54 protein-coding genes and 1 pseudogene (1 of these 55 running past the window's edge) are annotated in these 57,001 nt (G+C 57.5%); 17 read left to right on the forward strand and 38 right to left on the reverse strand.

The window, feature by feature from the left end; genetic code table 11:
* Positions 1-227 carry the 3' end of a sulfatase-like hydrolase/transferase gene (locus Q0677_RS00865; protein ID WP_298905012.1) on the forward strand. It extends 1,309 nt beyond the left edge of the window, so the window shows 227 of its 1,536 coding nt (coding positions 1,310-1,536); the start codon falls outside the window, past its left edge; it ends in the stop codon at positions 225-227.
* Here Q0677_RS00865 and Q0677_RS00870 read toward each other — a convergent pair.
* Positions 200-883, reverse strand: coding sequence for a haloacid dehalogenase type II (locus tag Q0677_RS00870; RefSeq protein WP_298905015.1), 684 nt, complete (start codon positions 881-883; stop codon positions 200-202). The genes Q0677_RS00865 and Q0677_RS00870 overlap by 28 nt on opposite strands.
* A gap of 102 nt (positions 884-985) precedes the next feature.
* On the reverse strand, positions 986-2,821 hold the full coding sequence (ilvD, locus tag Q0677_RS00875; protein WP_133486947.1) for a dihydroxy-acid dehydratase: 1,836 nt from the start codon (positions 2,819-2,821) through the stop codon (positions 986-988).
* 187 nt (positions 2,822-3,008) lie between these two features.
* Here ilvD and Q0677_RS00880 point away from each other — a divergent pair, with 187 nt between their 5' ends.
* Complete coding sequence (locus tag Q0677_RS00880) at positions 3,009-4,028, forward strand: GDP-mannose 4,6-dehydratase (RefSeq protein WP_298905019.1); 1,020 nt, start codon at positions 3,009-3,011, stop codon at positions 4,026-4,028.
* Between the two features lie 77 nt (positions 4,029-4,105).
* Here Q0677_RS00880 and Q0677_RS00885 read toward each other — a convergent pair whose 3' ends face one another.
* The 3 genes from Q0677_RS00885 to Q0677_RS00895 form a co-directional block, all read right to left on the reverse strand.
* Entirely contained in the window at positions 4,106-4,372 is a 267-nt protein-coding gene (locus Q0677_RS00885) for a hypothetical protein (protein ID WP_298905021.1), read from the reverse strand.
* Positions 4,373-4,787: 415 nt separating this feature from the next.
* Positions 4,788-4,979, reverse strand: a complete 192-nt coding sequence (locus Q0677_RS00890) for a hypothetical protein (RefSeq protein ID WP_298905025.1) — start codon at positions 4,977-4,979, stop codon at positions 4,788-4,790.
* Positions 4,976-5,260 (reverse strand): hypothetical protein, encoded by a 285-nt coding sequence (locus Q0677_RS00895; RefSeq protein WP_298905028.1) that lies wholly within the window; start codon positions 5,258-5,260, stop codon positions 4,976-4,978. Before Q0677_RS00895 ends, Q0677_RS00890 begins: the two co-directional genes overlap by 4 nt.
* A gap of 41 nt (positions 5,261-5,301) precedes the next feature.
* Between Q0677_RS00895 and Q0677_RS00900 the strand changes: the two are divergent.
* Positions 5,302-5,928 (forward strand): annotated as a pseudogene (locus tag Q0677_RS00900) (IS3 family transposase); the annotation flags it as partial.
* Between the two features lie 34 nt (positions 5,929-5,962).
* Here the strand turns inward: Q0677_RS00900 and Q0677_RS00905 are convergent.
* The 4 genes from Q0677_RS00905 to Q0677_RS00920 form a co-directional block, all read right to left on the reverse strand.
* Positions 5,963-7,051 (reverse strand): lyase family protein, encoded by a 1,089-nt coding sequence (locus tag Q0677_RS00905; protein WP_298905031.1) that lies wholly within the window; start codon positions 7,049-7,051, stop codon positions 5,963-5,965.
* Entirely contained in the window at positions 7,044-8,558 is a 1,515-nt protein-coding gene (locus tag Q0677_RS00910) for a tripartite tricarboxylate transporter permease (RefSeq protein WP_298905033.1), read from the reverse strand. The genes Q0677_RS00905 and Q0677_RS00910 overlap by 8 nt, the downstream gene beginning before the upstream one ends.
* A 5-nt stretch (positions 8,559-8,563) precedes the next feature.
* Positions 8,564-9,028 (reverse strand): tripartite tricarboxylate transporter TctB family protein, encoded by a 465-nt coding sequence (locus Q0677_RS00915; protein ID WP_298905036.1) that lies wholly within the window; start codon positions 9,026-9,028, stop codon positions 8,564-8,566.
* A gap of 61 nt (positions 9,029-9,089) precedes the next feature.
* Complete coding sequence (locus Q0677_RS00920; RefSeq protein WP_298905039.1) at positions 9,090-10,049, reverse strand: tripartite tricarboxylate transporter substrate binding protein; 960 nt, start codon at positions 10,047-10,049, stop codon at positions 9,090-9,092.
* Between the two features lie 101 nt (positions 10,050-10,150).
* On the opposite strand from Q0677_RS00920, the gene Q0677_RS00925 reads away from it, so the two are divergent.
* The 6 genes from Q0677_RS00925 (at position 10,151) to Q0677_RS00950 (ending at position 14,897) form a co-directional block, all read left to right on the forward strand.
* Positions 10,151-11,068, forward strand: coding sequence for a LysR family transcriptional regulator (locus tag Q0677_RS00925; RefSeq protein WP_298905044.1), 918 nt, complete (start codon positions 10,151-10,153; stop codon positions 11,066-11,068).
* Positions 11,069-11,319: 251 nt separating this feature from the next.
* Complete coding sequence (locus Q0677_RS00930; RefSeq protein WP_298905047.1) at positions 11,320-11,910, forward strand: TetR/AcrR family transcriptional regulator; 591 nt, start codon at positions 11,320-11,322, stop codon at positions 11,908-11,910.
* A complete protein-coding gene (locus tag Q0677_RS00935; protein ID WP_298905050.1) occupies positions 11,907-12,170 on the forward strand; it encodes a hypothetical protein in 264 nt (87 codons plus the stop codon). Before Q0677_RS00930 ends, Q0677_RS00935 begins: the two co-directional genes overlap by 4 nt.
* An 8-nt stretch (positions 12,171-12,178) precedes the next feature.
* Positions 12,179-13,345: an aromatic ring-hydroxylating dioxygenase subunit alpha gene (locus Q0677_RS00940; RefSeq protein ID WP_298905053.1), complete on the forward strand. Its 1,167-nt coding sequence runs from the start codon at positions 12,179-12,181 to the stop codon at positions 13,343-13,345.
* Positions 13,342-13,827 (forward strand): hypothetical protein, encoded by a 486-nt coding sequence (locus Q0677_RS00945; protein ID WP_298905056.1) that lies wholly within the window; start codon positions 13,342-13,344, stop codon positions 13,825-13,827. The genes Q0677_RS00940 and Q0677_RS00945 overlap by 4 nt, the downstream gene beginning before the upstream one ends.
* Positions 13,828-13,835: 8 nt before the next feature.
* A complete protein-coding gene (locus tag Q0677_RS00950) occupies positions 13,836-14,897 on the forward strand; it encodes a 2Fe-2S iron-sulfur cluster-binding protein (RefSeq protein WP_298905059.1) in 1,062 nt (353 codons plus the stop codon).
* A gap of 775 nt (positions 14,898-15,672) precedes the next feature.
* On the opposite strand, the gene Q0677_RS00955 is transcribed toward Q0677_RS00950, so the two are convergent.
* The 8 genes from Q0677_RS00955 to Q0677_RS00990 form a co-directional block, all read right to left on the reverse strand.
* Positions 15,673-16,590, reverse strand: a complete 918-nt coding sequence (locus Q0677_RS00955; RefSeq protein ID WP_298905062.1) for a carbohydrate kinase — start codon at positions 16,588-16,590, stop codon at positions 15,673-15,675.
* A complete protein-coding gene (locus tag Q0677_RS00960) occupies positions 16,587-18,098 on the reverse strand; it encodes a mannitol dehydrogenase family protein (RefSeq protein WP_298905065.1) in 1,512 nt (503 codons plus the stop codon). The genes Q0677_RS00955 and Q0677_RS00960 overlap by 4 nt, the downstream gene beginning before the upstream one ends.
* Positions 18,095-19,102: an ABC transporter ATP-binding protein gene (locus tag Q0677_RS00965; protein ID WP_298905068.1), complete on the reverse strand. Its 1,008-nt coding sequence runs from the start codon at positions 19,100-19,102 to the stop codon at positions 18,095-18,097. The genes Q0677_RS00960 and Q0677_RS00965 overlap by 4 nt, the downstream gene beginning before the upstream one ends.
* A gap of 12 nt (positions 19,103-19,114) precedes the next feature.
* Positions 19,115-19,945 carry a carbohydrate ABC transporter permease gene (locus tag Q0677_RS00970; protein ID WP_298905070.1) on the reverse strand — a complete coding sequence of 277 codons (831 nt, stop codon included), beginning with the start codon at positions 19,943-19,945 and terminating at the stop codon, positions 19,115-19,117.
* Positions 19,946-19,958: 13 nt separating this feature from the next.
* Entirely contained in the window at positions 19,959-20,825 is an 867-nt protein-coding gene (locus Q0677_RS00975) for a carbohydrate ABC transporter permease (RefSeq protein WP_298905073.1), read from the reverse strand.
* Positions 20,826-20,936: 111 nt separating this feature from the next.
* Entirely contained in the window at positions 20,937-22,244 is a 1,308-nt protein-coding gene (locus Q0677_RS00980) for a sugar ABC transporter substrate-binding protein (protein ID WP_298905076.1), read from the reverse strand.
* Between the two features lie 113 nt (positions 22,245-22,357).
* Complete coding sequence (locus tag Q0677_RS00985) at positions 22,358-23,389, reverse strand: LacI family DNA-binding transcriptional regulator (RefSeq protein WP_298905079.1); 1,032 nt, start codon at positions 23,387-23,389, stop codon at positions 22,358-22,360.
* A 129-nt stretch (positions 23,390-23,518) separates the two neighbouring features.
* The gene (locus Q0677_RS00990) at positions 23,519-24,409 is read right to left on the reverse strand and encodes an AraC family transcriptional regulator (protein WP_298905082.1); all 891 of its coding nucleotides are present in this window, start codon (positions 24,407-24,409) and stop codon (positions 23,519-23,521) included.
* Positions 24,410-24,576: 167 nt separating this feature from the next.
* Between Q0677_RS00990 and Q0677_RS00995 the strand changes: the two genes are divergently transcribed.
* Entirely contained in the window at positions 24,577-25,524 is a 948-nt protein-coding gene (locus tag Q0677_RS00995; RefSeq protein ID WP_298905087.1) for an SDR family oxidoreductase, read from the forward strand.
* Between the two features lie 443 nt (positions 25,525-25,967).
* On the opposite strand, the gene Q0677_RS01000 is transcribed toward Q0677_RS00995, so the two are convergent.
* The 9 genes from Q0677_RS01000 to Q0677_RS01040 form a co-directional block, all read right to left on the reverse strand.
* Complete coding sequence (locus Q0677_RS01000; protein ID WP_298905090.1) at positions 25,968-26,108, reverse strand: hypothetical protein; 141 nt, start codon at positions 26,106-26,108, stop codon at positions 25,968-25,970.
* Complete coding sequence (locus Q0677_RS01005) at positions 26,092-26,823, reverse strand: exonuclease domain-containing protein (RefSeq protein WP_298905093.1); 732 nt, start codon at positions 26,821-26,823, stop codon at positions 26,092-26,094. Before Q0677_RS01005 ends, Q0677_RS01000 begins: the two co-directional genes overlap by 17 nt.
* Positions 26,824-27,011: 188 nt before the next feature.
* Complete coding sequence (locus tag Q0677_RS01010; protein ID WP_298905096.1) at positions 27,012-28,784, reverse strand: TniQ family protein; 1,773 nt, start codon at positions 28,782-28,784, stop codon at positions 27,012-27,014.
* 2 nt (positions 28,785-28,786) lie between these two features.
* Positions 28,787-29,761, reverse strand: a complete 975-nt coding sequence (locus Q0677_RS01015) for a TniB family NTP-binding protein (RefSeq protein WP_298905101.1) — start codon at positions 29,759-29,761, stop codon at positions 28,787-28,789.
* Positions 29,758-31,722, reverse strand: a complete 1,965-nt coding sequence (locus Q0677_RS01020; protein WP_298905104.1) for a Mu transposase C-terminal domain-containing protein — start codon at positions 31,720-31,722, stop codon at positions 29,758-29,760. Before Q0677_RS01020 ends, Q0677_RS01015 begins: the two co-directional genes overlap by 4 nt.
* Positions 31,719-32,426, reverse strand: a complete 708-nt coding sequence (locus Q0677_RS01025) for a hypothetical protein (RefSeq protein ID WP_298905107.1) — start codon at positions 32,424-32,426, stop codon at positions 31,719-31,721. Before Q0677_RS01025 ends, Q0677_RS01020 begins: the two co-directional genes overlap by 4 nt.
* 406 nt (positions 32,427-32,832) lie before the next feature.
* Positions 32,833-35,766 carry a UvrD-helicase domain-containing protein gene (locus Q0677_RS01030; protein ID WP_298905110.1) on the reverse strand — a complete coding sequence of 978 codons (2,934 nt, stop codon included), beginning with the start codon at positions 35,764-35,766 and terminating at the stop codon, positions 32,833-32,835.
* 179 nt (positions 35,767-35,945) lie between these two features.
* Entirely contained in the window at positions 35,946-36,833 is an 888-nt protein-coding gene (locus tag Q0677_RS01035; protein ID WP_298905114.1) for an ImmA/IrrE family metallo-endopeptidase, read from the reverse strand.
* The gene (locus Q0677_RS01040) at positions 36,830-37,243 is read right to left on the reverse strand and encodes a helix-turn-helix transcriptional regulator (protein WP_298905117.1); all 414 of its coding nucleotides are present in this window, start codon (positions 37,241-37,243) and stop codon (positions 36,830-36,832) included. Before Q0677_RS01040 ends, Q0677_RS01035 begins: the two co-directional genes overlap by 4 nt.
* Positions 37,244-37,310: 67 nt before the next feature.
* On the opposite strand from Q0677_RS01040, the gene Q0677_RS01045 reads away from it, so the two are divergent.
* From Q0677_RS01045 to Q0677_RS01055, 3 genes are all read left to right on the forward strand, one after another.
* Positions 37,311-38,642, forward strand: coding sequence for a nucleotidyltransferase (locus Q0677_RS01045; protein ID WP_298905120.1), 1,332 nt, complete (start codon positions 37,311-37,313; stop codon positions 38,640-38,642).
* A gap of 79 nt (positions 38,643-38,721) precedes the next feature.
* Complete coding sequence (locus Q0677_RS01050) at positions 38,722-39,171, forward strand: hypothetical protein (protein WP_298905123.1); 450 nt, start codon at positions 38,722-38,724, stop codon at positions 39,169-39,171.
* A complete protein-coding gene (locus Q0677_RS01055) occupies positions 39,119-40,180 on the forward strand; it encodes a CBASS cGAMP-activated phospholipase (RefSeq protein ID WP_298905124.1) in 1,062 nt (353 codons plus the stop codon). The genes Q0677_RS01050 and Q0677_RS01055 overlap by 53 nt, the downstream gene beginning before the upstream one ends.
* Before the next feature lie 400 nt (positions 40,181-40,580).
* Here the strand turns inward: Q0677_RS01055 and gyrB are convergent, their stop codons facing one another.
* The 9 genes from gyrB to mutM form a co-directional block, all read right to left on the reverse strand.
* Positions 40,581-42,998, reverse strand: a complete 2,418-nt coding sequence (gyrB, locus tag Q0677_RS01060; RefSeq protein WP_298905125.1) for a DNA topoisomerase (ATP-hydrolyzing) subunit B — start codon at positions 42,996-42,998, stop codon at positions 40,581-40,583.
* Positions 42,999-43,097: 99 nt separating this feature from the next.
* Entirely contained in the window at positions 43,098-43,718 is a 621-nt protein-coding gene (locus Q0677_RS01065; RefSeq protein ID WP_298905127.1) for a LysE family translocator, read from the reverse strand.
* Complete coding sequence (locus Q0677_RS01070) at positions 43,715-44,131, reverse strand: VOC family protein (protein ID WP_298905129.1); 417 nt, start codon at positions 44,129-44,131, stop codon at positions 43,715-43,717. The genes Q0677_RS01065 and Q0677_RS01070 overlap by 4 nt, the downstream gene beginning before the upstream one ends.
* Positions 44,128-45,240 (reverse strand): DNA replication/repair protein RecF, encoded by a 1,113-nt coding sequence (gene recF / locus Q0677_RS01075; RefSeq protein ID WP_298905131.1) that lies wholly within the window; start codon positions 45,238-45,240, stop codon positions 44,128-44,130. The genes Q0677_RS01070 and recF overlap by 4 nt, the downstream gene beginning before the upstream one ends.
* Positions 45,241-45,273: 33 nt before the next feature.
* Positions 45,274-46,392, reverse strand: a complete 1,119-nt coding sequence (gene dnaN, locus Q0677_RS01080; RefSeq protein WP_298905133.1) for a DNA polymerase III subunit beta — start codon at positions 46,390-46,392, stop codon at positions 45,274-45,276.
* Positions 46,393-46,528: 136 nt separating this feature from the next.
* Positions 46,529-47,893, reverse strand: a complete 1,365-nt coding sequence (gene dnaA, locus Q0677_RS01085; protein WP_298905135.1) for a chromosomal replication initiator protein DnaA — start codon at positions 47,891-47,893, stop codon at positions 46,529-46,531.
* Positions 47,894-48,497: 604 nt separating this feature from the next.
* The gene (gene rpsT / locus Q0677_RS01090; protein WP_247093135.1) at positions 48,498-48,761 is read right to left on the reverse strand and encodes a 30S ribosomal protein S20; all 264 of its coding nucleotides are present in this window, start codon (positions 48,759-48,761) and stop codon (positions 48,498-48,500) included.
* Positions 48,762-48,917: 156 nt separating this feature from the next.
* Positions 48,918-49,694: an enoyl-CoA hydratase gene (locus Q0677_RS01095; RefSeq protein ID WP_298905137.1), complete on the reverse strand. Its 777-nt coding sequence runs from the start codon at positions 49,692-49,694 to the stop codon at positions 48,918-48,920.
* 65 nt (positions 49,695-49,759) lie between these two features.
* Positions 49,760-50,611, reverse strand: a complete 852-nt coding sequence (mutM, locus tag Q0677_RS01100) for a bifunctional DNA-formamidopyrimidine glycosylase/DNA-(apurinic or apyrimidinic site) lyase (RefSeq protein ID WP_298905139.1) — start codon at positions 50,609-50,611, stop codon at positions 49,760-49,762.
* 74 nt (positions 50,612-50,685) lie between these two features.
* Between mutM and ubiE the strand changes: the two genes are divergently transcribed.
* Both ubiE and ubiB read left to right on the forward strand, forming a co-directional pair.
* Positions 50,686-51,438, forward strand: coding sequence for a bifunctional demethylmenaquinone methyltransferase/2-methoxy-6-polyprenyl-1,4-benzoquinol methylase UbiE (gene ubiE, locus Q0677_RS01105; protein WP_282182185.1), 753 nt, complete (start codon positions 50,686-50,688; stop codon positions 51,436-51,438).
* Position 51,439: 1 nt separating this feature from the next.
* The gene (gene ubiB, locus Q0677_RS01110; protein ID WP_298905143.1) at positions 51,440-52,969 is read left to right on the forward strand and encodes a 2-polyprenylphenol 6-hydroxylase; all 1,530 of its coding nucleotides are present in this window, start codon (positions 51,440-51,442) and stop codon (positions 52,967-52,969) included.
* Here ubiB and Q0677_RS01115 read toward each other — a convergent pair.
* From Q0677_RS01115 to Q0677_RS01125, 3 genes are read right to left on the reverse strand one after another with little or no spacing between them, the layout of a single operon-like run.
* The gene (locus Q0677_RS01115) at positions 52,955-53,866 is read right to left on the reverse strand and encodes a phosphotransferase (protein ID WP_298905145.1); all 912 of its coding nucleotides are present in this window, start codon (positions 53,864-53,866) and stop codon (positions 52,955-52,957) included. The two genes, ubiB and Q0677_RS01115, sit on opposite strands and share 15 nt — an antisense overlap.
* A 36-nt stretch (positions 53,867-53,902) precedes the next feature.
* On the reverse strand, positions 53,903-54,583 hold the full coding sequence (locus Q0677_RS01120; RefSeq protein ID WP_298905147.1) for a flagellar hook capping FlgD N-terminal domain-containing protein: 681 nt from the start codon (positions 54,581-54,583) through the stop codon (positions 53,903-53,905).
* A gap of 10 nt (positions 54,584-54,593) precedes the next feature.
* On the reverse strand, positions 54,594-56,135 hold the full coding sequence (locus Q0677_RS01125) for a flagellar hook-length control protein FliK (protein ID WP_298905149.1): 1,542 nt from the start codon (positions 56,133-56,135) through the stop codon (positions 54,594-54,596).
* Positions 56,136-56,349: 214 nt separating this feature from the next.
* Between Q0677_RS01125 and Q0677_RS01130 the strand changes: the two genes are divergently transcribed.
* Both Q0677_RS01130 and Q0677_RS01135 read left to right on the forward strand, forming a co-directional pair.
* On the forward strand, positions 56,350-56,646 hold the full coding sequence (locus Q0677_RS01130) for a rod-binding protein (RefSeq protein ID WP_298905151.1): 297 nt from the start codon (positions 56,350-56,352) through the stop codon (positions 56,644-56,646).
* Positions 56,633-56,968, forward strand: a complete 336-nt coding sequence (locus Q0677_RS01135) for a hypothetical protein (RefSeq protein WP_298905153.1) — start codon at positions 56,633-56,635, stop codon at positions 56,966-56,968. The genes Q0677_RS01130 and Q0677_RS01135 overlap by 14 nt, the downstream gene beginning before the upstream one ends.
* Positions 56,969-57,001 lie beyond the last annotated feature (33 nt).

Genomic DNA, 57,001 nt, shown 5'->3' on the forward strand with positions numbered 1-57,001 from the left:
TTGAGTTCGCCGCAGAGCTGCCGCCGCTTCTGTTCGATCACGACGGTCAGGGAGAGTTGGAGAATGTTGCCGACAAACCGGAACATGCTGCGGATATGATGCGACTGACACGGCACATGCTGCGCCATCGGATGCGGAACATGGACCATACGCTATCGTATGACATGATCACCGATCAGGGACCGAAAAGCGCGCAGCGTCACCCAGAAAACGACGCCAGCGCGTAGTCTGCCACGTCCTTCAGGCTAGTCCCGTGGGCCATCGGCTCGACGCCGAGCCTCTCCATCGGCAGGCCGTAGCGGTTCAGCCAGATCGTGTGATAGCTGAACCACGTGGCGCCACAGATGTCCCAGCAATTGGACGAGACGAACAGAATCTCTGACGCGTCACAACCGAACACGTCCGGACCCATCTGATAGGCCTCGGGCGCGGTTTTAAATTTGCCGACACTGTCGACAGACAGAACGTGATCCAACAGCCCGTCCAGCCCAGCAGCCTCCAACGCGCTGTCGAGCATCGCAGGCGTTCCGTTCGACAGGATCGCCATCGGCACCCCGGCGGCTTTCAGGCGGGTCAGTTGGGCGTGGTTTTCCTGAAACGCGGTCAGCTTCTCATAGGCACCCATCAACGCAGCGCGCTGCGCGGCGGTTGGCGTCACCCCATGCAATTCGCAAGCATAATCCAACCCATCCCCGGTCACCTGCCAGAAATCGGCGTATTGGTCGCACATCGTCCGCAGGCGGGTGTATTCGATCTGCTTGTCACGCCATGTGACGGCGATATCTGCACCCTTGCCGGGGAAGAACTCTTCCGCCAAGGCGCCGACCGAATAGACATCCAGAAGAGTGCCGTAGGCGTCGAAGGCAATTGCTTTGATGGGCATGGGGGATCCTTTCCGTTCGCATCCTTAGCCTAGGGGCAGAGGGGGCGGTCGGGAAAGGGAAAACGGGCGCGTGGGTATTCCTACCTACGCGCCCGGTTGTGTTTAGTCGATGACGCGAACTGCGCCTTTTGCTGCCGACGACGCCAGCATCGCATAGGCTTTCAGCGCCTTCGATACCTTGCGTTTGCGCGGCTCGGCGGGGACCCAGCCCTTCTTGTCCTGCTCGGCACGGCGGGCCGCCATTTCCTCGTCCGAGATGGCAAGGTTGATGGTGCGGTTCGGGATATCAATCTCGATCTTATCGCCGTCCTGTACCAGACCGATCGCGCCACCTTCGGCGGCCTCCGGCGAGGCGTGACCGATCGACAGGCCCGAAGTCCCGCCCGAGAAGCGACCGTCCGTCAGCAGCGCACAGGCTTTGCCCAGACCCTTGGATTTCAGATAGCTGGTCGGGTACAGCATTTCCTGCATCCCCGGACCACCGCGCGGGCCTTCGTAACGGATGACAACCACGTCGCCTTCCTTGACCTTGCCGGTCAGGATGTTGTTCACAGCCGCGTCTTGGCTTTCGCAAACATGAGCGGTGCCGGTGAAGGTCAGGATGCTTTCATCCACGCCTGCTGTTTTCACGATGCAGCCGTCTTCGGCAATGTTGCCGAACAGAACCGCCAGACCACCGTCTTTCGAGAATGCATGTTCCGCCGAACGGATCACGCCACCTTCGCGGTCGGTGTCCAGTTCCTTGAAGCGGTTGGCTTGGCTGAACGCTTGCGTGGTGCGCACGCCACCGGGGGCAGCTTTGAACAGCTCTTCAGCAGCCGGGTTGTTGGCAACCTTGATGTCCCATTTCGCAATCGCCTCGCCCATGGTGGTCGAGTGTACGGTCGGCACGTCGTTGTGCAGCAGACCCGCACGCGACAGTTCGCCAAGGATCGAGAAGATGCCACCGGCACGGTGCACGTCTTCCATGTGGACGTTATGAATATTCGGCGCGACCTTGCACAGGCAGGGCACTTTGCGCGACAGGCGATCCATGTCGGTCATGTCGAAATCAACCTCGCCTTCGTTGGCGATAGCCAGAAGGTGCAGAACCGTGTTGGTGGACCCGCCCATGGCGATGTCCAGCGACATGGCGTTTTCGAACGCTTCGAAGGTTGCGATCTCACGTGGGAGCAGACCTTTTTCTTCGTCCTGATAGTGACGCTTGGTGATCTCGACGATCTTGCGGCCTGCTTCCAGGAACAGGCCTTTACGGTCGGCGTGGGTCGCCAGCGTCGAACCATTGCCCGGCAGCGCCAGCCCCAGCGCCTCGGCCAGACAGTTCATCGAGTTCGCAGTGAACATGCCCGAGCACGATCCGCAGGTCGGGCAGGCGTTCTCTTCGATGTGCTGAACCTGCTCGTCGGTGTATTTGTCGTCGGCAGCGGCAACCATCGCGTCGACAAGGTCGATCTTCTTGGCGTCCAGATCGGCAATGTCGATCTTGCCCGCTTCCATCGGGCCACCGGACACGAAGATCACCGGGATGTTCAGGCGCATCGCGGCCATCAGCATGCCGGGGGTGATCTTGTCGCAGTTCGAGATACAGACCATCGCGTCAGCACAGTGGGCGTTGACCATGTATTCAACCGAGTCCGCGATCACTTCGCGCGAGGGCAGCGAATAGAGCATCCCGTCATGGCCCATCGCAATCCCGTCATCGACGGCGATGGTGTTGAATTCCTTGGCGACGCCGCCAGCGGCCTCGACCTCGCGGGCGACCATCTGGCCCAGATCCTTCAGGTGGACGTGACCCGGTACGAACTGCGTGAAGCTGTTCACAATGGCGATGATCGGCTTACCGAAATCGCTGTCGGTCATCCCGGTCGCGCGCCAAAGGCCACGGGCACCGGCCATGTTGCGGCCATGGGTCGAGGTTCTGGATCTGTAAGCAGGCATGTGGTTCCCACCCTTATCTGAATGTTCCTGTCTGGCTGCGATTATCACCTCGCGCGCCTTGAAACCAGAGCCGATTGACATCCGCACAGGGTTTGCGCGGCGAACGCAGCGTCTTGCCAAGGTGCTTGGCGCTGAGGTACGCGGCGTCTAGGGTTGAAACAGACGATTTCAGAGAAGGTCATTTTCAATGGGTAAACGTAAGGTTCTGGTGACGGGCTCGGCCGGATTTATCGGCTATCACCTGTCAAAACTGCTGCTGGAAGAGGGCTTTCGTGTCCACGGCTTTGACGGGATGACGGATTACTATGACGTCACCCTAAAGCAGCGCCGCCACCAGATGCTTCTGCAGAACGAAAGCTTCTCGGCCACCGAAGGGATGCTGGAAGATCTAGAGCTGTTCGACCAGATGGCAGACGCATTCGAACCCGACGTAATCGTCCATTTGGCCGCGCAGGCCGGGGTGCGCTACAGCCTTGAAAACCCCCGCGCCTATATCGACTCGAACGTCGTTGGCACCTTCAACGTGATGGAGGCCGCCCGTCGCCACGAAGTGGAGCACCTGCTGATGGCCTCGACCAGTTCCGTCTATGGCGCGAATGACGAGATGCCGTTTACGGAAACGGAAAAGGCCGACACGCCGCTGACCATCTATGCCGCGACCAAAAAAGCCAATGAAGCCATGGCGCACAGCTATGCGCATCTGTGGCACATCCCCTCGACCATGTTCCGGTTCTTCACCGTCTACGGTCCGTGGGGGCGCCCCGACATGGCACTGTTCAAGTTCACCAAGGGGATCATCGACGGAACGCCCATCGACATCTACAATAACGGCGACATGTTTCGCGACTTCACCTATGTCGAAGATCTGGTGCGCGGCATCCGCCTGCTGATCGACAGCCCTCCGGTCCGGCCCGACAGCAAGGACGACATCGAAGAGGGCGACAGCCTGTCCCCCGCCGCGCCCTATCGCGTGGTGAATGTTGGGAACTCGGACAAGGTACGCTTGATGGATTTCGTGGAGGCAATTGAAGACGCCTTAAGTAAGAAAGCCGAGCGCAATTACATGGAGATGCAGAAGGGCGATGTGCCGGCCACTTGGGCGGATGCGACCTTGCTGCAACGTCTAACCGGATACCGCCCGGCCACGGATTTCCGCGACGGGGTGAACAGTTTCGTGGCGTGGTACCGGGACTACTACAAAGTCTGATCGTTCCGCTCCACAAAACAAAACCCGCCCTCTGCAGGCGGGTTTTGAGCGTTTGGTGACACGGGGCAGACTGCGGATCAGGTCAGCACAAGCGCGTGGATACCGGTCGCGGTGGTCCCCAGCGACATGACTTTCAGCACGCCAACCGGAAGGATGGAATGGTCTGCAACGGTGACGTTGCGGATGCCCCCAGCCACGCTGACAAACGACAGGGAACCACCAGTTTCCACATACAGGGACACCGCCACTTCGGGCAGGTTGCTCAGATCTGACGGCACAACGGGGACCAGATCGGTGGCCGGACCGCGCAGGGATGGCATACGGTTTTCAAAGGGATTGGACATTGCAAGCTCCTGACAAGTTCACACGCTGACAGGCAGCCAAATTCAGGGCACCTTTGCGCGTTGGTGTGCCGAGCTTTCTAAGCCGAGGGGCTGAAGAAGGCTTAACTGGGCCGCACGCCCCGTTGCGTCGCCTTCAGGGATGCGGGCATCCCCAAAACAAAATGCCCCGCACAAATCGGCGGGGCATTTTGAGATTCTCAATAGCCAAGTTGGCGATGTAGGTTCGGGCGAAACCTTGCACCGCGGCGCACCAAAATTCTGGGAAATTTCGGGTTTCGTTCCACAAACTTTGCACACGGTTTCGACCATAACTTTGCACTGCAGAGGTACATGTAGTTTCCCATAAAACAACCGACTTCATTTCCTGAAGCCGGGTTTCCAAAAGACCAATGCACGTCAAAGCAGATGGCGCGCTCTACTCACCCTCAGGCGGATCAAGAACTTGATCAAGTTTCTCAAATGGAGCCGTCTCACGAAACTGCTCGACAAGATCGGGATCATCAACCCGGTCCCGGCCGCTCGTCCTCAGCAGCCAGACGAGGTAGGCCAACGCCCCTGCAGTCACCAAAGTGGAGACAATCAGAAATGCTGTCTCGAACGAGGTCATTTTGATTTCCCGGCAAAAGATGTAATCAATGGCTTATCAAGCCCTCTCGCGAGATCCGACAGAGCGACGAGTAGGCCACTGGTTGCCTTCCCATCTTGAAAGCCACCAACAGTTTCAATTTCCCTTTCATCAAATTTCCTCAACAACGATCGGGAAGTTGTGTTGAGCTGTTTGGCCAGAGCCGACACCTGGACATATGTTACTTGAAATCCAGCGAGGGCTTCAGGGTAAACAACTCTGGCCACACCTTGTGAATGCGGTTTGAGTTCATGCTTGATCAAGCCAGCATCACACCAATGCGCAATGCACTGTTCTTTCCAGCCTGTGCTTTCTGCATCTGCGGAACGTCAAAGGCTTTGGCTGGAACCACAAACGCGTGTATCGCATCTACCGCGAGTTGGAGCTGAACATGCGGATCAAGCCTCGGAAGCGGCTGCAGCGCGAGAGGCCGGAGCCGCTGGTCGTGCCAGAGGCTCCGAATGAAGTTTGGTCAATGGACTTCATGGCAGATCAACTGGCTGACGGTCGGGCGTTCCACACATTGAACGTGCTTGATGACTTCAATCGCGAAGGGCTGGCCATCGAAGTGGACTTCTCACTGCCCGCCGAGCGTGTGGTTCGGGCGCTGGACCAGATCATCGCCTGGCGAGGCAAACCTCTGGCCATTCGCGTAGATAACGGTCCCGAATATGTCAGTGGGCGCCTGCAGACCTGGGCTGAGAAGGCAGGGATCTGTCTGCTTTACATCCAGCCGGGCAAGCCCCAGCAGAACGCTTATATCGAGCGCTACAATCGGACAGTTCGCACCGAATGGCTCGGGCGATACCACTTCGAAAGCATTGAAGACGTGCAGGATCACGCAACGAAATGGCTCTGGACTTACAACAACGAAAGACCAAACATGGGCATCGGCGGCATGACCCCGATGCAGAAACTGAAAGCAGCTTAGATTCTACTGATACGCCCTTCTAAAAATGGGGGGATTACCAGCGAGACTGATTTTCGAGCAACCTCCTCATGGTTTCGTCATCAATGACCAATGACCCAAACAACTTCTCTGACCACTCCAACGCCCCAGAGGTCAGGAGGAAGGTTTCAGGCACCACAACCCATTCACCTATCCAGACCCCGCCTGAGCGTTCATGCTCATGCAGTGTCAATTCTCCAATTTGCTCTGCGCGCTGACGGCCCAGTCGCGCTACGGCTTCTGCAAATTCGGACCCTCGCTGATTTTTCTTGTGGGCCATGGCTGACGAGGCGCCTTTGCCGGGTTGGTCTGCTTCGAAGACCTCTCCGATATCTGAGGATGAGAGCTGATTTACATTATGTGCGATCTTACAAAGCGTTGCGCATAACACGCCAAGTGCCGTGACGATGTCGGCCACACCATCGCGCGCGTTTTGCCAATGCGGGTCGACGATGTTCAATCCGAGAGCGGTCGCGACGCCCTGCTTAACCTGTTGGCCGGTTCCGTTTTCATAACCTCGCAAATCTCCGACGGGGCCACCGATCTGAACGTTCAAACCTCGGCTTGCTGCGTCGCTCAGGGCAGACGCACGGCGCTCCAATTCTGAACGCCAGACTCTGAGTTTTGTTGCAAGATGGATCGGAACGGCGTGCTGGCCGTTGGTGCGCCCCATCATCAAGGTATCCTGATGCTCTTCGATTAGGCGGTCAATTCCGGCGACAATATCCAAGATGGCCTGTTGGATCTGATCGAGTCCCAATTTCATTTGCAGGGCCATGGCGGTGTCCATGATATCTTGCGTAGTCGCGTGGAAATGGACATAGGGTGCGTGAGCGCCCAATTGGCCTCTCAGCTGTTTGACCAGCCCCACAATTGGGCGCCCAACCAGCATCATTTCATCGCGCAGCTCTTCTTGGTTCAGGTGACACACGGACAAAGATTTGATGGCCGTTGCCGCGTCTTGTGGGATCACCCCAGCGGTCGCTTGTTGTTCCGCCAGAACTTGCTCGACCCTCAACCAAGCCGAGATGGTTTCCTGTTCTGACCAAATGGACCGCATGTCTGCGGTGGAGAAACAGTCGCGATAGATCCCATACTCAAGCATCGCCCAATCCTCCTTGTGCGATCCGGCGCTCTTTTAGGATGCCGCGAATGCGGAAGGCCATGGCGGCAAGACCCAAGATCAGGAAGGCCAATGCGATTGGGCGTTCGACGAAGACCAGCGGGCCACTCTCGGACATCAGCAGTGACTGGCGGAACGTCTCTTCGGCACCTTTTGCCAGCACGAATGAGATCACGCAGGCTGCAATGTTGAAGTCGTATTTCCGCATTAACCATCCTCCGAACCCGGCCACAGTCATGACAGTGACGTCGAACATGGACCCGCGAGCGGAATAGGCTGCCACAAACGCTGTGAGGAAGATCATCGGATAAAGCACATTGGTCGGGATTTTCAGGATCAGACGAGCAACCTGAGTCGCACCGAAATACCCAATGACACCGTATGCGATGATCCCCAGCATGCCACAGGCAAACAGTTGATAGACCAGCTCTTTGTCCGTCAGGAACAAGGTCGGACCCACTTGGATGCCATGGATCAGGAACACACCCAACAGGATAGCGCCAATGGTCGATCCGGGAATGCCAAGGGTCAGCAGAGGCGCCATCGACGGGCCGGATACCGCATTGTTGGCGGCCTCGGGCGCGGCGACGCCTTCCAGCGCACCTTTTCCCCATTTTTCAGGGTTCTTCGCCCGGCGTTTGCCTTCACCGTAAGAAATGAAGGCCGCGATGGCAGAGCCAAGGCCAGGAAGAACGCCGATCCCTGCGCCAATAAATCCGCCCCGAAAGGCGTGCGGTAGGCAGGGTTTGTATTCTTCCCAGCTTAGGCTGTTTCCGCTCTCCGAGCTTTCGTTCTCTTCGATGTCGCCCTTCGCCTTACGGCGTTCTTCCATTTGGGCAAAAACCTCGCCCAGCACGAAGACACCGATCATCAGCGGCACCAATCCGACGCCGTTGGACAGATCGAACGAACCAAAGGTGTAGCGTTCCTCGCTGGAGATCGGGTCAAGCCCAACCATGGCAATCAAGATACCCAGCAAAGCCGACGCCAATCCTTTGACGATGGATTTGCCGATGACCGAGCCAATCACCACAAAGGCGGCGAAATAGATGGCGAATGTTTCCGGGGGTCCCAGTTTAAGGGCAATGGCAGCGATGAAACCCACGCCAACCACCAGCAAAATATCCCCCATCAGGTCGCCGATGATCGACGAAATCGTCGCAACCTTCATTGCCTTGCCCGCTTTGCCCGACCGGGCCAAAGGATAGCCGTCAATCTGGGTTGCTGCACTTGCGGCAGTGCCTGGCGTATTGAACAGGATCGCTGCGATTGAGCCGCCGTAGCGCCCGGACTTTCCGATGACATACAGGAAGGCCAGCGCGAACAGGGGCGGCATGTAAAACGTGATCGGCAGCAGCATCGCGATGGCCGCCGATGCGGTCAGGCCGGGGGTGGCTCCGACAATCATGCCAACAGCTGCGGCAAGGACGATCGCAAACAAGAGGGTCGGATCGGTAAGGACCGACAGAAGTGCAGGAAAGATCTCCATGTTTCTTATCCTTTGATCCAGTCGAGCAGGTCGAATACCTCGCCATATGGCGGGAAGACACCGAGGAGCTCGAAGAAAATGACGTGAAAGACCAGTGGGCAGAGGACGACCGAAACGGTCAGACCGATCCAGTTGCGGACACCAAACAGATAGAGCACCACGGGGGCTGTTATGGCGGTCGGCAGCACGTATCCGAACCAGCGGAAGCTTTGCTGGTAGAGCAGTGCAATCAGGAACAGACCGACAATGCCAAAAGTTGCGGCGTTATCAGACTCCTCGGGGGCGTCCACGGGTTGAGGCGTTGCACCCAGAAGCAGGAAAATCGACAAGACAAGCAGGGCTAACGCAGCAGCGAAGGGAACAATTCCGGCCCAGGTGTCTCCGGGTGAGGCTGCTGGAACCTGCCAGGCACCCCACAGTGCGACGATGGCCAGCCCGGCCAATACGAGACCTTCAGCATAAGCACGCATGATCCCCTCCCATGATTGAATGGTGGGACCGGGCACGTAGCGCGCCCGGTCCCAATGTTGCTTAGTTGGTCAGGCTTTCGACCAACGGCGTGGCATCGGCCTTCATCGAGGTCAGGGTCGCCTTGGCGTCCGCCCCGTTCTGATAGACCGGACCAGTCCCGCGCGAGGCCAGCAATTCCGCGAATTCTGGTTTCTCTGCGATTTGGGCAAGGGCTGCTTCCATGGCTGCAACCACATCAGCAGGGGTGTCCTTCGGGGCGAATACGATCACAGGCGAGGAAACGGCAGCAAAGGGAATGCCCAGTTCACCGAACGATGGAACATTCTTCATGATCCCGTCGCGATCCTGGCTGTTCACGGCCAGAGCACGAAGTTGCTCTTCAAAGCCCGCCAGCTGCTGCACGCCAAGAAAACCGAAATCAGCTTGCGAGCCGATAAGTGCGGCGCGGGTTGGACCGCCCCCTTTGAAAGGCACATCCTGCGCTTCAATGCCATTGTTCGCCAGGAAGCCAAGACCGCCCACGTGGTGGAAGCCACCGCGTCCGGAATGCGCCCAACGCAGCGAACCGGGATTGGCCTTGGCAGCATCGATAACGTCCTGCACCGACTGGAAGGGGCTATTTTTTGGCACCATCAACGAGGTTTGAAGCTGTCCCACTTGCGCCACAAACTGAAAGCTCTCCAATGCGTCAATTTCGGTGTCCCGTGTCATCGTTGACAACAGGAACGACCCGCCAGAGGTCATCATCATAGTGTACCCGTCGGGGCGTGCGCCGACGACAGAGTTTGCGCCGTTCAGGCCACCCGAACCGGGCTTGTTCACGACGACAACCGGCACATCCAAGATGCCTTCGGCAGCAGCCGAGATGGCGCGGGCATAGGCATCAGTTCCACCGCCCGCTTTATACGGTACGACCAGATTGATCGGTCGTTTTGGCCAGTCTGCCGCCATGCTGGCCGTGGTAGAGACGGTGACAGCGATGGCTGCAACTGCAGCGCTTACAAAAGTTCTGCGTTTCATAGGATCCTCCCAATTTCACTTGGGATTAACTTACGGCAAGCAATCAATTGTAAAAAATGCAAAGGTGTTATCTACTCTTGCAAAATATGAAAGCATGATCAATGAACATCAAAGCCTTGAGAGCCTTTCGTGCCACCCTGTCTGAAGGATCGCTTGTTGCTGCTTCGGAAATTCTACACCTCAGCCAACCCGCAGTCAGCCGCCTGATCTCGGGACTTGAGGCCGAATTGAAGCTCACGCTTTTTGATCGCACGGGGCGCAACTTGACGCCAACACCAGAAGGTTTGGCCTTTTACCGAGAGGCAGGAAGAATTCTGGATAACCTCGACGAGGTGCCACGTATTGCTGCCGAAATTCGGGCTGGGCGCACGGAAACCCTTCGTATCGTAACGATGCCTCGGATCGCGCAATCCCTCTCTGCCCCTGCCGTTGCGCGCATGTTCGAGGCCAAACCCGATACCAACATCAGCCTCGACGTCCGCGCCCGACGAGAAGCCGGGAAGTGGTTGGCCGGGCGGGAATACGATATCGGGATTGGAGCGCTGCCGGTTGACCACCCCGGCATCGTGACCAAGCCCCTCATCCGCGTCCGCGCACAGGCGGTTTTGCCGATAGGCCATCCTCTTGCTTCCCGACAAGAACTCACAGTTGGTGATCTCGCCGATGAACCCGTCATTCGCCTAATGCAAGGCCTCTTGCTGCGGGATCAGTTGGACGACATTTTCCACTCCGCTGGTGTCACCCCAAAACTCACCTGCGAGGTCGCAGCCTCGCAACTTGCCTGCTCGCTGGTGGCCGAGGGAGCAGGTATCACAATCGCGGATGAGTTGGTCGCAGCCCATGCCGGGCCAGAGGGTCTTTCCCTCGTTCCTTTGGTGCCAGAGCGCTGGATGACCTTCGGGTTGCTCTACCCAATTTCACAAAGAAAATCTGAAGCCCTTCTTCAGTTTGAGAAAACGTTGTTTGAGGTGGTCAGCGAACTGGTGCAAAGAAGCCCGACTCTCGAAATGGCGGATTAAGGCGTGAAAAGAAACCAAAGTGAAAAACTCGAATCAGGCGTTGATATATCCAGCAGTGAACCTCTGAATTTCGCCCATATTAAGAGCCACAGATAACTTCTGAACGAACGCTCAGGACGCACTGTTGGTTCAATACGCTATCATACCTTTCTATGGCGCGATCTTGAAAAGCATACAGCTTTATAAATTGTCCAACTTGACATTTTACTGAGCGGGTTTATTTGTCATTCGTGACAATGAATGGAGATCCCATGCCCCGCCCCAGCCTGAAAGACCAGCGCACCGAAGAGATCCTTGATGCCTATCTGACATGTGTTGCCCGCTTTGGCTTGGAGGGTGCCACCCAGGCACGCATTGCCGCAGAGGCTGGGGTGGCGCGCCCGCTGCTGCGCCATAATCTGGGCAACAAGGACCGGATGATCGCGGCGCTGACCGATCACGTGATCAAAGGGTTTGCCACATCAACCGAAGCCTTAGAAGAGGCCGCCGCCCATGTGACCCGCCCGACCGATCTGGTTGATTTGCTGTTTGCCGAAAACGGCGGCTCCGACCCGCGGCTGATGCTGGCCTGGCAGGCGTTGACGGCTTCGGTTGCGGATTACCCCGAGATGCGCGCACCGCTTTTGGCCAGCCTAACCCGGTTTCTTGATGTGATCGAGGCGGCGCTGACGCAGGTTGCGCCACAGGCCCCCCAAGCGCTTTTGCGCGTGGTCACTCAGGGCATTGCTGCCCCTTACATAAATCTTGACGCTATGACGCCGCTGAAACCTCCAGCGGCATGGCGCGATGAACTGAAACAGGCCGCAACGATCCTTGCGGCCAGCTTGGAGACACCGAAATGAACAGCAACCGCGTTCTCAATTATATCGCGTTCCCGGTCCTTGTAATCGCTGCCCTTCTGGGAATGTACTGGGTCTGGGGGCTGATGTTCCTGTGGTGGCTTGTTCCAACGGTCATGACTGGACAGGCGCATCTGGTCTTTGAAGTGCAGCGTGAGGAAGACCCGGTATTGTTCTGGGCGGTTGCGATCTTGTGGGCGCTTTTCGGCCTAATGATGATCGCCGCGTCCCTGTTTCCGCAATATGCCCAATGGCTTGTGTGAGGCGCGCCATGACCAATATGTATCACCGCCTGCCCGTCGAGGCCTACACATCGCAAGACTGGTTCGACCGCGAACAACGCCTGATATTCTCGCGCAGCTGGCGGTTTGCCGGTCTGGCCGAGGACGTGCCCGAGCCGGGGCATTACATCTCGGTCCAAGCGGGGCTGAACAACATCTTCATCGTAATGGGGCGCGACTTCCGCCTGCGCGCGTTCCACAACATCTGCCGCCATCGCGGCACGCAGCTAATCCGCGCTGTTGGTAAAACGCAGAAGGCGCTGACCTGCCCCTATCACGACTGGACCTATGACCTTGAGGGCAACCTGATTTCGGTTCCGGACGAGGCGACCGAATACCCGAACGGGATCGACAAAAAGTGCCTTGGTCTAAAGCCCGCCAGCGTCGACATCTGGCGTGGGATGCTGTTCGTCCATCCCGACCCAGACGCGCCGTCTTTGGCCGAATGGTTTGGTGCGGTCGACTCCCTTCTTGGTCCACACAAGCCCGAAGATCTCGTGGAGTATCCTGAGGCCCGCCAGAGCTATGAGATCAAGGCCAACTGGAAGATCGTGGTCGAGAACTACATCGACGTCTATCACCTGAGCCATCTGCATTCGAACACGCTTCACATGTATGACCATGCCAAAGCCGAATACGGCTGGAAGGGGCCGCATTATCATTTCTGGGAGCCGCCCTCGGCTGACTATGCCAAGGACTTGGAGGCCAATCTGCCCACGCCCCGCGTGATCCCCGAACCGCATACCGGCGCATGGGTGCCAATGTTGTTTCCGGGCATCGGGCTTGGCGCTAGTGAAGACAGCTGGAACATTTTTGTCATCACCCCGCTGGGGCCCAACCTGACGCGCGTGGAAAACCGCACGAAGCTGGCAAATGCATCCAGCTGGGAGTTCACCAAACAAGGCTGGAGCAGTTGGGGTTTCTGGAAAAGCTTCGGTGGACCGAAATATGCGGAACATGACGCCGCTGGCGAGGACGATCCGATGACGTCGGGCGATTTCACCGCCGAAGATGTCTATGCCTGCGAGCAACAACAAAAGGCGCTTGCCAGCCCATTCCTTGAAATCGGACCGGCGGCAGTGGGGGAAAGCCCCATCACTGGCCACCAGCAGGCCATTTTGGACTTCATGCAGGCTGAAGAGGCGCGTGATACATGAAACGCATAACTGCGACGGCGATTGGTCTTCTGCTTGCGGCGGGATTGGCATTGGCTGCCCCGAAGTCCGAGCCGATGGATTTGGCCCATCGATATTTTGCGGCGACCGATGAGGCCGGGTTGGCCAATATTTGGCAGGACTGGCACCCCGATGCCGTCCACGCGATCACGATCAAGTACGGCATGGGGCAGCCCGACGATCAGTTCAGCTACAAGATGGCAGATTGGGAAACGACGCCCAATTGGACGGATGATCCGGACTATGCCGATGCCATGCGGGGATATGCCGAGACCTTCCGCAAGGATCCTTCGTTCCGCACCAAGCAAGCAGACGATGGCACCGTCGTCACCGCGACGACGTGGGTCAGCTATCTGTGGCGGGGGTATCTTGGCCAGATGAAGCAAACGGATCGATTCTTGATCGTCAATCATCTTGGCGCGCCAGTCATCCGCGCGCTGACCACCACAATCGACTACCGTTGAGGCCCGAATTGTCGCACGATTTTCATAAACTGACCGTCGCCAGCATCACGCCCGAGATCGACGGGGCCGCCACCAGTGTCGTCTTCAACGTCCCTGACGCGCTGCAAGATGACTTCACATGGACAGCGGGGCAGCATCTGACCTTGCGGTTCGCATTCGATGGCGAAGAAGAACGACGCAGCTATACCATCTCGAACCCACCCGGTGCAGAGCTTCGGATCACCGTAAAGCGGGTCAAGGGCGGGAAAGTGTCCAACCACATTGGCGATGCGCTGAACGTAGGGGATGAGGTTGAGGTCATGCCCCCGTTCGGTGGGTTCACCCTGACGCCGGGCGCCACCGCACGGCGCACGCATTACTTCTTTGGCGCGGGCAGTGGGATCACGCCGCTTTATGCGATGATAAACGCCGTAATGACGAACGAGCCATTTTCGGTTGCGCATTTGGTCTATGGCAATGCCGATGCACAGAGCATCATCTTTCAGGACAGCCTATCCGACTTGACGGATCAACATCCGGACCGATTGACCGTCCGCCACGTCCTGTCGTCACCGTCACTTTGGAGCTGGTTTACACCGTGGCGCACAGGTCGGGTTGATGCTGCGGCGATCTCGGTGGCCATATCCGAAACGCCTCCTGAGGCGCAGGACGTACAGTATTGGATCTGTGGGCCGGGCAGTATGAACGGTGATGTCAAATCGATTCTCATGGGGCTCGATGTCCCTGCGGATCGTATCCATATGGAAAGCTTTGGCGGAGCGGGAAAGTCAACCGTCCCCGTGACCGGATCCGTTGCAGCAACCGCCCAGATAACGCTGAACGGTGTCACCCACGAGGTTGTGGTCGGTAAGGGGCAGACCGTGCTGCAAGCTGCCCTAACCGCGGGTGTCGACATACCGTTCAGTTGCCAGTCCGGGGTCTGTGGGGCCTGCAAGGCGCATCTGTCCGAGGGCAAGGTGCATATGTCTGCCCGTATGGCGCTTGAAGACGATGAGGTCGCGAACAACGAGATCCTGTGTTGTCAATCGTTCCCGCTGACCGACCGGCTCAATCTCAGCTTCGGTCCGTAGGCAGAGAGTGGCCAATAGCCGACATTTTGAAAGCCTGATGTGAACCGCATTGCTGACCTTGGGGTGGAACGCAGCGATTGGCGGCTACCCGCCCTAACTCACGAATGCTGCGCTTGCCGCTTCCTTTGATCTGAGGCGTGCCAATACCTTCTGTTCTCCAGGCGTTCACGTCGGAGTGCAAAGTTATGCTCGAAGTGCAAAGTTTTGCCCGAACCTACAGCGATGTAGGGCGCCGCGAACGCGTTCGCGGCAACTTCCAGAATTCAAGCAAAATTTTCGGCAGAAGGCACCCTCAAAAGTTCGCACTGAATTCCCAAAAGAATTCGCGGAACCCTCATAACAATTCGCTCTTGCGGCCTTCAAAAAAAGCGTTTCTCGACTCGATAAAACGAACCCAAATCCCAAGGATTTGATAGCAAAATCTAAGACTTTTGGGAAGCGAAAAGATAGAGATCGGCCTCCCACGTTTGGGTTGCAATTTTACTTAGGAGGCTGCACGAAGCGCTCATTGACCCAGATCGAGTTCAACCAGTCCCAGAACGCAGGGGCGATAGCCGCTCTCAACTGAACAAAGCTTTTTGCCCAGAAGCGGAAACTCAACCAGCCACTGCAATTTGCGGCTCTGGGCTGCAATCTAACTTGACCACTTATGGCGGAAAGTGGTGGTGCGACGGTCTGCAATGTGGGGCATTCAGGACGATCAATTGATGAGTATTGCCTACCAGCACCGACACATGTGTCCCTGAAGTTTCCCACCAAAACCCCCGGCCCAACGCTAAAGCTCTTCTGCCCAGGGCGGGTTCGCACCGGCGCGGGACACGGTGACGGCGGCGGCTTTCGCCCCGTGTTGCATCGCTTGCTGCAAGGTCTCAGCCGAAAGCTGCCTCTTCGTAAGGCATCCCAGTTCCGACAGCTTGGCCAGAAAGCCCGCGTTGAACGTGTCCCCGGCGCCCACGGTGTCTTTGATGTCGACCCGTTGGGCCGGCACCTGAACCTCGGTCCCGTCTGCCAGAAAGCCGCTTGCCCCCGCGCCGCCGCGCGTCAGGATCAGGACGGATGGTCCGCTTTCCATCAGCGCCGCCACTTTCTCGTTCAAGGACAGCGGGGCGGGCAGCAACCAGTTCAGGTCCTCGTCCGAGACTTTGACGATATCAACCTGCGCAATCATACGGTCCAGTCGGGCGCGATAGCGGTCGATGTCCTGAATGAAGCGCGGGCGGATGTTGGGATCGATCATCACCACGCGCTGTGCAGCTTCCTGCGCCAGCAGTGCCGCATAGGCGTCGGCGGAGGGCTCGCAGGCAAGGCTGATCCCACCAAAAAACAGCGCCGAGACTTCTGGGGAAAGCGCCGGGATGTCAGCCGGATCCAACATGCGCCCGGCCGAGTTTTCATCAAAGAAGCAATAGGTTGCGTGCCCATCGACAAGCCGCACGAAGGCCAGCGTCGTGGGGCGGTCCGAGGGGATCACATGCGTGGTGTCCACATGGCTGGCCTTGAGCGCCTCGCTCAGCTGACGCCCAAACATGTCGGTCGACAGGCCGGTCAGCATCCCGGTCTGCACCCCCAGACGCCCCAAGGCGATGGCGGTATTGAACACCGCCCCACCGGAATGCGGCACAAATCCGTCCGCACCGGCCGTCGTGGGGGTCGGGATCATGTCAATCAGAGCTTCTCCGCAGCAAAGAATCATTCTTTCGCCCTCTGATCGGCGTAGGTTTGAAGCGTGGCCGCGACACCGATGTTCCACAGCATCCCCAACCATCTGCTGAATGCGTCAGAAAAACGGGGGTTATCTGCAAGCTCCCCATAGATTTGACGTTGTTCCAGCCAAGCCGTAGGCCGCTGAATCGCGGTCTTGGCAGACGAAACAAGGTCTTTCCAATTCGGATCATTGTCCTCAATCAGCGATCCGTCCTCACGGGTGCCAGCGCACATCCGCGCCCACAAAGCCTCGACAAGCGCCAACCCATCGACAGAGCCGCCAGCGTCCAAGGCATCGCGAAGGATGGGCAGGATAAAGCCGGGATGGCGCGAGGATCCGTCAAAGGCCACGCGGCGGGTCGTGTCACGGATGGCCGGGTTCGAGAACCGGTCGGCAATCAGGTCTGCATAGGCTGACGGTGTGATCCCCGGAACGGGATCGACATAAGGGACGATCTCGTCCTGTTCGACCTTGCAGAAGAACGCCGAAAGCAAAGGATGCGCCATGCAGTCGGCGATGGTCTCGACCGATAAAAGCTCGCCTGCGTTGGCCAGAACCTGATGCCCGGCATTCAAGATGCGGATCTTCATGGTTTCGTAATCGTGCACGGCCGGGGTGAAGATGGCACCGGCTTTGTCCCAATCCGGACGCCCCGCGCAGAAGTCATCCTCGATAACCCATTGGCGATAGTTTTCATGCGTGACCGGTGCCGCATCCGCAATTCCAAGACGTTGGACCAGCGCCAATTCGTTTGGTCCTGTCGCCGGAACGATGCAATCGACCATCGAGTTGGGAAAGCTGCACGCGGTGTCGATCCAATCTGCCAACGTGGGATCTGACAGTCGAGCCAATGTCACTACCGCCTCGCGGGTCATTGCGCCATTGCCGCGCAGGTTGTCACAGCTTTGAACGGTGAAGGGTCCTGCGCCGCTGTCACGTCTAATCTTTAGCGCGGCAACGATGGCCCCAAAAACAGTCCGCGGACGTTCAGGATTTGCAGCGTCATGCTGAATATCTTTGTGACCAGCGTCAAAGCCTCCTGCGGCAGGATCAACGAAGTATCCGCTTTCCGTAACGGTCAACGAGACAATGCGGATGTCTGGCTGCGCCATACGTTGGATCAAAGGGGCGTTGCCGTCCTCGATCGGCAGATAGTCGATCATCGAGCCGATCACCTCGGCCGAGGAGCTGTCCGGCGACAGCTCGATCAGCGTCGTCAGGCAATCCTGTGCAAGCAGGCGGTCGCGCATGGCGGCATCATAGGGGCGGACGCCCGCGCCGATGATTGCCCAGTCGCCCGCAAGATCTTCCTGCATCAGGCGGTGAAGGTACCATGCCTGATGGGCACGGTGAAAATTGCCAAGGCCAATATGCACGATCCCCGGCTTCAGCGCAGCGCGGTCATAGACCGGGCGCACGATCTCTTTCGGCAAACTGGAAAGATTGCGATTTGAAAGAGCCGTAATCAAAGCCGTATTCCCCGCCAGCTGCGTCATTCGATCCGAAGTCCATCCGCGCCAAACTTGTGAATGCGTTCTGCGCGAGGCGTCAGGTAAACCGTGTCGCCGTGGCGCGCGCTGAACTCTCCATCGACGCGCACGGTCATGGTTTCGTTCGGGCTGACATCCGCGTGGATATAAAGGAACGTGTCGGACCCCAGATGTTCGGCCACGCCGACGGTGCCTTTCCACTGACCTTCCGTGGTCGAGATCGAGATGTGCTCGGGGCGGATGCCGATCGTCGTGGCGCCAAGATTGGCGGCTTCCTTACCTTCAATGAAGTTCATCTTGGGCGAACCGATGAAGCCTGCCACGAACTTGTTGCAGGGGCGTTCATACAGCTCAAGCGGGCTTCCGACCTGTTCGATGACACCAGCTTGCAGAACAACGATCTTGTCGGCCATGGTCATGGCTTCGACCTGATCGTGGGTCACATAGATCATGGTAGTCTTCAGGCGTTCATGCAGTTCGGAAATCTCCAGCCGCATGCCGACGCGCAGCGCAGCGTCAAGGTTCGACAGGGGTTCGTCAAACAGGAAGGCGGCGGGTTCACGGACAATGGCACGGCCGATCGCAACACGCTGACGCTGACCGCCAGAAAGCTGGCCGGGGCGACGATCAAGATAGTCCGTTAGGTTCAGCGCCTTGGCGGCGGCGTCGATCCGCTTGTCCTGTTCGGCCTGATCAATGCCCGCCATTTTCATCGGAAAGGCGATGTTCTTGCGCACCGACATATGCGGGTAAAGCGCGTAGGATTGGAACACCATCGCCAGACCGCGTTTCGCGGGCGGCACATTGGTGGCGTCTTCGCTGTCGATGCGGATCTGCCCGGATGTGATGTCCTCAAGCCCCGCGATCAGGCGCAGAAGGGTGGATTTACCGCAGCCCGAGGGGCCGACAAAGACCGTGAACTCGCCATCTTCGATGGTCAGATCCAGCGGGGGGATAACCTCGACGTCGCCAAAGCTTTTAGAGACTTTATCCAGTGTAATACGTCCCATAATTCAGTCTCCTTACTTCACGGCGCCAAAGGTTAGGCCGCTGACAAGTTGTTTCTGGCTGAACCAGCCGAGGATCAGGATTGGTGCGATGGCCATGGTCGAGGCCGCGCTGAGTTTTGCGTAGAATAGGCCTTCGGGGCTGGAATAGCTGGCGATGAAGGCCGTCAGAGGTGCCGCTTTGGCGGCGGTCAGGTTGAGCGTCCAGAACGCCTCGTTCCAAGCCAAGATCACGTTCAACAGAAGCGTCGAAGCGATGCCGGGGATGGCCATGGGCGTGAGGATATAGATCACTTCCTCGCGCAGGGTGGCCCCGTCCATGCGGGCAGCTTCCAGAATCTCGCCGGGGATTTCCTTGAAGTAGGTGTAGAGCATCCAGACAATGATCGGCAGGTTGATCAGCATCAGAACAATCATCAGCCCGATTTTGGTGTCCAGCAGCCCCATCCGAATGAACAACAGGTAGATCGGATACAGCACGCCCACGGCGGGCAACATCTTGGTGGACAGCATCCACAGCAGAATGTCCTTGGTCCGCTTCGAGGGCACGAAGGCCATCGACCACGCCGCCGGGATAGCGATCAGGATGCCAAGGATGGTCGAGCCGCCTGCGATCACGATCGAGTTCCACAGGAAGCGGCCGTAATTCGAGCGCTCCATCACCGCCTGATAGTTTTCGAGCGTCCAGTCGAAGCCGATGAACACGGGCGGGTTGGCGATGGCTGTGGCTTCCGTTTTGAAGCTGGTCAGGATGGTCCAGAGGATCGGGAAGAAGATCAGGAACCCGATGCTCCAGGCGAGAAGGGTGTTGATGGCCTTGCGGCGCGGGGCGATGGATCGTGCCATGGTCAGTCCTCCTTCACGCGTCCAGGTTCTTGCCGACAATACGCACCAGGAAGTAGGCAACGATATTGGCAAGGATGATTGCATAGACACCGCCAGCCGAGCCCAAGCCGACATTCTGGCTTTCCAACACGCGCTGGAAGATCAGGTAGCTCAGGGTTTTGGTGCCGAATGCACCGCCGGTGGTGACGAAGATTTCCGCGAAGATCGACAGAAGAAAGATCGTCTGGATCAGGATGACCACGGTGATGGCGCGGCCAAGATGCGGAAGGGTGATATACGCGAAACGTTTGTGCGCGGGGGCGCCGTCCATTTCGGCTGCTTCCAACTGCTCGCTGTCCAGCGATTGGATCGCGGTCAGCAGGATCAGTGTCGCAAAGGGCAGCCATTGCCACGATACGATCATGATGATGGACGGAAGCGAAGCTTGGCTAAGCCATTCGACCGGCGTTGCGCCAAAGAGCTTCCACAGATGCGCCAGAAGGCCATAATTCGGATCCATGAACATGTTCTTCCAGACCAGTGCCGATACGGTCGGCATGACGAAGAACGGGGCGATGACCAGAATGCGGACCATGCCTTGGCCCCACATCGGCTGGTTCAGAAGGATCGCAAGAAAGATGCCCAGAACCACGGTGATGGCCAGTACGCCGCCGACGATAACCAAAGTGGTCTGAACCGAAGGCCAGAACGCGCTGGAGGTCAGGAAACGGGCGTAGTTTTCAAATCCAACCCATCCAAGGTCGCCACCACGCAGGGGCAGGTATTTCTTGAATGAGAAATAGAGCGTCATGGTCAGGGGGACGAGCATCCACCCGAGAAGCAGGACCACCGCCGGTGCCATCATGAGGCGCGCTGCTGATCTGGATTGTTGAGTAGCCATCAGGCTCACCTCCTCTGTTGACGGCAGGGGCGCCGTTCAGATGAACGATAACATAGACGGGGGGTGGTGAAGCCGAGGGCAGGCAGGAAACCCGCCCCCGGTGGGAGAAACTTAGCGGTAGCCCGCAGCTTCCATTGCGTCGTTGGTCAGGGCCTGCGCCTTGGCAAGGGCCTCTTCCACGGTCTGCTGACCTGCATAGGCGGCCGAGAACTCTTGGCTGACCTCGGTTGCGATGCCAGCGAACTCGGGGATCGCGGCAAACTGCACGCCAACATAGGGGCTTTCTTCCACGGTCGAGTTGTTCGGATCAGCCGACAGGATCGAGTCCAGCGTCATCTGCGCAAACGGAACCGCTTGATAGTTCGGGTTCTCGTACAGCGACACACGTGCGCCCGGAGGCACGTTGGCCCAACCCTCTTTCGAGGCAACCAGCTCGATATAGTCTTTCGAGGTGGCCCATTCGATGAACTGAACAGCAGCGTCTTGCTTCTGGGTGCCTGCCGGAATGGCCAGTGCCCATGCCCAGAGCCAGTTCGAGCGTTTGCCCAGACCGTTGTCGGGGGCCAGCGCGAAGCCAACTTTGTCAGCAACGGTCGAGTCGTTCGGGTTGGTCACGAAGGACGCAGCCACGGTTGCGTCGATCCACATGCCGCACTTGCCTTGCTGGAACAGCGACAGGTTTTCGTTGAAACCGTTGGTGGCGTAACCGGCGGGACCGCTTTCGTCCATCGTGTCTTTGAAGAAGTTGACCGTGTTGGCCCATGCTTCTGAATCGAACTGAGCGTTCCAGTCCATGTCGAACCAGCGCGCGCCGAACGAGTTCGACATCGCGGTGATGAAAGCGCCGCCTTCACCCCAACCGGCTTTGCCGCGCAGGCAGATGCCGTTGATTTCGTTGTCGCGGTCGGTCATGGCCGCTGCGGCTTCACGAATGAAGGTCCAGGTCGGATCCTTCGGCATGTCCAGACCGGCCTTCTCCATCAGGTCGGTGCGATACATGATCATCGAGCTTTCGCCATAGAACGGGGCTGCATAGAGCGTGCCGTCATGGCTCAGGCCACCTGCCATTGCGGGCAGAATGTCAGCGGCGTCATAGCCTTCCGACAGGTTGTCGAGTGCAACCAGCCAGCCATTGGCGCCCCAGATCGGGGTTTCGTACATGCCGATGGTCATGATGTCGAAAGCGCCGCCCTTGGTCGAGATGTCGGTGGTGACACGCTGACGAAGCACGTTTTCTTCCAGCGTCACCCATTCAACTTCATGGCCAGTTTTGGCGGTGAAATCGTCGGTCAGACCCTGCATGCGGATCATGTCGCCGTTGTTGACGGTTGCGATGGTGATGGTTTCTGCAGATGCGCTGCCAGCAGCCGCGATCAGCGAAATGGCAGTAGCCGCACGGAGTGCGTTCTTAACAAACATCCTCTACCTCCCTGTTTTAGATGCTGACTAACGGTAGCGACACAATGCCGCTGGCGTCAATTTATATTTTTACGCGCGTAAAGTTTTATAGATTGTCACATAAAGTCATACCGTTAGGCAGACCCTCTCATTATCAATCGCCCCTCAAACAGTGTTTCCTCACGCGAATCAGCGGGTGATCCGGCCTCGATTAGCTGCAATAACGTCTCTGCACTTTTCTTGGCGATGGCCTCGTAATCCTGTGAGACAGTCGTCAGCGTCGGGCAGGTATAGCGCGAGAATGGGTGATCATCGTGCCCAGCGACTCGCAAGGCGCACCCCGGGCCAAGCCCGACGCGCAACCCGGCCTCGTAAGCGGCAGACAGGAACCCGATTGCCAAACGGTCGTTGCTGCACAGGATGGTATCGGTCGGAAGTGTTTTGTCCCGCACCAGGCGGGATCCTTCCTGGAATCCGATCTCTTCAAACTCCCACCCTTCCCCGGGCGCTTGAATGAGCAACGGCTTGTGGTCCAGCCGCTCCATAGCAGCCAGATAGGCAGTGCGGCGTTTGTAAGCATTCGGGTTGGTCGGGGTTTCCATCTCGAAGAAGGCGGGGGGTTCACCAGTTCGGCACAGGTAGTCCACGATCAGGCCGATGCTCTGGTCGTTGTTTGACCCCACGAACGCTTCCCCGACGCCATCGATGTTGGCGTCGAACAAGACGGTTGGCACCTCTTTGCAGAAAGCTTCGATCTGTTCCCGGTCAGAAACCCGGCCAAGCGGAGCCAGCAGAACGCCAGCCGGCTTTATCAGCCTCAGATTCTCAAGGTTTTCGATCTCCAGTTCGGGCCGTCCATGTGATCCCAGCAGAACCGGGCGATATCCAGTGCGCAGGACATGGTCCTCGAGCGTACGCGCGATTTCAGCGAAGAAGGGGTCAGCAAGGTACGGCACCACGATGCCGATATTCTTGGTCAACCTGCGGTTCTGGTTCATCGCATACAGGTTGGGCCGATAGTCATATTGTTCGACCGCCGCCTCGATGCGTTTGCGTGTGGAATCCCTTACGCTGGTCGGATCATTGAAATACTTCGACAAGGTCGGGCGGGAGATCCCGCTGACCGAGGCGAACTCCTCCATATTCCGGATCTTCTTGCCTTCCATCTACAGCTGCCTTGTCAGAACTTTTCACCCAGTGGCCAACGCGTCGCCGGCCCTTCTGGACCATAGTATTTAACGCGCGCCAAATTTCACACCCTAAAGAGCGGATTCAGTTTTTGAGCCGATATCCCGTCAAACTCCACTCAATGGAATTTGTGCTTCTTGGCTCCATTGCCGTGGTGACTGCCCGTACATACGCTTGAACTCTCGGCTGAACTGCGACGAGCTTACATAGCCCACGTCCCAAGCCGCTTCTGATATGGTCATTCCCCCCGCGATCTTCATTGCAGCGTTATTCAGGCGCATGGATTTCACGAACTGAATAGGAGACATGGTTGTTGCCTCTTTGAAGCGGCGGTGGAACACGGCGCGGCTCATGCCGACCTGTGATGCCATATCGTCGATGGTGACCGGTTCTTTCAGACGAGTGGACAGATAGTCAATCGTCCGCGCGATCTCGTTGCCAACGCCGAACGCACGCGTCGCGGCGGCCCCGGAGTCGCCTTTCAGCACCGCGTAATACAGCTCGCGCAGTCGACCCGGCCCCAGCACCGCCACATCAACTGGATTATCAAGCAACTGGAGCAACCGGAGCAACGCGTCGGTGAACCCTGCATCCCAGCGGGCCAGAGCCAACCCCTGCGCGGTCGTGCCGCCGGGGGTGCGCATCGTGCCTGCCGTGGCCTCGACCTCAAGGGCCAGTTCCCGCATGACCCGTGGATCAAGCGAGATCATCACCCCCAGAAGCGGATTGTCAGGCGACGCTTGCGGCGTACCCGCCTCGACCGGCATCGCCATCGGGCACAGCATATACTGGTGCCTGTCATAGACATGCCGCTTGCCATCGAGGATGGCTTCTTTCACCCCGCTGACAATGGCCACCACGGTGGGGTCATAGACCGCCGGCACGCAGGGCACCGCCTCGGTCACCTTGAAAAGCTGAACACCTTTCAACGCGGTGTCCAGTAGGCCCGTCTCGGGCATGTGGCGGTCGATTAGCTGCTTGATCTGTTCTGTGCTCATGCGATCAAACTGACATGCCAACAGACGCCTTACAACTTCATTGAGACGATTGGGCAAGTATTTGCGACTAATTCGCCTATTTTTGGCGCGTTTTACAACTAATTATCAGTTCAAGACACGCAACACAGACACCTAAGTCGCCAGACGACGCTGGCAGGAGAACGAAAATGGCAGACACGACATTTGGACCGCAAGGATGGACCCCGGACCGTCTTGGCACGCTGAAGGGTAAAACCTACCTCATCACGGGTGCCAATGCTGGGGCAGGATTTCAGGCGGCGCGAACGCTGCTCGCCAAAGGGGCAAAAGTGGTGATGCTGAACCGTTCAGCCGAGAAATCCCACGCCGCCATCGCCACGCTGAAAGGCGAGTTTGGAGCCGACACCGATGTAAGCTTCATCCGCATGGACCTTGCCTCGCTCGCCAGCGTACGAGAGGCCGCCGCAGAGGTCCTGAACGCGGTCCCGCAGATCGACGCGCTGATCTGCAATGCGGCCATCGCGCAGGTGCCCACGCAGAAACTAACGGCCGATGGTCACGAAAGCATGCTTGGCACGAACCACTACGGCCACTTCCTATTGGCGGGCCTGCTTTTTGACCGCATCGAGGGCAGCAGCGGCCGTATCGTTGTGGTCTCGAGCTTGGGCTACAACATGGGGATTAAGACCATCCAGTTCGACGACATGAACTGGGACAAGAACTACCATCAGAACCGCACTTACTGTCAGAGCAAGCTGGCGCAGATGATGTTTGCCTACGAGCTGCAGGATCGTCTTGCGGCAGCCAACAGGAACGTCGAGGTCTATGTCTGCCATCCCGGTGCGTCGCGGACATCTCTGGTTCAAACCAGCGGAAATTTAGCGACGCGGATCATGTTCTGGTTCATGGCGCTTTTGCCCATCACGCAATCCGCCGAACGTGGCGCGTGGCCCGAGGTGATGTGCGCGACCGAAGACGGGCTCGAGCAGCGCGCGCTTTACGGCCCCACCGGGCGCATGGAGTTCATCGGCCCAGTTGGCAAGGGCACGCTGCACCCCCACGCCTATGACAAGCCGGTCATGGAGCGGCTTTGGGTGCTCTCCGAGCAGGAAACCGGATTCAGTTGGGACATCTGACCGAACTCGCGTTCTCCCAGATGCGGATACAGAGACGATATGCAGCTCTCATAAGTCTGGTTTCATGGCTGCCATTCGCCACAATTGCCGCGAATGTCGGCAATGGGCCGCTTGCGGAACTAATTCTATAACCAAGAGTTCTTCTTCAGATAACGAGAATGTTCAGGCTCACAGGTCGACCGTCACTGTCAGTGAGTGAAGCTTAGTTGCGTTGATCTCTGCAAAAGCCCAGCGCCTTCCAAATCCCGGCAACCATCACGTTCATGCTCACTCATCCATCACCTCGGAGAGGCGATGATAGGGCGCTGTTTCATGGAGCTGTTTGACGAGCGCAGGATTGTCTAAGCGGGCACGACCAGCTGTCCTGAGTAAAAGGCGCGTGTAGAGGAGGCCCGCGAGGAATACGCCCGCTCCAAGGATGTTGAAAGCTATTTCAAAAGTAGTCATTTGAAGATCTTCTCTACAATGTCGCCAACATCAGCGTCGCGCCTTGGGGTGCGTGGGTTCCAGAATGTACATGCGCGGACGGTGAAACTAACAAAACCAGCACCCATGATGGCCGTCTCTTCAATCTTCTTCTCCATCACCCCCCTCCTGTAGCTTCCATTTTTCTTCGGGAACGGGCTGAAAGCAGCCTGGCTCTGTTCTCTGTTTTTTGGGCAATCCCGCTCGATATGCATAGGCAAGGTTCGCAGCATCCGATCCAGCGCGGTGTATGGCTTTCCTGCTCATGCGATTCTTATATGCGTAGTGCAAACGCCCAGGTGCAACGATGCCGTCCTCGTGCGAGAACGCGATCCGAAGAATCCGGTTAAAATCATCGATCTGCATGTGCAGCGGTTCTTCTATCGTGCTCAATAGCCTATCAAGCCACCGCTGATCGAATTCAGGGGCATCGGACACAAGGGTTCTTCCAATCGTTATAGATCGAAGCCACTGCGCCACGTCTTTTGCCGGTTCGGCATCTTCCAGATCAGAGCGCGGTATGTTGTGAACAGCTTCGCTCTCTGGATTCCAATCACCCTCAGGCCAACTTGGATCCGGTTTGATCAGTTTGCTTTCAACAACAACCCGGTTGCCATCAAGCCAGGCAATTCCAACTTCGATGGGCCAGGATTGGGGGCTAAGCGATGACGCTTCAAAGTCAATAAAGACCGGCCCCTGCAGATGAACCACGTTGCCGTCCTCGTCGAGACCGGTGCCGATACCAAGCATCCGCCGCTTTGCGAAGAAACTCTCCTCGTTAGGCCCAGGGTTACTGAGAGCCTCCAGCAGCTTTTCGCGTTCGTTCTCATCCATAAGGCCATTGTAATTTTTAGCCAGGACCGAGGCAAACAAACGTGAAGTTGGCAGGAGGTAAGTTATTGTTTTCGCTTCTGTTTAATTTTCCCCGCTTGACTGAATGGTTTGAATTTTGACTTCAAACGTGGGGCATAGCGTAACCAAGGAGCCTTTCTCATCCGTTTCCCGGGCCTACTACGCTACACTCATATTAGCTCTGCTATGCGCACCAGCGCTCCTCTACTTGTCGCGCCAACTGCCTTCTCGCCACAAATCGTTATCCTGGCATCCCGCAATTTCTCTCGCAATGCACGGCTTGACGTCTGTTGATCACGCGCGAGATCGGCAAGCGGGATGAAGGTGCGTTGAAATCTCACCAATGCATCGGGGGCGATCAGATATCTGGCCTGTCGACCTTCATTCTCTTGGCTGGCTTTAAGGAGGCCCTCTCGGCACCAATGGGTTACAACTTCGGCTTTCCAACCGGTTAATTCGGATACTTGGCCCGCCGTCAGCAACGTGGGCCTTGATGCGTTGGTGAAACATGCGTCGATATCCTCGCACGAAAACTCAAACATCCCCAACGGCAACTCAGATGGCGCAGAGACTGCCTGGATCGTCCCCGCTTGAATTGCCTGGAGTACCGCGATCAGTTTTGACTTTTGGGTGGTCTGTCGCAGGTTGATATCTGAGAAGCGAAGAGTTTCCGCAGACGAACAGATCGTTCTTTGATTGTCCCTGATACTCTCAACGAGCGCCAAGAAATCATCGGACAGGAAGGGGCCTTCGACCAAGGGTGGCGTATCTGCGGGGAGCCGGCGCGACACCAACCCAGCATCCTGAAGTACGCGGAATTGAGCCTTGCCGACACCAAGCATTTCCATTGCGGATTTCGCAGTCAGGTATCTTTCGCGGTCATTCCTAATGCTCTCGATCACCGCACGAGGCACCATAGTGTGCTTGTGCCCGTGTCCCGAGTGGACTTGCCGCCCCTTTATCTTTCCCGAGGCGACAGCTGCAACAACCCTTTCCCCTCTGACATTCAGAAGGCGGGCAGCTTTGGTTGCTGATATCCAAGCCCGGTCCACAACATGCCTGCCAGCATAGGGGCCGCTAAAGTTCTCAGCTATCCCTGCGGACAGCTGGGCGTGAACGTCCGAGTACGCATCCCCATTGAAGCGCATTAGCCCCTGATACCATTTCCCTAAACGCGCAGGAGCAGAGGAAGCAAGTGGATCGCCCTCTGACAATCGCTGCGCAAGCTTGTCCTGAAACCCATGAGGCCATGATCGCAGCCAAGGCTCTGCTCGAGAAAGAAATGTGCGTGTGTCCGCGATTGTCATGGGAAGTGGTGTCTTCCCCTCCTTTCCCGACCGCGTCTTCTGTTCGTGGCCTGCAAGAAAAACAAGAAAGGATCCGAGGTCGCTTGGGGCATCGTTGGACCATGGCCCATACCCGCCAACAACTTCTTCTCGTTGCGTCACTCGAGCGATTAAGCCCGACACCCACGTTTCAAAATCTGTCGCCGGTGATGCCACCATAGCCGCAAAGGGTAAACCGCACTCACAGTTCGCAAACCCTCCTGCTGATGTGGAGAATACAATATTGCAGCGCGGGCACTGATCCAACAGAAACGTTTGGTGAATAGCGCATGCGGATACAAGGCTATGTCGCCAGTGTTGCTGCCAGACTTTATCTTCAGCAATACAACTTGGGCAGACCGGATCGGTCTGCGACCGCTGAAATCGCCATTCAACTGCCGGATCACACGGCTGGGTTCTCGGCGCAATTGAGCTGAGCGACGCGACATCCACACAAAGGATTTCGGCCAGTCCAGGTAGGTCCTCAATCATTGGACGACCATAGGGCTTCTCAATGTGAGAATAGAATTCTGACACGTATGAGAACGCGTTCAGGCTTGCCAATCGGCGAAGGAAACCGATCAAGCTTTCTCCTTGCTGTGGTGAATCAAACCTCATTGTCACACGGGCTCATCCGTCAGCGCCCCGAGCTCAACAAGCGTTGACGGCTCCAATTCCAAGCCTGCAGACTGCATCACATCAACATAGGACCGAACCTGTCGTAAGTCATTGGGCGCCTCTGTATCGAAGAGGATCGCCACCTTGGAGCGATCCTGGAAGAGAATAGATGCCGCACTCTGGATATCAGCCAAGGCAAGCCTGTTTTCGCTCTTCCGCAACAACGCGCCACGAAGCAAACGCAGAACAAGTCCGACGCGCCCACCAGAGATACAGTAAAGGCGAGTAGCGAGGTCATCCCGGTCGAAGTCCAAGGTGACGCCGTTCCCGTCGAGGTGGTCGAAAAGGGCAAACACAGCCGTGGCAAATGCTTCACGATCATCCTCCTTTGCCCAATTGTATGGCTTGAAGAAAATGGTGCTCATTGCCCGCGCTCTGAGCTGTTCGTTGCCATCAATGACTTTCTGGAAGTTTGGCAAGCCGCTTAATATCAAAGTTACACGGGTCTCATCCACCAATCTCTTGAAATGGTCGCCGGTGGCGCGAAGGGTCAAGTTTGCACCAGATTCAATGCAATGGTTGCACTCATCTAAAGCAATGATCTGAACATCTTCGTCCGCGATGGTCTTTTCAATCCGCGATCTGATGGTATCCGTCGAGGCTTGAGCTTTGCAGCCATGCCCCAGCGCACGAAGGATCGAGATGTAGAGATCTTTGTCACTTGGCTTTGATGGAACGACACCATAACGAGCGGTGGGCGCAGGAAACATCGAACCTGGACCCGTGGCTTCCTTCCCAAGAGCGGCGCAAATCTGGTTTAACAGCTCGGTCTTGCCGCACCGAGTTGGGCCGAGGATTGGGATGATGCCCCCGCCTTGCTCGCGCGCCATCAAAACGGCGTCCTCCAGTGCATCATATGCCCTTTGGAACGCTTTATGTGGGACCAAAACGTTAAGAAGATCAGAGGGTTTTGTCATTTTGGCATCTTTGGTTTGAGCTCAAGAGGAGACCGCGGGTTCGAGCTTTTCAAAATAGTTGTGGTTTGTGAGGCCGTGTTGTGGGCACGAGCTGAGATTTCCATTTCAACTTCCAACGGCTTGCGGCTCTTCTCAGCCATTCGCTTATCTTGCTGCTTCCGAGCCGCCCGTTTCTTAGCTTTTTTCGCTGGAGTGCCTTTGAAGTGCTTATGATGAATACGGGCATGAATGGCCGCGATCGTGCGTTCTGCGGAGAGAAACTCGTCAGGTTCAGGCATGAGCCGTTCACGAATACGGCGCAGGTCATCTATGGATATTGCAGGAAACTCAGCATCTTTGGTTGGTACAAAAAACGTGTCGTTCGTTAGGGGATTGACCACTCCGATCATCCGCAGGTCTGTTGGATCATAATGAATGGTCAACTTCACTCCAGTGCCGATCGCTCTTCGCAATCGCGAGAGATCAGCTGAGGAATACTGAACTCGCTCAAACTCAATTCCATAGTGGTGCAGCGTTCGCTCAGCGGTTCCTCCATAGAAAAGTCCCGCCATTTCCTCTGGTGTCGGAGGTTCTGGAATCACATATTCTTCGTCGAGCCGCTGCCAAGCCATTTTGGGGCTTTCAAGAGTTCTGAGCGGGTTCTCGACGCGGCGCCTGGGTTGGATTGCATAGGCATCAAACCGCCATTGTTGAAGGACCGTGACGAAGTCATCGAAGGATAGATATGCCTCTTTCTGGGCCTTTGAGATGCGCGTGCGGTTGGGCATTTCCCTGGTTGTCGTTGCTCCAGGGAGTGTTGTGAGAAAACCATTCAGTGTCTTAAAGAAGCGCTCAATATATGGCTTATCTTCGGGGTGAGCGGGCAAGTTTGGGCTGAAAAGTAGACAAGCAGACGTTACGCAGCTTTCGATAACCTCACCTGAGTTTTCACTACCCTGGTCAGCAACAATTTGAATGGGGCGCCCGCATGCCAAAATCCGATTTTCAATCTGGAACTGACCGAAAAACTCCGGATCTTTGGGAGTCATGATCTCTTTCAGAACCAAGGCGGTCATGATTGACTTTGGGGCTGTCAAACTGACTTCCAACCCAAGGATCATCCCCGTTGCGCAATCAATGGCTGCGCATATCCACGGGCGCGCAACATGCCCCTCGTCATCAATGACGATGAATACATCGGCCTCAGTACTGTCGATTTCGACGCGCTCCAAGGGCTGGCTGACTTTGACGAACCGATTGGCTTCAATCAGGCGTTTTCGAGCTTCCGGCGCCCCAATTCGTGATTTCACGACATCGTCGTGAGGAAGCGATCTGATCAGACTGTTTACTACCTTAACACCGCATGGACCCGGCTTGATCCCTTCGCGTTTGCAAGCTTCAGAGTACTCTGCGCGCGCAAGCTGCCAAACTGCCTTGGCGGTCATTCGATCATGTTTTATGTATTGTTTTTCCAAGATATCGAGGACGATCTTTTCAAATATTTTCGAATGACGAGGCAAGCGGTTTCCGGACAGATACCTTTTATCGTGCAGCGCGGAGGTGCTTTCCTCCTGAAAGCCTTTTCGCCACTTTTGAATGGCCCGAATACCAGGAAACGGTTTCTGCCGACCGGCGAACTCAGGACGACTTTCAAAGTAATCCTTCATCGTGCGGTGTCTTTGGTGCCAGCTTAAACCTTCGCGTTCCAGCCTTGCTGACATGCTCAAGACTGCCTTGCGAAAAGATGTTTCCAATTTGTCCGTTTCTGAGGGGATCCGGATGCCAGCCTCCCGTCCTCGCTGGTCCAGGACATAGCCTTCTGCAACTCGTAGCCTAAAATCCTCGCTCGAAATTTCATGAAAGGTGCCGTTCGGCGCCTTCAAGCTAACAGCCGCTCGTCCTTTGATGTGACCGCGGACTTCATGAAGTTCATCACCAATCACAATTTGGCGGCCGTCATATTTCTCGACAAGATCAGTCATAGCGGCAAAAGCTCCAAGTGCTTCGTGCAGCCATCGAACGCAATGAGTTCTGTGTCCTTTTTCAATTCTATGGAATAGAGATCCACAATAACATGTCCCGTCACGATCGCGGTAAACAGTTCACCTTGGGTGAAACCCAGTCTTGAAATCGCTTCTCTGTATGTGAATCTCTTGTTGTCGAGTGCCTCCAGTTTTCGCACCAACTCAACCGGAAGCGTCCGACCAATATATGGACGCAACAATGCGAGGTTCTTTTTGAGTTCTCGAGAGATAAAAATTTCAGTGATCAAGAGCAGTTGCACACCAAAGCTCCCAAGGATCTCTGGGTACTCAAGGAACTTGGGTTGTTCGGAAAGCATGAATTCTGATTTTGCTTCGAGATAGAGGCAGGTACCGTCAAAAAGAATAACCCTGAAGTCGGGTGTGTAGATCCATGGCTCGTAGTCAGTGCCCCGAAAGCGTTCCTGTAGTTCCTTCTTGGTCGCGTAGCGGCGTCCGGAATTCAAATCAAACGTCACCGGCTGTGGATGAACCTCTTGAACTCGTGGATCCAGGGAGCACATGTTGTGGCAATCGACCTCAACCAAGCTTTCAACCTGAACGATTCCTCGCGCTTTGCCGCCAGCAAGGTGGTGCGCTTTCTGCAACTTGCCACGTTTGTGAATTCGTCGTGCTGTCGGTCGTGCTTTAGGATCTATCTTCATGGCTGCTCAGTCGCACATCACCTAAGCAAAGATCAATAATAATGTTGAAAAACAGACTATTGCAGAAATCCAAGCGGAAAATTCCAGCGCCAAATTTTCCGTTTGGGCTGGAATCAACCCTCAAACGCGATCAATAATGCTCCACTGATCACGGTGTCCAATAATAGATGGCGTGGTCAAAGCACTACGATTCGCTCACTTAAGCTCAATCAACTTTCTATAGAGTCTGCCCGAAAGAATAGTCCCATCCTGATGAGAGCAGCACATGATCATCATCAGGCTTTCAGGCTGCAAGGGACCAATCAATCAACTTCGCTGTGACGACCTTGAACGCCTCGAATGCGTTGCCTGCGGACCTTTGTCGATGGTCGTGCCGATGGCGGCTGGGTCGTGTGCTTTCAGCCTTTCATGTACTTTTCTTTAGCTTGGCTTTGCCAGCGCAGTCAGGGAAGCGGACACAGCCGAGAAATGCTCCAAAGCGGCCGCGCCGTTCGACAAGCCATCCTGCTTCGCAACTGGGGCAAGCCTGCTGGGTCTCCCCGCAATCACTGCAGACAAGTTCTCCCTCGGTCTGAGAAGGGATCGGAAGGCCGACACCGCAGGCCGGACAGGCCGACATGGTGCTACCGCACAGCTTCACGTGCTCGCAGTGATACCAATCGCGACCATCCTTTCCAACCATGTGTAGTAGACGCCCACCGCAACCCGGACAGGTGTGGGTGTGCTTCTGAGCATCCAAAGGCACAACCACGCCGAACTCGGGCTCTCTCATTAGCTCCTCGACGAAGACTGAGGGGCGCGCCTCGGAAGCGAGGATGGTCACGGTCCGGCGAGCCCGAGTCACCGCGACATACATGACGCGCCGCTCTTCGGCATTTTGGTATGGTTCGGCCTCAGGGGATACCAGACTGAGCAAAGGGTCGTCGACGATCATCGACGGAAAGCCCATCCTGGCGTTGTCAGCGCCAAGGATAATGACGTGGTCGGCCTCCAGCCCTTTCGATGCATGGATGGTCTTGAAGTCGATCTTCGCCCCGGGGTTCTGACGCTGGAGCCGCCCTATGTCGGGCCTCAGGAAACGATATCGCCCGAGGATAAGGATCGACGGCTTCCCGCCTCCTTTACCTTCATTGGCGGCAAGAGCGGCCACCGCGTCGTTTAAGGTTTTCTCCCCGGTGTCGCGGCGCGTCCAAGCGATCCTGATCGAAGGTTCGTCAGTCTTGCCTGCCGGTATCACCGTCTTGGTGATCTGAGCGGGGTTACGAAGAACGAAACGACGGGCGGCCAGAGCGATCTTGTCCACCGAGCGGAAGGTTCGACCGAGATCGACGGTGCGATGGACTCCAGTAGCCCCTGAATAGGTGCCACCAAATTCCTCTCCAAAGTTACGCATGATGTGGATATCCGACCCGGCAAAGCGGTAGATCGACTGCCAGTCGTCGCCGACGGCAAACACCTTGGCATCGGAGTGCTGGCGTTTAAGTGCCTGAATCAGCCTCGCACGACCTGTCGAAATGTCCTGAAACTCGTCGACGAGGATGTGGCGGAACGGGCTCTGGTAGCGCCCGCTCTCGACGAGCGCCGTGGCGCGGTTCACCATGTCCTCAAAGTCGATGCGGTCGTCAAGGCGGGACTGATACTCGCGAAAGACCGCGCCGAAAATCTTGAGGAAGGCCTCCGCCCGTTTGCCCATCTTCAGCGTTTGCGCCTTGTCGGAGCAATCCTCGACCCGATATCCTCCGTTCTTGAAGTGACGCAGGAAGGTGCCCATCAGCGAAGTGAAGCTGTCCACCACCCCGACTTCGGCCACACGATCGTAAATCTCAATGTCCGGGATCGGTCGCAGCGTGACATGTGGTTCAAGCTTATCGGCAAGCGCTTCGAGCAGCCGGCCTTCTTCACGCTCCCAGCTATAGGTTTCCACCAGAACCGTCTCGTGCTCGGCATGGACCTGCCGCTTCCAGTCCATGCTCTCGAGGTACTCATCGCGATCGACGTAAGGCGCCGTAGTCAATTCCTCCGCGCCGTCCCTGCCACGTTTCTTACGCACACCGAAATGCTCGATGTAGACGCCGCTCTCTGTTAGCCGGAAGTCGGGCAAGTAGGTGCGGCGCCCAGTCTTCTGGAGTTTGTGCTCGTAGCTCGGTTCGTATTCGTAGGCGATGCCGTTCCGGAACAGCCAGTTGGCGATCAGCAGTTCTTCAAAGCTGTTCACCATCTCGCCTTGCAGCGTCCGCAAGTTGCGGCTTTCGATTTGCGCATACCATTCGTGCTTCGTCTTGAAATCCCACTCTGTTGGGAAGTCGTCGAAGAAACCGGCGAACCAGCCGATCACTGTTTGCGCGATATCGCTGGCGTTCGCCACGACCTGCCGGAGGATCTCTTTCATGAGCGACAGGAACGCCTTGTCGTCTGTCGCCGTCGGCGCCAATGGTGGCTTCTCGCCTTCCACCTCACCGATGATCTCGTAGGCCAGGGCATGGAAGGTTCGTGCTGCCACGGGAACTCCGCACCTGGCTTCGATGCGCTCCGACATCTCGGTCGCCGCGTCTTTCGCGAAGGCAAGCAGCAGGAGCTCACTTGGCTTTCGTATCTCCGCCTTCACGAGGTAAGCAGCCTTAGCGGTGATCACGCTGGTCTTGCCCGATCCGGCGCCAGCCAGAACGAGAGTCGCGTCTTCGTCGACAACGACGGAGAGCCGCTGTTCAGGCGTCAGCGGCATGGACTCGACTGTGTCGAAGAATTCCTTCCAACGAAGCAGTTGAGCTTCCACGAACGCCTCGATTGACGCGTTCCGGACGGCATTCGGATCGGATGCGAACGCCGTGATCGGGGCAATACGAGACATCACCTCTTTGCCAACGGCCTCAGCATTCAGCTTTGACAGCACGCGGTTGTTTAAGTCAGCAGCATCGCGGGCCAACGGCGCTACGCGGCACGCCGCTGGGTATTCATCCGGCACCTTGAGTGCATCGAGCGCTTGAAGGATTCGACGGACAGCGACGTCCTCCTTTTCCAGTTCCTCCCGATTGAAATCAGTCCAGGCGCTGGCAGCTACATCCGCGAACTTCTTGGCCGCAGTCGTATCCACCGCTGGCAAGGTCAGGTTTCGACCGCCGCCGAGATCGAGCGAGAGCGACGACGAGAGAAGGCCCTTCTTCACCGACGGGCGTGTCGATATATCTTCAAACCCAATCCAGGGCGAACCAGCCCCGCGTGCCGCGATACCCTTTTCTTGCAATGTCAGGGATCTTGGATGTCGGCCCAGAGGGTCAACCAGGAACCCCAGGAAGGATTTTGAGACGAGGTTCATGCGCACCGAATTGTCAGTCTTCTCCATGGTGTAGCAGATAATGGACAGCGGGGAACCTATGCAGCGAATTTCTGGCGCTAAGGACAGAAAGCGGTCTTTCGCTGTTGACGCACGATGAACTCATTGTGGTTTGGAAGCAGTCATCCCAAATCCGATCAGGAGACAAGAATTCTTAGTTCGCATTCAAACAGGTTGCCGTTCGAATTTTACCGCCCGCGCGCAAACCGTGGCGTCCAACTTTCAATCAGCGCCTCTTCTTCCGCCAACTCTTCGTCATCAGGATCTCCCGCAATTTGGTCGCTGGACAACACGGTCAGGGCGAAGCCATAGCTACCCAAGCCAACGACCTCCTCGTCCAAGGGCAGGCGGCGGGTGCAAGAGAACCAGTTTGCGAGGGTCGTCTGCCCACATTCGGTTTGACCTGAAGCAATGTTGTTGGGCTTCCGATTGAATTCGCGCGTTAGGCTGTCTGGTAGCGGCGCGCCCTTGCGAAGAAAGGTGAGCTTGTCGAGCTTCTTGAAGCTATCGGACAGGAATGCGTAGGCGACTTTGTCACCGGAACTGACAATTACCGCCATCGGATAATCACAACACTCTGCTGCTCTGATTGCCGAGGCCGTCAGCGAGCACTCCGCGCGGTCGCCCAAATTGATGATTGCATCAAGGCCGGCGCGGCTTGTACCGATGACGTTTGAAACCAGCCGAGACGGCATCAAAAGGCCAGATGCAAAGTGGTCGGCCTCCAACTCTATAGAACTCGAACCCTCGGAGAACCCGGCCTTCGAAATGTGAATGGGCGCTGTTTTTTGTATCTCTTCGGGGTGCCCGTCAAGAAAGTAGTGCCCGAGTTCATGGGCGACCGTAAACCTACGAAAACCGTCGCTGTCAATATTGGTGGCGTAGAAGATGCCAACGTCGTTGCCGTAAAAGATGATCCCGCCACTTACCCCGACTTGGTCAGGCGGCTTTGGCTCAACCATGATGTCTTCGGCCTCCGCAATCGCAAATGGGTCAACCGGGAAGCAGTCAAACCCCATCTCTTTGGCCTTCAGCTCGCCCTGACGTCGCGCCATCATGAGGCGGAACTTACTCATCTCTCCGCTTTCTTTTGGTTCATCAAGTCAATCATCATTTGGATGTGCTCTCTGTCTCCGTCAGATAGGTTTTCTTCCCCTCGGAACGCTGTTGTTGCATGGCTCATTTCAGCGGTTCGGCCGAGCAGGTAATCCGAAGTTACATTTAACGCTTTTGCAAGAGCCCGGATATTTTGGAAAGATGGCTTTCGCCGCCCCTTTTCAAAATGACCAATAGCAGATGGTTGCAGGCGCGTTTTTGCGGCCAACTCTGTCTGATTAAGTTTCCTGTTCTCTCTGGCTCGACGTAATCTTTCGCCGAATCCTCCCGTTTCGTCTGCTAAATTTGACATGACGCCCTTGGCTGTGTTACTATGACGATATCGTAGGATTTCTGCCGCTTGCTCGCGGCTTTTTCTTTCGCGAAGCATCCTACGAAAACGTCAATAATTGTAAGACAGATCGTAGAATCCGTCAAGACTGAGGGGGCAGAAGGACATGAATGTAAGAACGAACTTTGAAAACTACGCGCGCAGCCTGGACATTGATCCTGTTGAAGCTGCGCTCATGGATGTGGCCCGTGCGATCCAAATCACACTGACAATGCATCGTGAAGCGGAAAGCCATTATCGCGGACTGGCAAACCACGTAGACCGGCCCGGCAGCCCGTTTGAAGACCTTGTCGACGAGATCTACGCATCCGGCAGTTTTGCCATTCACGCACCGACGCGATCACGTTTGAAGCAGGACCAACATGATGTCGACGCGGTCATCGAATTGAGCGTGCTGCCGGGTAGTGACCCTGAATGGATACTTGCCACACTCTACAAGGCAATCAAAGGCGACCCGGGCAGTAAGTATTACGACTATCTAATTGAGAAGAACAGCCGCTGCGTGACAGTAACTTACCCGGACGGCGTGACAGTGGACCTCATGCCGGTTGTCCGTTTGGCAGGTACGCCGGAGCGGGTTGCGAACCTCTTTCACCACAAGCCAGAAACAGGCACGCAATACCACAAGGAGGTAAATCCCAAGGGGTTTGCCGATCATTTCAACAGACAGATCGAAACCAGTCAGATTTTCCAGGATCGCTTTAACGCGCGCCGTTTTCTCGTCGACGGCGAAACCTATGAGACCATGGCGAAGCGCATGGCATCTGATGGCAGCATGATCAAGGCTGACACTCAGCCGATGCCGATCCATGTGCCACTCGACCAGAAATCTCCACGTGTTGTCGCCCTGCAATTGATCAAGCGATTTCGCGACAAACGCTTCCGCAAACATGATGATCACCGCGGAAAACGGAAACCACCCTCGATCATCATGGCGGCGATCGCGCTGGAAGCCGGGCCAGTGAAGGACAACCTTGTGGACGAGGTCATTTCCTTGGCCACACGCATGCGCCGCCGAATTCAGGACGCTGAAAGCTGCCTTCGGTTGTTGGAAGTGCACAATCCGGCTCATACGCCTGATGTTTTCACCGATCGCTGGCCTGAACAACGGAGCGACCAGCAACTCTGGGCGCGCGACCTCCAGATACTGATAGACCGTCTGAAAACCCTACAGCGCGTGGGCTTTGATCCCGCGGTTATCCAGTCAACCTTTGACGATCTCTTCGGCGAAAAAGCCGGTGAAGCGGCCCTGCGCGCATATCATCAGGCGCGTGTGGCTCAGCTTGAACACGGCGCACTTGTAATGAAACCGGGTGGAGAGTTTAAGCCTGCAGCACCGGCCCTGGGTGCCGGCGTAGGCGCGGCAAGCGGCCTCATTACACCCGCCCGTGCCAATACCAACATGGGGGGCGTGGTACCCGATGATAACTGTTGGTGATCAAATTGCAGATATGCGCTCGGTCCTACCGGACTGGTCATGTGATCGGCCCGACAAGCGGACTGCCGTTTGGCATGGCATGCTCACGCCCCATACGACAGCCTATCGGTTGCGTATAGAATATACCGAACCTCTTTTGCCCGAGGGACGGTCAAACCTCTACGTTCAGCCTCTGGTCGAGGTGCTGAGTCCACCGCTGACGCGACGCTTTGGAAATGTCGAAGGCTATCTCCCCCATGTTTACATCGCGCATCCGCGAACCCTGCGGGCTGGCCCATTCCTTTGCCTCTTCGATGATGGGGCCAAGGAATGGACGCCGGAGGATCGCATCAGCGATACCACCATCCCTTGGGCGTCAAACTGGCTCAGTTGCTACGAATGCTGGGTGTTAACAGGCAAATGGTTCGGCACGGGCAAGCACATCAGATCAGAAACAGACAGCCGCGACCCCGTTGCGGCAGCATTGGAACGCTATCATGGATCAACCTCAAACGCGGCGCTCACACGGAACGATTTTTCATCGGCGTGAACAGCTCGAATGGACAGCAGACACCTTCCGCATCCTGTCGATCGACGGAGGCGGAATTAAGGGGATTTTACCTGCCGCCGTCTTGGCAGAGTGTGAGCGGCGATTTTTGAGAGGAGGATCCGCATCAGCCTATTTCGATTTGCTGGCTGGCACGTCGACTGGCGGCATAATTGCGCTTGGTCTGAGCGCAGGCATGCGTGCGGCGGAGGTTCTCGACATTTACCTGACCCATGGCGGGAAGATTTTTCCAAAAGGATGGGAACCGCCATTCGCTTTAGGCCGGGCGGCAAAGTCCATCTGTGGATTCGCGCGCAACATGGCCGTCTACCGCTATGACCGAGAGCCCCTTGAACGTGCCCTTAGAGACTGCTTCGGAAACAGAACTCTTGGGACCGTGGATCGGCGATTGAACATTCCAACCTTTGATGGGTTCAACGAGGTCACCGTCCTAAAGACTCCGCATCACCCTGATTTTCGCCTGGACTGGCAGGAGGAGATCGTGATGGCCGCCCTCGCGACCTCCGCAGCGCCTACTTTCTTTTCGACTTACCGAAACGGCACGCGTCACTTTGCCGATGGCGGTGTTTGGACAAACAATCCAGCCATGGTCGCGCTGGTTGATGCACTTTCGTGCTTCGATCTCGACCGGCATACTGTCGACATTCTCTCTCTTGGATGCGGCGAGCAGGACCTGCGCATGTCGGACTGGCAAATTAAGTGGGGCGGAATGTTTCACTGGCGCACGATCATCGAGACGGCCATGCACCTTCAAAGCCAAAATGCTCTGGGTCAGGCCGGCCTGCTGATCGGGCGCGAAAGGCTGCTGCGGGTTACAACTGCACCTTCATTAGCGCCGATTGACATGGACGACTTTGAAAGAGCACGTGATGAGCTTCCTACTCAAGCCAGGCGGCTCGTCGAAGAAAATGCAGAGCGCCTTGAGATGTTTTTCGATGCAGAAAGAGCACCTGTAACTTTCTATCATGGTGAGCATACCGCCGAACCTTGATTGAAAAGAGTCAGTTCATTTGGACGGCATACTCGAAAGGCACCTCAATGTCTGCCTCAGGCAGGCTGCACCGCAGCAAAAACGCGCCCGACATACGGCCACTATGGGCGTAGGTGCAATCTGGACCATAATCCGCTAATTGCAAGAATAGGAGATCTGACGCCAATTTGAAATTCAATCAAAGAAAGTCTGATCGTGGATATTACAATTTAAGGAAGATAATTAGCCGCGCCAAAAAGGCTGATATCCGCTTTCGACAAATCTGCATATTTTGGCGAATTTCAGGGCACCGTTCTTTGCCTATCCAGAAACTCGCCAAAATTCAGCAAAACGAACTACTTTGGGTGTCTCGCGAAAACTTATGGGCATCGCGAACGATTATGGGGAATCCTACAAGCGATCAGAAATCCAGGTTCTCGACCGACAGGGCGTTCTGCTGGATGAACTCGCGGCGGGGCTCCACCACGTCGCCCATCAGCTTGGTAAAGATGTCGTCGGCCTCGGCCAAGTCGTCCACCTTCACCTGCAGAAGCGTACGCGCCTCGTGGTCCAGCGTGGTTTCCCACAGCTGATCGGGGTTCATCTCGCCCAGACCTTTGTAACGCTGCAGCGTCAGGCCCTTTTCGCCTTCGGCCAGGATGGCGTTCAACAGGTCAATCGGACCTTGCACAAGGATCTCGCGGTCCTTGCGCGACAGGTGCGAATGCTCGCGATAGATGTCGCGGGTGTCTTGCGAGACCTCCGACAACCGCCGCGCCTCGCCCGAGCGCAGGACCGCGCCGTCCAGCGTGCGGATTTCCTCGACCCCGCGCAGAATACGGGCCAAGCGGATGCCGTGATCTTGCGTGATCCGACCCTGCCAACCGCGTTCATATTCCACGGCGACCTTGTCCAAGCGGGCGGCCACATCGTCGGCCACCAGCTGCAGATCTGAATCTGCGCGACCCGGATCAAAGGCACCTGCAAGGGCGGCTTGCTCCAGAATGTTGCGCGGATAATGGGTCGGGAACGCGTCCAAAATACGTTTGAAGTTCCGGGCGCCCTCGACCACGCGGGCCAGATCGGCACCGGCGATTTCTTCGCCATTGGCAAGGCGCAGAACGGTGCCATCGATGCCCTGATCAATCAGGTAATCCTCAAGCGCGGTCTGGTCTTTTACATAGACCTCGGACTTGCCGCGGCTGACCTTATACAGCGGCGGCTGCGCGATATAGAGGTACCCGCCTTCGATCAATTCCGGCATCTGGCGGAAGAAGAAGGTCAGCAGAAGCGTCCGGATGTGCGCGCCATCCACGTCCGCATCGGTCATGATGATGACCTTGTGATAACGCAGCTTGTCGATGTTGAACTCATCGCGACCAATCCCGGTGCCCAGCGCGGTAATCAGCGTACCGATCTCTTGGCTGGACAGCATCCGGTCAAACCGCGCACGCTCTACGTTCAGGATTTTCCCGCGCAGGGGCAGAACAGCCTGATCGTGACGCGAACGCCCCTGCTTGGCCGACCCCCCAGCCGAGTCACCCTCGACCAGGAACAATTCACGTTTCGCCGGATCTTTTTCCTGACAATCCGCAAGCTTACCGGGCAGCGAGGCCACATCCAGCGTCGACTTCTTCCGCGTCATCTCGCGCGCTTTACGGGCGGCTTCGCGGGCCAAAGCGGCCTCGATGATCTTACCGACGATCATCTTCGCGATCTGCGGGTTTTCGTCGAACCACTCTTGCAGCTTCTCGTTCATCAGGCCTTCGACGGCGGGACGCACTTCGGACGACACCAGCTTGTCTTTGGTCTGCGAGCTGAACTTCGGATCCGGTACTTTCACCGACAAGACGCAGGTCAGACCTTCGCGCGCATCGTCACCGGTGAAGTTCACCTTTTCCTTCTTCGCCAGACCCGTCGAGTTCGCATACAGGTTCAGTGTCCGCGTCAGCGCCCCCCGAAAGCCTGCAAGGTGCGTGCCGCCATCGCGCTGGGGGATGTTGTTGGTGAAGGGCAGCACGTTTTCGTGGTAGCCATCGTTCCACCACATCGCGACCTCAACCCCGATGCCATCCTTCTCGCCGGTCACAAAAATCGGCTCTTCCATCAAAGGCGTCTTCGAGCGGTCCAGATACTTTACGAATTCCTTCACGCCGCCGTCGTAGTGCATTTCCGAATGCAGCTTTTCAGCGGGGCGTTCGTCTTCGATGATAATCCGCACACCCGAGTTCAGGAAAGACAGCTCGCGCAGGCGGTTTTCCAGCGTCTTGAACTGGTAATCGAGGTTCGAGAACGTGTCGGTCGACGCCAAGAACCGCACCTCGGTCCCGGTGCGATCACCGCAGTCACCAACCACCTTCAGATGCTCTGCCGTCTCACCGCGCTCGAAACGCGCAACATGCTCTTTGCCATTGCGCCAAACGCGCAGTTCCAGCCAATCGGACAGCGCGTTCACAACCGAAACACCCACGCCGTGCAGACCACCCGACACCTTGTACGAGTTCGAGTCGAATTTACCGCCCGCGTGCAGCTGGGTCATGATGACCTCGGCCGCTGACACGCCTTCTTCGGGGTGCATATCCACCGGAATCCCGCGCCCGTTATCAGATACAGAGACCGAGTTGTCGGCGTGAATCGTGACGGTTACGGCGTCGGCGTGACCGGCCAGCGCCTCGTCAATGCCGTTGTCCACAACCTCGTACACCATGTGGTGCAGACCCGAGCCATCGTCGGTGTCACCAATATACATCCCGGGGCGCTTGCGCACCGCCTCCAAACCTTTGAGAACTTTGATGGATTCGGCGCCATACTCGGCACCGTTCTGCGCGTCATCAGCCATGAGGGCCTTCCTGTTATTCGTTCCCGAAAATATAGAGAATCGGGCGGGGAATGTCACGCACGTGACACAATATTTAGGGGGTTTCTGGCGATGTTTTTCCTAGACGAACGGGATCGCCAATCCGACCAGAACAAGAAGGCCTCCAGCGGCGTAATTCATCCGTGTCAGCGCCCGTTCTGACGACAAAAGAGCGCGCGCGCGATCGACGAAATAGGCCAGCATCAGGTTGCCCACCAAAGGGACGATAAAGGACGCCACGGCGATGGCCGTGATGTCCGCTGCTGTCAGGCGCGAGAGGTCGAAGAACCCCGGAAGCACGCCCATGTAGAACAAGATCGCCTTGGGGTTTGACAGGATCACGATCAGCCCCGCCACGAACCCGGCATACATGCCGGGGCGCGTCAGGCGGCTATCCCCCGTCACCTTGTGGCCTGCCGACCGGATGATCGTCACACCCAGCCAAAGGAAGAACAGCGCCGCCACGATGCGCAGCACCAACATGCCGCCCTCGACACTCGAGGCAACCCAGCCCATGCCCAGCGCGGCGAGGATCGACCAGAAGATGTCGCCAACCGCGACCCCCAACGTCAGAGGCCACGCCTGCGTAAAGCCCCCAGCCAACACACGTGCGACCAGCGCCACCCAGACGGGCCCCGGCGTCAGGAACAGAATGAACAGGCCGAAGATGTAGAAGCCCAGTTCGGCAGGCGAGATTGTCATGTCAGGTGACCATCCTCGTCCATCTCCCAGAACGGGTTCATGGCATATTCCCAAAGGTGCCCGTCCGGGTCGGCGATGTAGCCTGAGTACCCGCCCCAAAAGACCTTCTCCGGGCGCGCGATTTCGGACGCACCGGCGGCAAGCGCCTTGTCAAAGGCCGCGTCGACATCTGCTTCAGTCGGGAAACACTGCGCAAGGGTCATCGCTCCGGTCTTCAGCTCTTCGATCGGTTTGCGCGTGTCTTTGGCCAGCCCCTCCAGCGTATAGAACCCGAACTTCATACCGTTCATGTCGTAGAACACGACTTCGTCCTGTACGTTCGACGGCTCCCACCCGATCGCTTCATAGAACGCGCGGGCGCGGTTCAGGTCTTTGACGCCCAAAGTGATCAGAGTCACGCGATTGGTTTTCATGGTGTCACCTCTTTGACTTCCGACACGCCGTCGGTCTCGGTCACTTCAAAATGCGCGGCGCGGTCGCCGAGTTCCTCGAACAATTCTGGCCCCGTCCCGGTCATGAAGGCCTGTGCGCCCAAGGCGCAGATTTCATCATACAGCGCCGCACGTCGACCCGCATCCAGATGCGCGGCAACCTCGTCCAGCAAAAGGATCGGAGGCGCTCCGAAATCCCGCGCCAGCGCACGGCCATTGGCAAGGATCAGGGACACCAAAAGCGCCTTTTGTTCGCCAGTCGAGCAATCCCGCGCCGCAACGCCCTTCGCCGCATAGACCGCGCCAAGATCCGTCCGATGCGGTCCAACCAAGGAGCGCCCCGCCAAAAGGTCCCGCGACCGGCTTTCCGCAAAGGCCTGCGCCAGATCGCTTTCGTCATCCGGCAAGCTGCTGTCATCCACCTGCACCAGAGACAAGTCCGCCACGGGAAAGGCGGTTTCGGCCATGCCTTGCGCCTCTTGCAGTTGGTCCAGACAATAGGCGCGGTTTGCGATGATCCGCGTTCCGGCCTGCGCCATCTGCGCCTCAAGCGCACCGTACCAATGGGCGTCCCGCTGCCCATCTTTCAGCAGCCGATTGCGTTCGCGCATCGCCTTTTCATAGGTCAGAACTGCATCTGCGTGGCTGGGCTCAAAGCTCATCGTCATGCGGTCGAGAAACCGCCGACGGCCTTCCGCACCCTCGACCCAAAGACGGTCCATCACCGGAACCAGCCAGACAATCCGTGCAATCCGGCCCAGCGCAACCTGTGCCGCAGTCTTTCCGTCGATCTTCACCTGTCGCGACGCTCCCGCCTCGCACCAAGTCTCAACCTCGTGCATCTGATGCAGGCTTTGCAACACGGCCGAGATCTTCCACCCCACTGCTTCGGGCTTTCGGATCATCTCGTCCAGCGCGGCACGGCGCAGCCCCCGTCCGGGGGACAGCATGGACACCGCCTCAAGAATATTGGTCTTCCCCGCCCCGTTGCGCCCATGAATCGCAACAGGCCGCCCGTCCAAGGACAAGCGTGCCAGTTTGTGGCTACGAAAATGGCTGAGTGTCAGCTCGCGAAGGGCGAGTGTCATCACGCCCTCCTTTTCAACGCTTCAAAGACCCGCAGGTCACACGCGCATCGGCATGACGACGTAAACGGCGCTGGTGTCATTGCCTTCACGCATCAGGGTCGGATCGCCCGACGAATTGAACATGAAGACGGCGTTTTCACGGTCCACCTGGCTGGCGATTTCCAGCAGGTATTTCGCGTTGAAGCCGATTTCCAAACGCTCGTCATTGTAAGCGACGGCCAGTTCTTCTTCAGCCGCACCCGCATCCGGGGCGTTGACCGACAGAACCAGACGGTCTTCGTCCAATTGCAGTTTCACAGCACGCGAACGTTCGCTGGACACAGTGGCCACACGGTCCACGGCCTGCGCGAACGCGGTCGCGTCCACCTCCAACTTGCGCGTGTTGCCCGAGGGGATCACGCGGGTATAGTCGGGGAAGGTGCCGTCGATGACTTTCGAGGTCAGGGTGATGACCGGGGTCGCAAAGCGCACTTTGGTTTCCGATACCGACACGGCGATCGTCGCATCGTCATCGTCCAGCAGCTTGCGCAGCTCGCCCACGGTTTTGCGCGGGACGATCACGCCCGGCATGTCTTCGGCACCCGGGGGCAGATCAGCGTCAATGCGCGCCAGACGGTGACCATCGGTGGCCACAGCGCGCAGCACTTTTCCGCCATCCGCGTCGGCGACATGCAGATACACACCGTTCAGATAATACCGCGTCTCTTCCGTCGAGATTGCGAATTTCGATTTGTCGAACAGGCGGCGCAGAACCGGCGCAGGGGCCGAGAAGTTTGCCGAATACTCGGACGACGCCATGACCGGGAAATCTTCCTTGGGCAGGGTCGCCAGCGAGAAGCTCGACCGGCCAGCCTCGACGCTCAGACGCCCGGTGGCGCCGTCATCGGTCAGCTGTACCAGCGCCCCGTCCGGCAGCTTGCGCACGATCTCGTGCAGGGTCACGGCGGATACGGTGGTCGCGCCTGCGCGTTCAACCATCGCGTCGGTCTTGTCGACGACCTCGATATCCAGGTCGGTGGCGCGGAAGGACACGCTGTCGCCCTCGGCCTCGATCAACACGTTTGCTAGGATTGGAATGGTGTTCCGACGCTCAACAACCGATTGCGCCTGTGCCACGGCCTTCAGAAGCGCGCCGCGTTCGATACTGATCTTCATGTCCCACTCCTGACAGATACCGGGGCGGAGACCATATCAGGATCACCGCCCGGCTCAATTCTTTATTTGGAATGTCCGCTTCTTTCGTGGGCGGGTCAAGGGTTTAAGGCCCAAAACCCACCGTTTTGCCGCTGCTTTACGCTTCCAGCGCGCGGCGCAGCAATTCCAGATCTTCCGCGATCTGATCATCCACGCCCTTCAGCTCGTCGATGCGCTTCACGCCATGCATGACCGTGGTATGATCCCGGCCGCCAAAACGGCGCCCGATTTCCGGCAGCGACCGCGAGGTCATGTGCTTGGCCAGATACATCGCCACCTGGCGCGGGCGCGCGATGGTGCGTACGCGACGCGGGCCAATCAGGTCCGACAGGCGGATGTTGTAGTGCTCGGACACTTTGCGCTGGATTTCCTCGACGGTGACCTTGCGGTCCGACGCACGAAGGATGTCGCCCAGACAATCTTGTGCCAGCTCCAGCGTGATCTCGCGCCCCACCAGCGATGCAAAGGCGAAGAGGCGCATCAAGGCGCCTTCCAGCACGCGCACGTTGGTCGAAATGCGATGCGCCAAATATTCCAGCACGCCGTCGGCAATCACCAGACCTTTGTACTGTTCACGGTACGCATTGACCTTGGTCTGCAAGACGCCCAGACGCAGTTCGTAGTCGGTCGGATGCAGGTCCACGACCAGACCACATTGCAGACGGCTTTTGATGCGGTCCTCAAGATCTTTGATCTCGCCTGGCGCGCGGTCGGCCGAGATGATGATCTGTTTGTTCTGGTCCACCAGCGCGTTGAAGGTGTGGAAGAACTCTTCCTGCGTGCTGTCTTTACCTGCGATGAACTGAACATCGTCGACCATCAGTACATCGACCGAACGGAACAGCTGTTTGAAGTCGATCATCTGCTTTTCGCGGATCGCCTGAACGAAGCGGTACATGAATTGCTCGGCAGACAGGTACACCACGCGCAGGTCGGGCTGGCGGGTCTTCATCTCGTGCGCGATGGCGTGCATCAGGTGGGTTTTACCCAGACCAACGCCACCATAGAGGAACAGCGGGTTGAACGTGACGGGGCCACCTTCGGCGACGCGACGGGCCGCAGCGTGGGCCAGTTCGTTCGGCTTACCGACGACGAAGCTGTCAAACGTGAAACGCGCATCAAGCGGCGCGCCCGGCAGGTCGCTTTGATCGGGTTTGGCAGCGGCAGGTGCTGGGGCCGATGCCGCATCAGCAGGTTGTGCAACCGGGCGGGGCTTAACTTTTTCGGGAACTTTGAACTCAAGGCGCGCGACCTTCACGCCCTCACCGTTCAGGTGGCTCAGAATTTGATCTCCAAAATTCTGGCTGACCCAGTTGCCCAAGAAGTTCGTCGGCACCAGAAAACGGGCAACGCCGCCATCCAGTTCGGCAAATTCCAAGGGTTCGATCCAGCTGGTATAGTTGTTTTGTCCCACTGCTTTTTGCAGCTTGTTGCGGACCTTGCCCCATTGTTCGTTCGTCATCTTACCTCGACCCAGCGTTTAGTTAGACAGCCCAAGACCGTCCTTCACAGGTACTAATATCCCATTCATATGGCGCACTTTCAGCGCACCCCTTCACAGCGACACACGAAATCCACAGCGCAGCCCAAGGCGCATGCTTTAAACGCCGCGCCCAATAGCGGACCGCACCACATGGTTCCCCATTCTGGCGACATGCCCAATTGGACGTCCGGAACATTACAGTCTGCTCAACCACCCCAGCAGGCAGGGTGGCAAAACGCCTTCAAGCGCGACCCATACAAAATGGCGCACAACAGGCAACGGGATCTGACTTCAAAGAATCAAATCCGAATGTGGCAAAAAAGGGTATTCCCCTTAAAGTTCGTGGGTTTAGCCCACTTATGTCTGATAGTCCCAAGTCGGCGAAGTGAATCGCTGCATGCAAGCTAGCAATCCCGCTGGGACTGGCGCAATAGAACTTCACGCTTGACTCTGTGATTGCCGAAACGAATCCCGAAGGCACTTTACAAAATCAAATTTCTTGGCGGGTTTAGCAAAAAGAGCGTGCCCATTTGGACACGCTCTTTTTTTGTTTTCGAGATGCTGTTCAGCAGTAGAAACTGATTCAGCCCAGTGCTTTTACACGAGCCGACAGACGCGAGATTTTACGCGATGCGGTGTTCTTGTGGTAAACGCCTTTGGTGACGCCGCGCATCAGTTCAGGCTGAGCCGCTTTCAGAGCAGCAGCGGCTGCTTCTTTATCACCCGACTCGATTGCTTCTTCGACATTGCGCAGGAAGGTGCGGATGCGCGAACGGCGGGCTTTGTTTACGGCGAAACGACGCTCGTTCTGACGGGCGCGTTTTTTAGCTTGGGGCGAATTTGCCATGTGTCTGATCCCTCTTTCGGGTGTGTTAAGTTGTCAAAGCTGCGCGCACAGCACCCGACCGGGTTCAGAACCGGTGATTCTGGCCTAAGCGGGCCTCACGCGCATGGATGGGCTGCCCTTTAAGCCATTTCGGCCCTAAAGGGAAGCCCTATTGGTTTACTTGTCGCGGAACTGCGGTTCGCGCTTTTCGGCGAAGGCGGCCATGCCCTCTTTCTGGTCTTCGGTCGCAAAGAGCGAATGGAAGACGCGGCGTTCGAACAGAAGGCCTTCGGTCAGCGGCAGCTGCTCGGCGCGGTTCACGGTTTCTTTGATCGCCATCACGGTGATCATCGACTTCTCTGCGATCTTGGCCGCTGCCGACATCGCTTCGTCCATCAGCTTCTTGGCAGGCACAACGCGGCTGACCAGCCCCGAGCGCTCGGCCTCTTCCGCGTCCATGAAACGACCGGTCAGGTTCATGTCCATCGCCTTGGCGCGGCCGACCAGCTTGGTCAGGCGCTGCGTGCCACCGATACCCGCCATCACGCCCAGGTTCACCTCGGGCTGGCCAAACTTGGCGGTGTCAGCGGCGATGATGAAATCACACATCATGGCCAGCTCGCACCCGCCGCCCAGCGCATAGCCGGATACCGCTGCGATGATCGGCTTGCGGATACGCATGATGGCTTGTTCTTCTTTGGTGAACAGATCGCCCGCGAAGACCTCGACAAAGCTTTTCTCGGCCATCATCTTGATATCGGCACCGGCAGCGAACGCTTTTTCCGAACCGGTAATGACGATGCAGCGCACCTTGTCGTTTGCCTGCGCGTCGGCAAGTGCGTCGCCCAGCTCGCCCAGAAGCTCCAGGTTCAGCGCGTTCAATGCGTCGGGCCGGTGCAGCTTGACCAGCGTTACATGATCTTCGGTTTCAACGATGATGTTCTTATAGGCCATGGTTCCCCTGCCTTTGTCACGAGTGGTTGGAGCGGAGTCCTAGCACGCCACCCCAATGGATCAAGCTATCTTTGGCATTGCGGGCAATAGAATGTCGAGCGCCCAGATTGCGTAATACGCGCAATTTCCCCCGTGCAGCCGCATGTGACGCAACGTTCACCCTCGCGACCATAGGTGCGGAAATTGTGTTGAAAATAACCCAAATCGCCATCCGCCTGCCGGTAATCCTTCAAGGACGACCCGCCACTTTCGATCGCCTCCGACAACACATCGCGGATGATCGGTACCAAACTGGCAACACGCTGTTTCGAGATCTTGGCCGCTTTGCGCGCGGGATGGATCCCAGCCCGAAACAGCACCTCGCAGACATATATATTGCCCAGCCCCGCGATGATTCCCTGATCCAGCAGCGCCGTTTTGATGGGGGAGTTCTTCGTCCGCAGCGCCTCGACCAAATAGGATTCGTCGAACTGATTTCCCAGTGGCTCCGGCCCCAACACGCGGATCAGCTTGTGATCGTCCAGCGCGCCAGTCGGGCACAGGTCCATCGCCCCGAACCGGCGCGGATCGTTGAACGTCACCCGTGCGCCGTTTTCCATATCAAAAACCACATGGTCATGCTTTTCCGGCGCAGGGTGTTCGTGATGGAACTTCCCAAGCTTGTGGCCCGAGATCAGCATTCGCCCCGACATCCCCAGATGCACGATCAGCGTCTCATCCGTATCCAGATCGACCAGCAGGTATTTCGACCGCCGCCCCAGCCGCTGCACCGTCGCCCCGGTCAGACGCTCAGCCATACGATCAGGAAAGGGCCAGCGCAGCCCTTCTCGCCGCGTTTCGGCCTGCCCAATCCGCACGCCCTCCATCACTGGCAGCAATCCGCGACGTACTGTCTCGACCTCGGGTAATTCGGGCATGTTGAAAGCCTCTCCATTGTGCGTCCCTTACTGTCACGATATGAGGGATCAACCGCAAGCAGCGAGTATGCCCAATGAGCACGTCAGACAACCGCACCACGCATTTCGGGTTCAAAACCGTGAACGAGGACGACAAGGCCGGAATGGTCCACGGCGTCTTTACCAATGTGGCCTCGAAATACGACATCATGAACGATGTGATGTCCGTCGGCATCCACCGCGTTTGGAAAGACGCGATGATGGATTGGCTGGCCCCGCGCGACGGGCAGCGCCTGTTGGACGTGGCGGGCGGCACCGGCGACATTTCCTTCCGCTTTCTGGGTCGCGCCCCGGGGGCCGAGGCCGTTGTTCTGGATATGACCGAAAGCATGCTGGTCGAAGGCCGTCAGCGCGCCGAAGCCACGCACCTTGCCAATCATCTGGACTGGGTCGTCGGCGACGCGATGGCCCTGCCGTTTGAGGATAACAGCTTTGACCGCTACACGATCAGCTTCGGCATCCGCAACGTGACCCGAATTCCGGACGCGCTGAAGGAAGCCTACCGCGTGTTGAAACCCGGCGGCCGCCTGATGGTGTTAGAGTTCAGCCAACTGCCCGATGAAGGCATGCAAAAGCTTTATGACCTCTATTCCTTCAACGTGATCCCACGCATGGGCAAGCTGATTGCAGACGACTACGACAGCTATCAGTATCTGGTGGAGTCGATCCGCAAGTTCCCTGATCAGGAAACCTTCGCCCGTATGATCCGCGAAGCCGGGTTCGAGAATGTGAAATATCGCAACCTCTCGATGGGCATCGCGGCCCTGCATTCGGGGTGGAAAATCTAAGATGCGTGGCCCTCACAACATCTGGCGCCTGATCCGTACCGGCGCGACCTTCCAACGCACCGGCGCAATGGGCGTCGTGCTGGACGCGATGAGCGCACCGGCATCGATCCGCATCGCCGCCCATGTGGTCGGCTGGCCCTTCGCGTGGCTGGGCAAAAAGGGCGACCCCGCTTTGCCCCCCGTCACCCGCGCCATCACCGCGCTGGGTCCGGCCTATATCAAGTTCGGTCAGATCCTGTCGACGCGCCCCGACGTCGTTGGCCCTGAACTGGCGGACCAGCTGCAATACCTGCAAGACAAGCTGCCGCCGTTCAAACAGGACGTGGCGCGCCGCATGATCGAGAAAGAGCTTGGGATCGAGATCGACACGGTGTTCTCCGAGTTCTCGGAACCCGTCGCCGCCGCCTCGATCGCGCAGGTGCACAAGGCTCGTCTGGCTGACACGGGGGAAGCTGTCGCCGTCAAGGTTCTGCGCCCCGGCATCGAACGCGCCTTCCGCACCGATATCGACGCCTTCCACTTCTCGGCCCGCGTGATCGAGATGCTGTTGCCGTCGACCCGCCGTTTGCGCCCCACCGATGTGGTCGAGCATTTCGAGCACACCGTCATGGGCGAACTGGACCTGCGCCTTGAAAGCGCCTCGGCCAGCGAGTTTGCCGAAAACACCGCGCAGGACGACGGCTTTGTCGTGCCCGAGGTGAACTGGGGCCTGACCGGTCGCACCGTCATGACGCTGGGCTGGGGCGAAGGCATTCCGGCCAATGATCTGGCCGCCATCCGCGCCTCGGGTTTGGACATGCAGCAGTTGGGTGAACGCGTTTTGCAGCTGTTCCTGTCCCACGCCCTGCGCGACGGGCTGTTTCATGGCGACATGCACCAAGGCAACCTGAAATTCGCCGCGAACGGTGACATCATTGCCGTAGACTTTGGCATCATGGGGCGGATCGACGAATACACGCGCCGCGTCTATGCCGAAATTCTGTATGGCTTCATCACCCGCAACTACCGCCGCGTCGCCGAGGTGCATTTCGAAGCAGGCTACGTCCCCGCCGACCGCGATGTCGAGGAATTCGCCCGCGCCCTGCGCGCCGTGGGCGAGCCGATTTTCGGCATGAATGCCACGCAGATTTCCATGGGCCGCCTGCTGGCCTACCTGTTCGAAGTAACTGAAAAATTCGGCATGGAAACCCGGACCGAGCTGATCTTGCTGCAACGGACCATGGTTGTGGTGGAAGGCGTTTCGCGCTCGCTGAGCCCGGATATCAATATCTGGAAAGTCGCCAAGCCCGTTGTGGAAAGCTATATCTCGAACTCGATCGGGCCGAAGGCTTTGTTGCAGGATTTGGTCCACACCGCCCGCGTTCTGGCCCGCTTTGGTCCGCGCCTGCCCGAATTGGCAGAAGCCGCTTTGATCCGCCAGTCCGAACCCCATCAAGAAGCCGACCGCGCCCGCCCGTTGCGCGCGATGAGCTATGTGACTTTGGGTGGCGGATTGGCCTTGGCAGCAGTCTGGGTCTCAACCCTGCTCTGACGCGCGCTGCTCCAACGCGGCGACATCGCGATAGGCGGCGTCTCCGTGCGCGGCTTTCCAGTGGCAATAGCACGCCATCCGCCAGTGAAAGAGCGGCGCCAATGCCGTATAGCGCGCCACGCCAACGGCGTCGCCGCCCGCGGCCAGATAGGCTGACAAGAAGGCCGACTGCTCTTCAGCCGACAAGGGCCGGTTGCCGTACAGGATCTGCATCGCCGGGGACAGGAAGATCGCAAGATCCGCTGCAGAATCCCCGATGCTTGGGCACTGCCAGTCGATCAAACGCAATCCGTCCGCCATCACGACGACATTGCCGGGAACAACATCCCCATGCAGGAACCGCCTTGTCGGCTGCGGCAGGTCGGTTGTGACTTCTGGCGGGGGCGGCAAGTCCATCCCAATCGCACGCGCCATGGCCTGCGTTTCGGCGATCAAAGACACGGGCGAGGTGATCGTCTCGGGCAGTTCCTCGGGCGGAATGATTTGGTGCAGGCGGGCCATCAGTTGGGCGACCCCCTCGACCACACCGCTCCACGGTACGCCATCCACATGGCGGTACAGCACGCTCGCGCCCAGCGCGCTGTCCAGAAAGCCCACGAAATCGGGGGCAATCCCCATGCCCGCCAGATATTTCAACACCAACGCCTCGCGCGTGCCATCATTGGCAAACAGGGGCGTTGCGGCCGCAGCATCATACAGTTTGCAGACAAGGTCATGCGGCATGTCGTCCGAGGTGATCTGCCAGATCGGATTGCTCCGCCCGCCCATCAGCTGGGACCAAGTTGCCCGCTTGGACACATGCCCTTCCTCCTGCCAAATCAGGGCAAGCGCCTGTTGCAGAGCGTCCTGATCTTGCCGCGCAGGCAGATCGTCCAACATGATGTCACGCAGTGTCATACAGGCTGTATAGCCAACCCGCTCCGCGACGAAAACTTATTCAGCGGCTTCGCGCAGGGCGGAAACGGCATCTGCGGTCACCCGCTCGCCACTTTCCAGCACAAGCCACAACTGCCCGCCGCTATTTTGGGTTTCCACGATCCGGCCATAGCTTTCCATCGGGTCGGTCGACAGGTGTCGCCCGTTGCTGCGGCTGGTCAGCTCGAAGGAATAGACGCCGTGGGGCAGAGCATTCCCATTCTGATCAAGACCATCCCACTCCACGGGATCTGTCGACACCGGCAGCGGCTCGCTATCGACGATGATTCCTTCCGCGTTTTTGACCACCAAGATGGTTTCATCCGCGGCCGCAACCGGGTTCGGGGACAAAGTAATCGGGTCACCATCGAACAAAACCGGGGCGGTCACGCGCGCCTCTTTCCCGACCCAATCCGCAATGTCCGACATGCCCATCAACCCAAGCTGCGTTCCCATCGCCTTCAACAGATCATTGGTGCGCACCTGCTGCTCGACCCCCGAGAACGTTGCAAGCTGCACCGCATAATCCGTCGATTCGATCGGGTTCAGCGGATCTTGGTTTTCCATCTGCGCGGTCAGCATCACCAGAAAAGTCTCGAAATCAGACGACACCATCGGCCCGTCCGAGGCTGATGCCTCGGCATAATCCGCGGCGGGTGCCGTCAGGGCGGCGGGCATGGCTGTAGGGGTAACGTTCATGCTGTGCTCCTTACACTCGAATATCCACACCCGCGCGGCCCGCGATGTTCAATGCGCGTGGCAGGGGGTCTTCCGGCGCATCTTGCGGGTCGAACTGTGGGGTATGGGATGGGGTTGCGGCGGCGTCATCGGAATGCGTATCGCCGCCGCCTTCGGACGTTTGTTGCTGAAACGTGAAACTCACATCCGACATGCCAAGCTCGCGCATGTCTTGTGCCAGCTGGTCGATATGACGCCGCATCAAGTCCAGCGTGTCTGGCCGTTCGAAGCTGAGAACGACATGCATGGCAGAGCCTTCGGTCTGGAAAGACATGCGCAATCTGCCAAGCTCCTCGGGGCTCAGCGTAAGTTCAACCGGGCGATCCGGTTGCTGCCGGACGATCTCGGCGATCTGCGCCATTGCCATGCGCGGAACCTCGGCACCACGCGCAATAGCGGCTGGCTTCAGGTCGGCTGACGTCTGCGACACCTGATCAACCACGCGAAATCCGGCCTCGTCAGATGCCAGCCGCTCTGCCTCTTGTTCGACCGTGAATATCAATGGAGGGGCGGACACCGGCATCGGAGCGTGTTTCATCATATCCGGAGCCTGCGCGGTCTTTAGATCGGGCCCCGATGCAGTACCGGGTGCAGGGCTGTTGGGCGCCGCTTCCTCGGCTTGCGGCGCGGGGATGCTCTGCGGCTGAACTGCGTCGACCGGTTTGGGCGTAGTCACACTCACGTTTTGTGGTGAATCGGACTTCTGCGCCACAAGGTGCTTTTCATGATGTGAGGCCGCCGATTCTGTCGGGCGCTCCAGAGCGGATCTGGGGATATCTGCACCCGCACGGTGATCCAGAACCCGTGTGAACGCCGCCGCAACGCCCGGCTCTGCAGGATGCTGGTTCAGAAGACTGGGGCCGGACATCACATCTGTTCGGGCCAATAGCGCGTCATGAACCATCCCGGCCATTGAGAGTTGCTCTGAACGAGGTTGCCCTGCGGGTAACACCGCCTTTTCTGCGGGCGCTTGGGGATGCTCGAGCGCTTTTGGTGCCTGATGATCTGGCGTCAGAAGCGCGGCAACAGACGCGTTCGCCGCACCCTCGGCGACCGGGTTAGACATCTCTGCTTCGGCGAGACCCGAAGGGCTGTCGCCCACGTCCTGCGGAGCGTCGACAGCCACCGCGGAATGCGTGAGGGACACATCTGTCCCGTGCGCCAACGGCGCAGGATCCGGTTCAGGACGTATCGACACCCCATCACCCGGAATGGAATCAGCCGACGGCAAGGGCTTTGCCACATTCACGTCGTCTCGCGTGAAATCCTCAGGCATACGTTGTGCCGCGACCGTCAGATCTGGCAGCGTCCTGCGCAGGTCTCCCGCAAGCTTAGGCGTAACCGCCGAAAGCTCTGTCATATCAAAAGGCGTGTCTGGCGCGGGGATGATATCCCCCTTTTGAAACTGCGCCTTTTCCTCCTCAAGATTTGATTCAATCGTCACAGCGGTCGGCAGATCCATCGCCTTAGACGGCTTTTCCTGATCCAGAAAAACAATATCAAATGCGGACACTGGCGGCACAATTGACTCGCCCCACTCCACTGCAGGGATTTGAGTGTCGCGATCCGTCTGCCCCGCAGGTGCGAAAAGAAACTGTGCAATTTGCATAAGGTCCGTCCGGGAGTTCTGCCTCGGTTCAGCGCAGAATTGCAGATGGGAATTACCAAATCTTTACCGCTGACAGTGACACTGGGAAAAACTGTGACGAATTTGAAAGGGCGACATCATGGATAGTGTCTCAGGTGTATCGCAGCCTATCGCGACGCAAAAACCGATTGCAGCGGACCCGGACAAAGCGCTTTGGGACGCCGCCAAAGAACTGGAAGCCAGCTTCTTGTCCGAGATGCTGAAATCCGCCGGGATCGGCAAGACGCCGGACAGTTTTGGCGGCGGCATTGGCGAGGATCAGTTCGCGTCGTTTCTGCGTCAGGAACAGGCGCGCAGCATGGTCGACAGCGGCGGGATCGGCCTTGCCCAATCCCTTTTCGAAGCATTGAAGGAGCGTTCGGATGCACAAGTTTAACGAACTGCTCACCCTGCTTGAGGAAGAGCGCCAGATGATTCTGAATGGTGATCTTCACGATCTGCCAAAACTGACCGAGGCAAAAACGGGCGCGCTGTCTGAGCTTGGACAAACAACCGTCACCCAACAGCAGTTGGCGCATCTACAGGCGATGGCTGCACGCAATCAAAACCTGCTTGCCGCGGCAGCGAATGGCATTCGCTCGGTGCGGCAACGGCTCGACGCCATTCGCAATCGGGATCAGGGGGTTAAAACATACACCCGTACAGGCGCCTCGGAGCTTCTGTCACGCAAGCCCTCGAACTTTGAAAAACGCGCGTGACCCGCCCCAGTTTAGTTCAACTTGTATGAAATC

Source organism: uncultured Aliiroseovarius sp. (assembly GCF_947492455.1).
Lineage (GTDB): Bacteria > Pseudomonadota > Alphaproteobacteria > Rhodobacterales > Rhodobacteraceae > Aliiroseovarius.

Coding starts and splice junctions, on each gene's coding strand:
- Q0677_RS00870 (WP_298905015.1), bottom strand. CDS start 883: ATGCCCATCAAAGCAATTGCCTTCGACGCCTACGGCACTCTTCTGGAT.
- ilvD (WP_133486947.1), bottom strand. CDS start 2,821: ATGCCTGCTTACAGATCCAGAACCTCGACCCATGGCCGCAACATGGCC.
- Q0677_RS00880 (WP_298905019.1), top strand. CDS start 3,009: ATGGGTAAACGTAAGGTTCTGGTGACGGGCTCGGCCGGATTTATCGGC.
- Q0677_RS00885 (WP_298905021.1), bottom strand. CDS start 4,372: ATGTCCAATCCCTTTGAAAACCGTATGCCATCCCTGCGCGGTCCGGCC.
- Q0677_RS00890 (WP_298905025.1), bottom strand. CDS start 4,979: ATGACCTCGTTCGAGACAGCATTTCTGATTGTCTCCACTTTGGTGACT.
- Q0677_RS00905 (WP_298905031.1), bottom strand. CDS start 7,051: ATGCTTGAGTATGGGATCTATCGCGACTGTTTCTCCACCGCAGACATG.
- Q0677_RS00910 (WP_298905033.1), bottom strand. CDS start 8,558: ATGGAGATCTTTCCTGCACTTCTGTCGGTCCTTACCGATCCGACCCTC.
- Q0677_RS00915 (WP_298905036.1), bottom strand. CDS start 9,028: ATGCGTGCTTATGCTGAAGGTCTCGTATTGGCCGGGCTGGCCATCGTC.
- Q0677_RS00920 (WP_298905039.1), bottom strand. CDS start 10,049: ATGAAACGCAGAACTTTTGTAAGCGCTGCAGTTGCAGCCATCGCTGTC.
- Q0677_RS00925 (WP_298905044.1), top strand. CDS start 10,151: ATGAACATCAAAGCCTTGAGAGCCTTTCGTGCCACCCTGTCTGAAGGA.
- Q0677_RS00930 (WP_298905047.1), top strand. CDS start 11,320: ATGCCCCGCCCCAGCCTGAAAGACCAGCGCACCGAAGAGATCCTTGAT.
- Q0677_RS00935 (WP_298905050.1), top strand. CDS start 11,907: ATGAACAGCAACCGCGTTCTCAATTATATCGCGTTCCCGGTCCTTGTA.
- Q0677_RS00940 (WP_298905053.1), top strand. CDS start 12,179: ATGACCAATATGTATCACCGCCTGCCCGTCGAGGCCTACACATCGCAA.
- Q0677_RS00945 (WP_298905056.1), top strand. CDS start 13,342: ATGAAACGCATAACTGCGACGGCGATTGGTCTTCTGCTTGCGGCGGGA.
- Q0677_RS00955 (WP_298905062.1), bottom strand. CDS start 16,590: ATGATTCTTTGCTGCGGAGAAGCTCTGATTGACATGATCCCGACCCCC.
- Q0677_RS00960 (WP_298905065.1), bottom strand. CDS start 18,098: ATGACGCAGCTGGCGGGGAATACGGCTTTGATTACGGCTCTTTCAAAT.
- Q0677_RS00965 (WP_298905068.1), bottom strand. CDS start 19,102: ATGGGACGTATTACACTGGATAAAGTCTCTAAAAGCTTTGGCGACGTC.
- Q0677_RS00970 (WP_298905070.1), bottom strand. CDS start 19,945: ATGGCACGATCCATCGCCCCGCGCCGCAAGGCCATCAACACCCTTCTC.
- Q0677_RS00975 (WP_298905073.1), bottom strand. CDS start 20,825: ATGGCTACTCAACAATCCAGATCAGCAGCGCGCCTCATGATGGCACCG.
- Q0677_RS00980 (WP_298905076.1), bottom strand. CDS start 22,244: ATGTTTGTTAAGAACGCACTCCGTGCGGCTACTGCCATTTCGCTGATC.
- Q0677_RS00985 (WP_298905079.1), bottom strand. CDS start 23,389: ATGGAAGGCAAGAAGATCCGGAATATGGAGGAGTTCGCCTCGGTCAGC.
- Q0677_RS00990 (WP_298905082.1), bottom strand. CDS start 24,409: ATGAGCACAGAACAGATCAAGCAGCTAATCGACCGCCACATGCCCGAG.
- Q0677_RS00995 (WP_298905087.1), top strand. CDS start 24,577: ATGGCAGACACGACATTTGGACCGCAAGGATGGACCCCGGACCGTCTT.
- Q0677_RS01000 (WP_298905090.1), bottom strand. CDS start 26,108: ATGGAGAAGAAGATTGAAGAGACGGCCATCATGGGTGCTGGTTTTGTT.
- Q0677_RS01005 (WP_298905093.1), bottom strand. CDS start 26,823: ATGGATGAGAACGAACGCGAAAAGCTGCTGGAGGCTCTCAGTAACCCT.
- Q0677_RS01010 (WP_298905096.1), bottom strand. CDS start 28,784: ATGAGGTTTGATTCACCACAGCAAGGAGAAAGCTTGATCGGTTTCCTT.
- Q0677_RS01015 (WP_298905101.1), bottom strand. CDS start 29,761: ATGACAAAACCCTCTGATCTTCTTAACGTTTTGGTCCCACATAAAGCG.
- Q0677_RS01020 (WP_298905104.1), bottom strand. CDS start 31,722: ATGACTGATCTTGTCGAGAAATATGACGGCCGCCAAATTGTGATTGGT.
- Q0677_RS01025 (WP_298905107.1), bottom strand. CDS start 32,426: ATGAAGATAGATCCTAAAGCACGACCGACAGCACGACGAATTCACAAA.
- Q0677_RS01030 (WP_298905110.1), bottom strand. CDS start 35,766: ATGGAGAAGACTGACAATTCGGTGCGCATGAACCTCGTCTCAAAATCC.
- Q0677_RS01035 (WP_298905114.1), bottom strand. CDS start 36,833: ATGAGTAAGTTCCGCCTCATGATGGCGCGACGTCAGGGCGAGCTGAAG.
- Q0677_RS01040 (WP_298905117.1), bottom strand. CDS start 37,243: ATGCTTCGCGAAAGAAAAAGCCGCGAGCAAGCGGCAGAAATCCTACGA.
- Q0677_RS01045 (WP_298905120.1), top strand. CDS start 37,311: ATGAATGTAAGAACGAACTTTGAAAACTACGCGCGCAGCCTGGACATT.
- Q0677_RS01050 (WP_298905123.1), top strand. CDS start 38,722: ATGCTCACGCCCCATACGACAGCCTATCGGTTGCGTATAGAATATACC.
- Q0677_RS01055 (WP_298905124.1), top strand. CDS start 39,119: ATGGATCAACCTCAAACGCGGCGCTCACACGGAACGATTTTTCATCGG.
- gyrB (WP_298905125.1), bottom strand. CDS start 42,998: ATGGCTGATGACGCGCAGAACGGTGCCGAGTATGGCGCCGAATCCATC.
- Q0677_RS01065 (WP_298905127.1), bottom strand. CDS start 43,718: ATGACAATCTCGCCTGCCGAACTGGGCTTCTACATCTTCGGCCTGTTC.
- Q0677_RS01070 (WP_298905129.1), bottom strand. CDS start 44,131: ATGAAAACCAATCGCGTGACTCTGATCACTTTGGGCGTCAAAGACCTG.
- dnaN (WP_298905133.1), bottom strand. CDS start 46,392: ATGAAGATCAGTATCGAACGCGGCGCGCTTCTGAAGGCCGTGGCACAG.
- dnaA (WP_298905135.1), bottom strand. CDS start 47,893: ATGACGAACGAACAATGGGGCAAGGTCCGCAACAAGCTGCAAAAAGCA.
- rpsT (WP_247093135.1), bottom strand. CDS start 48,761: ATGGCAAATTCGCCCCAAGCTAAAAAACGCGCCCGTCAGAACGAGCGT.
- Q0677_RS01095 (WP_298905137.1), bottom strand. CDS start 49,694: ATGGCCTATAAGAACATCATCGTTGAAACCGAAGATCATGTAACGCTG.
- mutM (WP_298905139.1), bottom strand. CDS start 50,611: ATGCCCGAATTACCCGAGGTCGAGACAGTACGTCGCGGATTGCTGCCA.
- ubiE (WP_282182185.1), top strand. CDS start 50,686: ATGAGCACGTCAGACAACCGCACCACGCATTTCGGGTTCAAAACCGTG.
- ubiB (WP_298905143.1), top strand. CDS start 51,440: ATGCGTGGCCCTCACAACATCTGGCGCCTGATCCGTACCGGCGCGACC.
- Q0677_RS01115 (WP_298905145.1), bottom strand. CDS start 53,866: ATGACACTGCGTGACATCATGTTGGACGATCTGCCTGCGCGGCAAGAT.
- Q0677_RS01120 (WP_298905147.1), bottom strand. CDS start 54,583: ATGAACGTTACCCCTACAGCCATGCCCGCCGCCCTGACGGCACCCGCC.
- Q0677_RS01130 (WP_298905151.1), top strand. CDS start 56,350: ATGGATAGTGTCTCAGGTGTATCGCAGCCTATCGCGACGCAAAAACCG.
- Q0677_RS01135 (WP_298905153.1), top strand. CDS start 56,633: ATGCACAAGTTTAACGAACTGCTCACCCTGCTTGAGGAAGAGCGCCAG.